This is a genomic window from Catellatospora coxensis, from assembly GCF_016862635.1.
GTDB lineage: Bacteria > Actinomycetota > Actinomycetes > Mycobacteriales > Micromonosporaceae > Catellatospora > Catellatospora coxensis.
In genome coordinates this window covers 1-56,740 of the sequence record NZ_BONI01000040.1, presented here as the reverse complement: position 1 = coordinate 56,740, position 56,740 = coordinate 1, and the positions used below count along the sequence as shown (strand labels likewise).

Annotated in this window: 50 protein-coding genes and 2 tRNA genes (1 of these 52 cut by a window edge); 28 read left to right on the top strand and 24 right to left on the bottom strand. The window is 70.1% G+C overall.

Translation table 11 applies throughout. From position 1 onward, the window contains the following. From Cco03nite_RS23045 to Cco03nite_RS23035, 3 genes are all read left to right on the top strand, one after another. Positions 1-1,125 carry the 3' portion of a sensor histidine kinase gene (locus Cco03nite_RS23045; protein WP_203694260.1) on the top strand. 81 nt of this gene lie to the left of the window's left edge, so only the last 1,125 of its 1,206 coding nucleotides appear in the window; the start codon falls outside the window, past its left edge; its stop codon occupies positions 1,123-1,125. Next, positions 1,122-1,742, top strand: a complete 621-nt coding sequence (locus tag Cco03nite_RS23040; protein WP_203694259.1) for a response regulator — start codon at positions 1,122-1,124, stop codon at positions 1,740-1,742. Before Cco03nite_RS23045 ends, Cco03nite_RS23040 begins: the two co-directional genes overlap by 4 nt. A 161-nt stretch (positions 1,743-1,903) precedes the next feature. After that, the gene (locus Cco03nite_RS23035; RefSeq protein WP_203694258.1) at positions 1,904-2,668 is read left to right on the top strand and encodes a hypothetical protein; all 765 of its coding nucleotides are present in this window, start codon (positions 1,904-1,906) and stop codon (positions 2,666-2,668) included. Between the two features lie 53 nt (positions 2,669-2,721). Here Cco03nite_RS23035 and Cco03nite_RS23030 read toward each other — a convergent pair whose 3' ends face one another. Together Cco03nite_RS23030 and Cco03nite_RS23025 are read right to left on the bottom strand one after the other, a co-directional pair. Beyond that, on the bottom strand, positions 2,722-3,603 hold the full coding sequence (locus Cco03nite_RS23030) for a hypothetical protein (RefSeq protein ID WP_203694257.1): 882 nt from the start codon (positions 3,601-3,603) through the stop codon (positions 2,722-2,724). Then, complete coding sequence (locus Cco03nite_RS23025) at positions 3,600-4,121, bottom strand: SigE family RNA polymerase sigma factor (protein ID WP_203694256.1); 522 nt, start codon at positions 4,119-4,121, stop codon at positions 3,600-3,602. Before Cco03nite_RS23025 ends, Cco03nite_RS23030 begins: the two co-directional genes overlap by 4 nt. Positions 4,122-4,254: 133 nt before the next feature. Here Cco03nite_RS23025 and Cco03nite_RS23020 point away from each other — a divergent pair, with 133 nt between their 5' ends. Further along, on the top strand, positions 4,255-5,067 hold the full coding sequence (locus tag Cco03nite_RS23020; RefSeq protein ID WP_203694255.1) for a hypothetical protein: 813 nt from the start codon (positions 4,255-4,257) through the stop codon (positions 5,065-5,067). Further along, positions 5,064-5,267 carry a hypothetical protein gene (locus Cco03nite_RS23015; RefSeq protein ID WP_203694254.1) on the top strand — a complete coding sequence of 68 codons (204 nt, stop codon included), beginning with the start codon at positions 5,064-5,066 and terminating at the stop codon, positions 5,265-5,267. Before Cco03nite_RS23020 ends, Cco03nite_RS23015 begins: the two co-directional genes overlap by 4 nt. A gap of 179 nt (positions 5,268-5,446) precedes the next feature. On the opposite strand, the gene Cco03nite_RS23010 is transcribed toward Cco03nite_RS23015, so the two are convergent. The 5 genes from Cco03nite_RS23010 to Cco03nite_RS22990 form a co-directional block, all read right to left on the bottom strand. Beyond that, the gene (locus Cco03nite_RS23010; RefSeq protein WP_203694253.1) at positions 5,447-6,685 is read right to left on the bottom strand and encodes a sugar ABC transporter permease; all 1,239 of its coding nucleotides are present in this window, start codon (positions 6,683-6,685) and stop codon (positions 5,447-5,449) included. After that, the gene (locus Cco03nite_RS23005) at positions 6,685-7,503 is read right to left on the bottom strand and encodes an ATP-binding cassette domain-containing protein (RefSeq protein ID WP_203694252.1); all 819 of its coding nucleotides are present in this window, start codon (positions 7,501-7,503) and stop codon (positions 6,685-6,687) included. Before Cco03nite_RS23005 ends, Cco03nite_RS23010 begins: the two co-directional genes overlap by 1 nt. A 92-nt stretch (positions 7,504-7,595) precedes the next feature. Continuing rightward, the gene (locus Cco03nite_RS23000) at positions 7,596-8,681 is read right to left on the bottom strand and encodes a sugar ABC transporter substrate-binding protein (protein ID WP_203694251.1); all 1,086 of its coding nucleotides are present in this window, start codon (positions 8,679-8,681) and stop codon (positions 7,596-7,598) included. Between the two features lie 318 nt (positions 8,682-8,999). Next, positions 9,000-9,815 (bottom strand): M23 family metallopeptidase, encoded by an 816-nt coding sequence (locus tag Cco03nite_RS22995; RefSeq protein ID WP_239167587.1) that lies wholly within the window; start codon positions 9,813-9,815, stop codon positions 9,000-9,002. 303 nt (positions 9,816-10,118) lie between these two features. Continuing rightward, entirely contained in the window at positions 10,119-11,300 is a 1,182-nt protein-coding gene (locus Cco03nite_RS22990) for a cytochrome P450 family protein (RefSeq protein ID WP_203694250.1), read from the bottom strand. 237 nt (positions 11,301-11,537) lie between these two features. On the opposite strand from Cco03nite_RS22990, the gene ppdK reads away from it, so the two are divergent. The 4 genes from ppdK to Cco03nite_RS22970 all read left to right on the top strand — a co-directional run bounded on the left by ppdK (position 11,538) and on the right by Cco03nite_RS22970 (position 18,311). Then, a complete protein-coding gene (gene ppdK, locus Cco03nite_RS22985; RefSeq protein ID WP_203694249.1) occupies positions 11,538-14,165 on the top strand; it encodes a pyruvate, phosphate dikinase in 2,628 nt (875 codons plus the stop codon). Positions 14,166-14,309: 144 nt separating this feature from the next. Continuing rightward, entirely contained in the window at positions 14,310-14,657 is a 348-nt protein-coding gene (locus Cco03nite_RS22980; protein ID WP_203694248.1) for a VOC family protein, read from the top strand. Positions 14,658-14,925: 268 nt separating this feature from the next. Next, the gene (locus tag Cco03nite_RS22975; RefSeq protein WP_203694247.1) at positions 14,926-17,769 is read left to right on the top strand and encodes a glycoside hydrolase family 9 protein; all 2,844 of its coding nucleotides are present in this window, start codon (positions 14,926-14,928) and stop codon (positions 17,767-17,769) included. A 116-nt stretch (positions 17,770-17,885) separates the two neighbouring features. Further along, positions 17,886-18,311 carry a hypothetical protein gene (locus tag Cco03nite_RS22970; protein ID WP_203694246.1) on the top strand — a complete coding sequence of 142 codons (426 nt, stop codon included), beginning with the start codon at positions 17,886-17,888 and terminating at the stop codon, positions 18,309-18,311. A 54-nt stretch (positions 18,312-18,365) separates the two neighbouring features. Here Cco03nite_RS22970 and Cco03nite_RS22965 read toward each other — a convergent pair whose 3' ends face one another. Beyond that, positions 18,366-19,493, bottom strand: a complete 1,128-nt coding sequence (locus Cco03nite_RS22965) for a DUF1996 domain-containing protein (RefSeq protein WP_203694245.1) — start codon at positions 19,491-19,493, stop codon at positions 18,366-18,368. 64 nt (positions 19,494-19,557) lie between these two features. After that, positions 19,558-20,280: a DUF4142 domain-containing protein gene (locus Cco03nite_RS22960; protein WP_203694244.1), complete on the bottom strand. Its 723-nt coding sequence runs from the start codon at positions 20,278-20,280 to the stop codon at positions 19,558-19,560. 291 nt (positions 20,281-20,571) lie between these two features. On the opposite strand from Cco03nite_RS22960, the gene Cco03nite_RS22955 reads away from it, so the two are divergent. The 3 genes from Cco03nite_RS22955 to Cco03nite_RS22945 all read left to right on the top strand — a co-directional run bounded on the left by Cco03nite_RS22955 (position 20,572) and on the right by Cco03nite_RS22945 (position 23,656). Next, entirely contained in the window at positions 20,572-21,582 is a 1,011-nt protein-coding gene (locus Cco03nite_RS22955; protein WP_203694243.1) for a ferric reductase-like transmembrane domain-containing protein, read from the top strand. Between the two features lie 139 nt (positions 21,583-21,721). Further along, positions 21,722-22,981 (top strand): NAD(P)/FAD-dependent oxidoreductase, encoded by a 1,260-nt coding sequence (locus Cco03nite_RS22950; RefSeq protein ID WP_203694242.1) that lies wholly within the window; start codon positions 21,722-21,724, stop codon positions 22,979-22,981. A gap of 21 nt (positions 22,982-23,002) precedes the next feature. Beyond that, positions 23,003-23,656, top strand: a complete 654-nt coding sequence (locus Cco03nite_RS22945) for a COG4315 family predicted lipoprotein (protein WP_203694241.1) — start codon at positions 23,003-23,005, stop codon at positions 23,654-23,656. Positions 23,657-23,741: 85 nt separating this feature from the next. Here Cco03nite_RS22945 and Cco03nite_RS22940 read toward each other — a convergent pair whose 3' ends face one another. Beyond that, positions 23,742-25,130 carry a carbohydrate-binding protein gene (locus Cco03nite_RS22940; RefSeq protein WP_203694240.1) on the bottom strand — a complete coding sequence of 463 codons (1,389 nt, stop codon included), beginning with the start codon at positions 25,128-25,130 and terminating at the stop codon, positions 23,742-23,744. Between the two features lie 271 nt (positions 25,131-25,401). Here Cco03nite_RS22940 and Cco03nite_RS22935 point away from each other — a divergent pair, with 271 nt between their 5' ends. Next, positions 25,402-26,619, top strand: a complete 1,218-nt coding sequence (locus tag Cco03nite_RS22935) for a deoxyguanosinetriphosphate triphosphohydrolase (RefSeq protein WP_203694239.1) — start codon at positions 25,402-25,404, stop codon at positions 26,617-26,619. Between the two features lie 105 nt (positions 26,620-26,724). On the opposite strand, the gene Cco03nite_RS22930 is transcribed toward Cco03nite_RS22935, so the two are convergent. Then, positions 26,725-27,489, bottom strand: a complete 765-nt coding sequence (locus Cco03nite_RS22930) for a hypothetical protein (protein ID WP_203694238.1) — start codon at positions 27,487-27,489, stop codon at positions 26,725-26,727. A gap of 55 nt (positions 27,490-27,544) precedes the next feature. On the opposite strand from Cco03nite_RS22930, the gene dnaG reads away from it, so the two are divergent. The 6 genes from dnaG to Cco03nite_RS22900 all read left to right on the top strand — a co-directional run bounded on the left by dnaG (position 27,545) and on the right by Cco03nite_RS22900 (position 33,651). After that, positions 27,545-29,389 (top strand): DNA primase, encoded by a 1,845-nt coding sequence (gene dnaG / locus Cco03nite_RS22925; RefSeq protein ID WP_203694237.1) that lies wholly within the window; start codon positions 27,545-27,547, stop codon positions 29,387-29,389. Next, a complete protein-coding gene (locus Cco03nite_RS22920; protein ID WP_203694236.1) occupies positions 29,389-29,898 on the top strand; it encodes a hypothetical protein in 510 nt (169 codons plus the stop codon). The genes dnaG and Cco03nite_RS22920 overlap by 1 nt, the downstream gene beginning before the upstream one ends. 169 nt (positions 29,899-30,067) lie before the next feature. Further along, a complete protein-coding gene (locus tag Cco03nite_RS22915; RefSeq protein ID WP_203694285.1) occupies positions 30,068-30,982 on the top strand; it encodes an ABC transporter ATP-binding protein in 915 nt (304 codons plus the stop codon). After that, a complete protein-coding gene (locus tag Cco03nite_RS22910) occupies positions 30,982-31,737 on the top strand; it encodes an ABC transporter permease (protein WP_203694235.1) in 756 nt (251 codons plus the stop codon). The genes Cco03nite_RS22915 and Cco03nite_RS22910 overlap by 1 nt, the downstream gene beginning before the upstream one ends. An 11-nt stretch (positions 31,738-31,748) precedes the next feature. Further along, entirely contained in the window at positions 31,749-32,570 is an 822-nt protein-coding gene (locus Cco03nite_RS22905) for an ABC transporter permease (RefSeq protein WP_203694234.1), read from the top strand. A 163-nt stretch (positions 32,571-32,733) separates the two neighbouring features. Then, positions 32,734-33,651, top strand: coding sequence for a hypothetical protein (locus Cco03nite_RS22900; protein WP_203694233.1), 918 nt, complete (start codon positions 32,734-32,736; stop codon positions 33,649-33,651). An 18-nt stretch (positions 33,652-33,669) separates the two neighbouring features. Here Cco03nite_RS22900 and Cco03nite_RS22895 read toward each other — a convergent pair whose 3' ends face one another. Then, entirely contained in the window at positions 33,670-33,876 is a 207-nt protein-coding gene (locus tag Cco03nite_RS22895; RefSeq protein ID WP_144119525.1) for a hypothetical protein, read from the bottom strand. A gap of 168 nt (positions 33,877-34,044) precedes the next feature. Between Cco03nite_RS22895 and Cco03nite_RS22890 the strand changes: the two genes are divergently transcribed. Both Cco03nite_RS22890 and Cco03nite_RS22885 read left to right on the top strand, forming a co-directional pair. Further along, positions 34,045-34,120, top strand: a tRNA-Asn gene (locus Cco03nite_RS22890). Between the two features lie 172 nt (positions 34,121-34,292). Continuing rightward, positions 34,293-35,750 carry a hypothetical protein gene (locus tag Cco03nite_RS22885; protein ID WP_203694232.1) on the top strand — a complete coding sequence of 486 codons (1,458 nt, stop codon included), beginning with the start codon at positions 34,293-34,295 and terminating at the stop codon, positions 35,748-35,750. Between the two features lie 57 nt (positions 35,751-35,807). Here Cco03nite_RS22885 and Cco03nite_RS22880 read toward each other — a convergent pair whose 3' ends face one another. After that, positions 35,808-36,617 (bottom strand): serine/threonine protein kinase, encoded by an 810-nt coding sequence (locus Cco03nite_RS22880; RefSeq protein WP_239167586.1) that lies wholly within the window; start codon positions 36,615-36,617, stop codon positions 35,808-35,810. 157 nt (positions 36,618-36,774) lie between these two features. On the opposite strand from Cco03nite_RS22880, the gene Cco03nite_RS22875 reads away from it, so the two are divergent. Further along, positions 36,775-36,848, top strand: a tRNA-Ile gene (locus Cco03nite_RS22875). Positions 36,849-37,207: 359 nt separating this feature from the next. On the opposite strand, the gene Cco03nite_RS22870 is transcribed toward Cco03nite_RS22875, so the two are convergent. The 7 genes from Cco03nite_RS22870 to Cco03nite_RS22840 all read right to left on the bottom strand — a co-directional run bounded on the left by Cco03nite_RS22870 (position 37,208) and on the right by Cco03nite_RS22840 (position 41,547). Next, positions 37,208-38,581, bottom strand: coding sequence for a phosphomannomutase/phosphoglucomutase (locus Cco03nite_RS22870; RefSeq protein WP_203694231.1), 1,374 nt, complete (start codon positions 38,579-38,581; stop codon positions 37,208-37,210). Beyond that, a complete protein-coding gene (locus tag Cco03nite_RS22865; protein WP_203694230.1) occupies positions 38,578-39,654 on the bottom strand; it encodes a GHMP family kinase ATP-binding protein in 1,077 nt (358 codons plus the stop codon). The genes Cco03nite_RS22870 and Cco03nite_RS22865 overlap by 4 nt, the downstream gene beginning before the upstream one ends. Further along, positions 39,612-40,451: a radical SAM protein gene (locus Cco03nite_RS22860; protein ID WP_203694229.1), complete on the bottom strand. Its 840-nt coding sequence runs from the start codon at positions 40,449-40,451 to the stop codon at positions 39,612-39,614. Before Cco03nite_RS22860 ends, Cco03nite_RS22865 begins: the two co-directional genes overlap by 43 nt. 97 nt (positions 40,452-40,548) lie before the next feature. After that, positions 40,549-40,824, bottom strand: coding sequence for a hypothetical protein (locus Cco03nite_RS22855; protein ID WP_203694228.1), 276 nt, complete (start codon positions 40,822-40,824; stop codon positions 40,549-40,551). Further along, on the bottom strand, positions 40,821-41,123 hold the full coding sequence (locus tag Cco03nite_RS22850; protein WP_203694227.1) for a helix-turn-helix domain-containing protein: 303 nt from the start codon (positions 41,121-41,123) through the stop codon (positions 40,821-40,823). Before Cco03nite_RS22850 ends, Cco03nite_RS22855 begins: the two co-directional genes overlap by 4 nt. Next, complete coding sequence (locus Cco03nite_RS22845; RefSeq protein ID WP_203694226.1) at positions 41,120-41,323, bottom strand: hypothetical protein; 204 nt, start codon at positions 41,321-41,323, stop codon at positions 41,120-41,122. Before Cco03nite_RS22845 ends, Cco03nite_RS22850 begins: the two co-directional genes overlap by 4 nt. Further along, on the bottom strand, positions 41,314-41,547 hold the full coding sequence (locus Cco03nite_RS22840; protein ID WP_203694225.1) for a hypothetical protein: 234 nt from the start codon (positions 41,545-41,547) through the stop codon (positions 41,314-41,316). The genes Cco03nite_RS22845 and Cco03nite_RS22840 overlap by 10 nt, the downstream gene beginning before the upstream one ends. A gap of 267 nt (positions 41,548-41,814) precedes the next feature. On the opposite strand from Cco03nite_RS22840, the gene Cco03nite_RS22835 reads away from it, so the two are divergent. Continuing rightward, positions 41,815-43,389 (top strand): helix-turn-helix domain-containing protein, encoded by a 1,575-nt coding sequence (locus Cco03nite_RS22835; protein WP_203694224.1) that lies wholly within the window; start codon positions 41,815-41,817, stop codon positions 43,387-43,389. Here the strand turns inward: Cco03nite_RS22835 and Cco03nite_RS22830 are convergent. Both Cco03nite_RS22830 and Cco03nite_RS22825 read right to left on the bottom strand, forming a co-directional pair. Further along, positions 43,386-43,955, bottom strand: coding sequence for a GNAT family N-acetyltransferase (locus tag Cco03nite_RS22830; protein ID WP_203694223.1), 570 nt, complete (start codon positions 43,953-43,955; stop codon positions 43,386-43,388). The genes Cco03nite_RS22835 and Cco03nite_RS22830 overlap by 4 nt on opposite strands. 134 nt (positions 43,956-44,089) lie before the next feature. Further along, a complete protein-coding gene (locus tag Cco03nite_RS22825; RefSeq protein WP_203694222.1) occupies positions 44,090-46,165 on the bottom strand; it encodes a GmrSD restriction endonuclease domain-containing protein in 2,076 nt (691 codons plus the stop codon). 178 nt (positions 46,166-46,343) lie between these two features. Between Cco03nite_RS22825 and Cco03nite_RS22820 the strand changes: the two genes are divergently transcribed. The 3 genes from Cco03nite_RS22820 to Cco03nite_RS22810 are packed head-to-tail and all read left to right on the top strand — an operon-like array spanning position 46,344 to position 52,842. Next, positions 46,344-49,883, top strand: a complete 3,540-nt coding sequence (locus Cco03nite_RS22820) for a DEAD/DEAH box helicase family protein (protein ID WP_239167585.1) — start codon at positions 46,344-46,346, stop codon at positions 49,881-49,883. 2 nt (positions 49,884-49,885) lie between these two features. Continuing rightward, complete coding sequence (locus Cco03nite_RS22815) at positions 49,886-51,283, top strand: restriction endonuclease subunit S (protein WP_239167590.1); 1,398 nt, start codon at positions 49,886-49,888, stop codon at positions 51,281-51,283. Continuing rightward, positions 51,280-52,842, top strand: a complete 1,563-nt coding sequence (locus Cco03nite_RS22810) for a class I SAM-dependent DNA methyltransferase (protein WP_239167584.1) — start codon at positions 51,280-51,282, stop codon at positions 52,840-52,842. Before Cco03nite_RS22815 ends, Cco03nite_RS22810 begins: the two co-directional genes overlap by 4 nt. Positions 52,843-53,282: 440 nt before the next feature. On the opposite strand, the gene Cco03nite_RS22805 is transcribed toward Cco03nite_RS22810, so the two are convergent. Continuing rightward, positions 53,283-54,095: a hypothetical protein gene (locus tag Cco03nite_RS22805; protein ID WP_203694220.1), complete on the bottom strand. Its 813-nt coding sequence runs from the start codon at positions 54,093-54,095 to the stop codon at positions 53,283-53,285. Between the two features lie 553 nt (positions 54,096-54,648). Between Cco03nite_RS22805 and Cco03nite_RS22800 the strand changes: the two genes are divergently transcribed. Both Cco03nite_RS22800 and Cco03nite_RS22795 read left to right on the top strand, forming a co-directional pair. Further along, complete coding sequence (locus tag Cco03nite_RS22800) at positions 54,649-55,068, top strand: VOC family protein (protein ID WP_203694219.1); 420 nt, start codon at positions 54,649-54,651, stop codon at positions 55,066-55,068. A gap of 1 nt (position 55,069) precedes the next feature. Then, a complete protein-coding gene (locus tag Cco03nite_RS22795; RefSeq protein WP_239167583.1) occupies positions 55,070-55,591 on the top strand; it encodes a GNAT family N-acetyltransferase in 522 nt (173 codons plus the stop codon). A gap of 69 nt (positions 55,592-55,660) precedes the next feature. Here the strand turns inward: Cco03nite_RS22795 and Cco03nite_RS22790 are convergent, their stop codons facing one another. Next, positions 55,661-56,587, bottom strand: a complete 927-nt coding sequence (locus Cco03nite_RS22790; RefSeq protein ID WP_203694218.1) for a LysR family transcriptional regulator — start codon at positions 56,585-56,587, stop codon at positions 55,661-55,663. Positions 56,588-56,740 lie beyond the last annotated feature (153 nt).

The window sequence follows — 56,740 nt, the reverse complement described above, 5'->3', positions numbered from 1 at the left end:
CTCGGTGCCGGTGAGGCGTGGACCGAGGGCGGGCAGCGCGCGGCGGTGCTGGTCACGACCGTTGCGGTCGCCGCGTGGTACGCGGTGGGCATCGCGCTGTCGCGCCGCGCCGCCGGAGTCCGGATGGCGCTGCTGTGGCTGCTCGTGCTGACGGCCGGCTGGACCGTGCTGCTCACGCTGTCGCTGTCGTTCGTCTGGCTGGCGTTCGCGCTGTACCTGCTCTGCCTGCAACTGCTGCCGCCCCGCGCCGGCCTGCCCGGCACGGCCGCGCTGACCGCGATCGCCGTCGCCGCGGCGGGCGCGCACCGCGGCGGCCTGGACTCCGGCACCGTGCTCGGCCCGGTCTTCGGCGCCGCCGTCGCCATCGTGATCACGGCCGTCTACCGGCGGCTGCGCCGGGAGAGCGAGGCCCGCGCCGCGCTGGTGCGCGAGCTGACCGAAGCGCAGGAGCGGCTGGCCGCCACCGAGCGCCGCGAGGGCATCCTCGCCGAACGCGAGCGCCTCGCCCGCGAGATCCACGACACCGTCGCCCAGAACCTGTCCAGCATCATCCTGCTGCTGCGCTCGGCCCGCGACGCCGCCGACGCCGGACCGCAGCTGGAGGTCGCCGAGCACGCGGCCCGGGGCGCGCTGGAGGACACCCGCCGGCTGGTCCGCGCGCTGGCCCCGGCCGAGCTGACCGGCCGCTCGCTGCCCGAGGCGCTGGAGCGTGCCGTCGCCGACGCCCGGCACTTCGGCGTCGAGGCCCGCTTCGTGGCCGACGGCGAGCCCGGCCCGCTGCCCACGCCGGTGGCGGTGGCGCTGCTGCGGGTCGCCCAGGCCGCGCTGGCCAACGTGCGCGCGCACGCCCGCGCGAGCACCGTCGTGGTCACCCTCGCGTTCCAACCGGCGGCGGTACGCGTGGACGTCGCCGACGACGGCGCCGGCTTCGACCCCCGCCATCCGGTGGCCTCCCCGTCCACGGGCACCGGCCTCGGCCTCGCGGCGATGAGCAGCCGCCTCGCCGAGGTCGGCGGCGTGCTCGTGGTGGAGTCGACCCCGGGCGAGGGCACTGCGGTCAGCGCGACCGTCCCGCTGCCTGCCCCGGATCGCCCGTCCGCCGTCGCCGGGCAGGTCCGGCCGTGATCGGTGTGCTGCTGGTGGACGACCACCCGATCGTGCGGGCCGGGTTGCGCGCGACGCTGGAGGCCGACCCCGGCCTACGCGTCCTGGGCGAGGCGGCGGGCGGTGACGAAGCCGTGCGCCTGGCCCGTGAGCTGCGTCCCGACGTGGTGCTGATGGACCTGCAGCTCGGGCCGGGCATCGACGGCGCGGCGGCCACCGCGCGGGTACGGGAACTGCCGGAGCCGCCCCGGGTGCTGATCCTGACCACGTACGACAGTGACGCCGACATCCTGCGGGCCATCGAGGCGGGCGCGATCGGTTACCTGCTCAAGGATGCCGAACCGGCCGACCTGCTGCGGGCGCTGCGCGCGGCGGCCGCGGGGGAGACGGTGCTGGCCCCGTCCGTGGCGACGCGGCTGGTGTCGCGCGAGCGCGCCCCCGGGATCAGCCTGACCCCGCGCGAGACCCAGGTGCTGCAGCTGGTGGCGGGCGGCCACTCCAACTCCGCGATCGCCCGCCGGCTGTTCATCAGCGAGGCGACCGTCAAGTCCCACCTGGTGCAGGTCTTCGCCAAGCTCGGCGTCGACAACCGCACGGCCGCCACCGCCGAGGGCCGCCGCCGCGGCTTCATCCGCTGAGGATCGTTTCCGGTTCGATACCCATGCGGTGTTGCCGGGGCACCGGACCGGCCCCACAGTGACGCCATGCGATGGTCACGGGTGGCGCTGACGCTGTTGCTGGCGGGTGGGCTTTCGGCCTGCGGGGTGCGGGGCGAGCCCGCGACCTACGAGGTCACGGGGTGCAGAACGGCGGCCGGGACCTGGTCGCCGTGCACGTGGAGAGCAGTTGGGCGGCCGGCGGCGGGTGGTTGAACGTCGACCACGACGGGAGCATCGAGGGGACGGCCGAAAGAGTCTTCCTGGTCGGGTCGCAGCCGTCGGACTGCGCGGGGCAGGTGTGCTACCGCGTCGCGCCCGGACTGCTGCGGGTGGAGTCGGGCGGCGACGCCACCGGCTGGACCACCGCGTGGGAGATCACCGGCACCGATTACGAGCAGCTCGCGGCGGAATACCCTGCGCTCGGCGACCGGGCCGAGCACCTGTCGTCGAGGTCGGTCGTGGTGCGCGAGGTCGCCGGCGGTCACGTGGTCTTCGTCGCCAACGGCCGCGACGGGCTGCTCTACCGCTCGGTCGACGGGGTCTGGCACCGGCTGGGCATCCCGATGGGCGGCGAGGGCTGGCACTTCGAGGAGCCGCCGCGCCTGGCCTCCGAGCCGCCGCCCGCCGACCCGTCGTGGATCGTTGCGCTGCTGGTGGCGGCCATGCTCGGGGTGGCGGGTCTGCTCATGATGGCGGTCCGGCGGATGTGGCGCGGTCGCGACGTGCGGCTGACGGCGGGCGCCGCGGTCGGCGGCGGGCTGCTGTCCTACGGCGCCTGCCAGGTCCCTGGCGCCGGGATGTTCCCGTCCGCGATGTACGCCACGATGCTCATCACGATGATCGTCATCGCGGCCCTGGTCGTGCTGCTGCTCGGCGTCGGCAAAGGAGTGCCGCTGCGGCGGTGACCTGCCGTGACGGGGGTGGCGCGGCCGACGGCTGCCGACCGCGCCACCCCCCGTCACGGCAGGTCGGTCCGCGCCGCGACGTCCAGCGCGATCGCCTTCGCCTGGGCGAGCGTGAGCGGCGGCAGCTGCCCGGTGTAGCCGGTGCTCTCCATGGCGTACTGCGAGGCGCTCGGGTACTGGGTGATCTCGGTGGCGTTGTCGACGATCACCGTCACCAGCAGCTTCTCGGCGGGCCGGATGACGATCACCACCAGCGCGCGGTTCGGCCTGCCGTCGCTGCTGCCGTCGCCGGTGGCCGGCACGGACAGGACGCGTTCGCCGTTCGGCCCGGTCGACTGGGTGCAGGCCGCCGCGACCTCGCTGGCGCAGGTCTCCTTGCCGGTGGCGCGGCGCGCGACGATCGTCAGCGTGCCGTCGCGGCCCGCGGCGTTGATCAGCTGAATGGCGCCGTACTCGCCGTTGTCCGCGAACGAGTCCTGGAAGCGCAGGTCACGGACGAGGCTCGCGCCGGGCGCGGCCCGCCGCAGCGCGTCGAGCGATGCCGCTTCCAGCCGTCCTTCGACGGTCTTGGGCACGGCCGGCGACGGAAAGTTCGACGGCAACGGCGACGGGAAGCTCGACGGCAGCGGCGATGGAACCGGCGAGGCGAAGTTCGACGGCAGCGGCGACGGGACCGGCGAAGGGAAGGCTGCCGACGGAGACGGCTCCGGGGCGGACGGGCTGCCGGACGACGCGACACCGAACGGCGTGCCGCCCGGCCCGACGAGCAGGCCGGCGGTGGCGGCGACCAGGGTGACGGCGCAGGCGGCGGTGACCGAGGCGTGGCGTACCCGCTGCAGCCGGGCGCGGCGCAGCACGGATGCCAGCCGGTCGGGCGGCGGCGGCAGCGGCGGCACCGCGTCGAGCACGATCCGGCGAAGGTCCTGTTCGGTCATGCGTTTGCTCCATCCAGTACGAGAGATTGCAGATCCGGGTCCGCGCGCAGTTCCGCCAGCGCCCGCGACGCGAGCACCTTGACCGCGCCCTGGGTGCTGCCGAGCAGCTCGGCGACCTCCGCCACCGGCCGGTCCTCGACGTAGCGCAGCACCACGACCGCCCGCGCCCGGCGCGACAGCCGGCCCAGCGCCCGGGTGACGGCGTCCTGCACGGCGACCGTTCCGGCGAGGTCACCGTGCCCGGGCCGGTCCGGCAGCTCCCCGCTCGGCGTCTCGGCCCGCCAGCGCCGCCGCCACCAGGAGACGTACGTGGTGAAGACGACCCGGCGCACGTACGCCTCGGGGCTGTCGGCGCGCTCGACCGCCGCCCAGCGCCGCCACGCCTTGGCCAGCGCGGTCTGCAGCAGGTCCTCGGCCCGGCCGGCGTCGCCGGTGAGCAGCCAGGCACTGCGCAGCAGCGCGTCGGACCGGGCCGCGACGAAGTCGGCGAAGCCGCGTTCGAGGTCAGGTGGTGCCATGTGTTCTCCCCATACCCATGCCCCTGTTGACGCCCCGGCGGTGCCCGGAGGTAACACCCGGTGCGCCGGCATCGGCCGATCATGGAAAGGTGGAGCCGCGGCGGCGACCTCGCGGCCGGGAGCGGAGCGGAACATGCGGGTCAGCATCGCCAGCGAACCGGCCATGCCGGGCGCGGTCAACCTGGACTGGGCCGACGCGCGTCCCCGGCTCGCGGTGGTGCTCGACGGGCTGACCGAGAGCCCGCAGACCGGCTGCGTCCACGGCACCGCCTGGTACGTGGCCCGCCTCGGCGCCCGGCTGCTGCGCCGCCTCGACGGCCCGACGCCGCTGGCCGAGGGCCTGGCGCTGGCCGTCGCGGAGGTGGCGGCCGAGCACCCGGGCTGCGACCTGCGGCACCCGGGCTCACCCGGCTCGACGGTCTCGATCGTGCGGCAGACGGCGACGGGCGCGGAATACCTCGTGCTCGCCGACTCCCCGGTGGTCCTGGACACCGCCGGCGGCCCGGTCGCCGTCATCGACGACTCGTGGAAGGCCCTCGCGACACCCGACCTGGCCGCCGCCGCCGAGCGCGGCACCCGCGACGACCTGGCCCGCTTCATCGCCGACCAGCAGTCCCAGCGCAACACCCCCGGCGGCTACTGGATCGCCCGCACCGAGCCCGAAGCGGCCGCCCACGCGCTCACCGGCACCGTCGACGGCGTACGCGGCGCGCTGCTGGCCTCCGACGGAGCCGCCCTGCTCGTCACCGACTACGGCCTGCTGGACTGGCGTGGTTACCTTGACCTCGGCTACCGCGCGGGCCCCGCCGGCATCATCACGGCGACCCGCACCGCCGAACACGCCGACCCCCACCGAACCCGCTGGCCCCGCCAGAAGGTCAGCGACGACGCCACCGCGGCGGTATGCCTGTTCGCCCCCGCCAACGAGGAAGGACCACTCCCATGACCGACAACCTGTACTCCGGCGAGAAGTTCACCGACGAGGAGTCGGCCTTCCTCCGCCACGTCAGATTCGGCGAACTCCCACCCCGCCCCGCCCCCGAAGACCTCACCGCCGAAACCGAGTCCGAATCCGACCCCCGCCGCGACGCCCCACCCGGCCACCACCCCCTCGACCCCTACCCCAACCCCGCCACCCACGGCTGACCCCTCCCGCTCGCCCTCCCTCCCTCCCGCCCTCCCTCCCTCCCTCCCTCCCGCTCGCCGCGACGATCTTGCGCGGACTGTGGGTACGACACGCCCATAACGGGCATATGGCCAACAGTTCGCGCAAGATCGTCGCGATCTTGGGCGGGGTGGGGTGAGGGCGGGGTGGTGGCGGTGGGTTAGCGGCCGTGGGAGGTGCGGGAGCGTTGGACCAGGGCGTCGATGACTACGGCGGCCAGGAGGACGGTGCCGGTGACGATGAGGCGTACGTCGGAGGACAGGCTCAGCAGTTCCAGGCCGTTGGCGATGGCGCCGATGACGAGCGCGCCGAGCAGGGGGGCGTAGCGGCGGGTGCGGCCGCCGAAGAGGCTGGTGCCGCCGATGACGGCGGCGGCGATCGCGTTGATCAGGGTCTCGCCGCTGCCGGACTGCTGGTTGGCGAAGCCGAGCCGCATCGCGGCGACCACGCCACTGACCGCGGCGAGGGTGCTGCACAGGGCGAACACCGAGATGCGGATCCAGTCGACGTTGATGCCGGCCCGGCGGGCCGCCTCGATGTTGCCGCCCACCGCGAAGATCTTGCGCCCGTACGCGGTGCGCCGCAGCAGCCAGTCGAAGAAGACCACCACCAGCACCATGAACACGAAGGTCCACGGCACGCCGCGGTCCAGGTAGAGCTTGGCGACGATGAGCTGGAGCAGCACGAACAGGATCACCGCGACCGCGATCGGCAGCCACAGCGGCATGACGGGCAGCTCGGCGGCGGCTCGCCTACGCCGGGTCAGCAGGCTGAACAGCAGGTAGAGCACGGGGATCAGGGCGGCCAGCGTGATCGCGAGCCAGCGCGGCACGAACGAGAACTGCGCCCAGCGCACCAGCGTGCCGGCCGGGGGCAGGTTGATGGTGCCCTGCTCGCCCAGCACCCGCAGCTGCACGCCCTGCCAGATGAGCAGGCCGGCCAGCGTGACGATGAACGACGGCACACCGATCTTGGCGAAGATGGAGCCCTGGACCGTGCCGACCAGGGTGCCGACGAGCACCGCGATCAGCACGGCCACCAGCGGTGCGAACCCGTCGTTCACGTGGGTGACCAGCAGCACGGCTGCGGCGAGGCCGCTCACCGAGCCGATGGACAGGTCGATCTCGCCGAGCATCAGCACCAGCGTGATGCCGGTGGCCATGATGCCCAGCGCGGCGATCTGCAGGCACAGGTTGACCAGGTTGAACGCGTTGAGGAAGGTCGGGTTGAGACTCTGGAACACGATCACGATGAGGATCAGCCCGACGATGATCGGCAGCGAGCCGATGTCGCCGGTGCGCAGCGTCTGCAGCCAGCCGCCGACCGCCTCCTTCGGGCTGCTCAGCTCCGTCGCCGGGGTCGGTGGGGGCACCGCGGGTTCGGCCAGCGGGTCCGACATCAGACGCCGCCCTCCGCCGAGCCGGCCGCCAGCGGGTCGTCGCCGGCGGACTGCTCGCGCAGCCGGGCCACCCGCTCGGAGACGACGTTCTGGGTCGCCCCGGTGATCGCGGCGATGATCTGCTCGTTGGTGACGTCGTGGGTGCGGAACTCGCCGTTGTTGCGGCCGAGCCGCAGCACCGCCACCCGGTCCGCGACCGCGCGTACGTCGACCATGTTGTGGCTGATCAGCACCACGCCCAGGCCCCGGTCGCGCAGCCGCTCGATGAGGTTGAGCACCTGCGCGGTCTGTGCCACGCCGAGCGCCGCGGTGGGCTCGTCGAGCAGCACCACCTTCGGGTCGCCGAGCAGCGAACGGGAGATCGCCACGGTCTGCCGCTGACCGCCGGACAGGGCCGCGACGGGCAGCCGTACGCTCGGAATCCGCGCCGCCAGCTCCCGCAGCAGCTTGCCGCTGCGCCGCTCCATCTCGACCTCGTCGAGCGCCGCCCCCCGCCGCAGCTCCCGCCCGAGGAACAGGTTGTTGACCACGTCCAGGTTGTCGCACAGCGCCAGATCCTGGAAGACGGTCGCGATGCCCAGCTCCTGCGCCGCGTGCGGGGTCTCGACGCGCACCTCGCGCCCCGCGAACGTCACCGTCCCGGTGTCCGGCGGACTCACCCCGCAGATCGCCTTGACCAGCGTCGACTTACCCGCCCCGTTGTCCCCGACGAGCGCCACCACCTGCCCGGCGTACACGTCGAGGTCCACCTCGCTCAGCGCCTGCACCGCACCGAACCGCTTGCTGACCCCCCGCAACGCCAGAATCGGCTCCCGCACCCCACTCACCCCCTAGGAAAGGAAGGGCACCTTCACATCGCCATACGTAGAGGAAGGTGCCCTTCTTAACGCCTGCCCGGTGACTGGCCAGGTCAGGTCAGGCCGGCGGCCTGGCAGGCGGCCGAGTACGTCGAGGTGCAGATCTGCTCGACGGTGTAGAGGTTGTCGGCGACCACGGTCTGCTTGATGTTGTCCTTGGTCACCGCCTGCGGTTCGAGCAGGAACGAGGGCACGTCGACCGCGCCGTTGTTGACGGTCCGGTCGGTGCTCGGCTTCTCGCCCCTGACCAGCGCGACCGCCACCTCGGCGGCCTGCTCGGCCTCGGGCTTGAACGCCTTGTAGACGGTCATGTACTGGTCGCCGCCGACGATCCGCTGGATGGCGGCGAGTTCGGCGTCCTGGCCCGTGGTCGGCGGCACAGGCGTGATGCCCGCGGCCCGCATCGCCGAGATCGCGCCACCCGCGGTGCCGTCGTTGGCGGCGTACACCCCCACGAACCCGTCCTTGCCGAGCTGCGCGATCTGGCCCTCCATGAACTTCTGGGCGTTCTCGGGCTTCCACTCGGGCGTGAAGAAGTCGGGCGTCGGAACGGTCTTGAACCCGGAGGTGTCCAGCGCGGAGTGCGCGCCCTTGTTGAACAGCTTCGCGTTGTTGTCGGTCGGTGAACCGTTGATCATCACGATGTCGCCCGAGGTCTTACCCAGCTCCTTGAGCCGGTTGACCAGCGTCTCGCCCTGCAGTTGGCCGACACGCTCGTTGTCGAAGGAGATGTAGTAGTCGACCGGCGCGTTCTGGATGAGCCGGTCGTACGAGATCACCGGCACGTTCTTCGACTTCGCCAGCGACACGATGGTGGCCGCCGCCGCGCCGTCGACCGGGTCGAGCACCAGCACCTGCGCGCCGTTGTTGAGCGCCGCCTCGGCCTGCTGCTGCTGGCGGCTCTGGTCCTGCTGAGCGTTGCTGTAGATGATCTCGCAGTCGGGGCACAGCTGCTTGACCTTGGCCTCGAACAGCGGCCGGTCGTGCTGCTCGTACCGCGTGGTCTGCGATTCGGGCAGCAGCAGTGCGATCTTGCCGCTGCCGCCCGAGCCGCCCGAGTCGCCGCTCTCGCAGGCGGCGGCCCCGACGACGAGCAGGAGCGCGGTGGTGACGGCGACTGCCAGGCGCCGCGAAGACATGCCAACCTCCTTCACGGCCGGCTCGCCGGGCGCGTCGGCACGGGATAGGCGAATACGAGCGATCCTATAACTCACCTATTCCGCATATGTCCCGTCTCGCGAATTCTCAGCCGATCCTCAGGCTCGCCGATGCGGGCCAGGTCGGCATGATCGTCGGACTTGCCAGGCAGGTGGGCGAAAGCGCGCCCAAGATACGCACGGGTGCCAGGCAAGTCCGACGATCACGGCCGCCCGGCGGACTCCGCATAGCGAGAGGCCCGGATCAGTGATGATCCGGGCCTCTCGTCGGGGGAGGGATGGGGTATGGGGATGGGTGGTTCAGCAGGAGGTCTGGATGCCGCGGTCGGCCAGCCAGCCGTCCGGGTTGATCTGGTTCCACATGCCCTTGTGCACCTCGAAGTGCAGGTGCGGGCCGGTCGAGTCGCCGGTGGAGCCTTCCAGGCCGAGGATGTCGCCGGCCTTGACCTCGTCGCCGACCGACACCTTGTCCTGCGACATGTGCGCGTAGTGGGTGAGGTAGCCGTTGTGGTGGTCGACCACGACCGAGATGCCGTAACCGCTGTACGCCCAGCCGGCGCTGACCACGGTGCCCGCGCCGACGGCGCGGATCGGGGTGCCGCTCGGCATGGCGAAGTCGATGCCGGCGTGCAGCACGCCCCAGCGCTGCCCGAAGCAGGACGTCACCTGGGCGCCCTTCATCGGGATCAGCCACGCCGGGCGGGGTGCGGCGGCGGGCTTCGGCGCGGTCTTGACCGTGGCCGGCTTCGGCTTGGTCACCGTCGGCTTCTTGGGCGGGGTGGTGGTGGGCTTGGTCGTGGTGGTCTCCACGGGCGTGGAGCGCTGGTACCGGCTCGCGTCCTCGGCGATGTACTGCCGCTCGGCGAGCGCGTCGACGGTCGCGACATTGGTGATCGCCTTGGCGGCGTCCGCGGGGGTGGGGTCGTTGTCGTTGGCGTTGGCGGCACCGGCGATCAGGCCGAACGCGCTGACACCCGCGAGAGCGGTGATGGCCAGTGCCTGGCGGGAGTGCCGGGCGAGGCCTCCGCGGACCATTCCGCCGGTCTGGGCGAGGCGGTCACGGCTCTTGTCGAGGTTGCCGGGGACGCTGTGCTTGCCACGTCTGAAGTAAGTCACGGGGGTTGGGGGCCTTTCCGTCATCACCTTTGATTCGGGAGCGCCCATACTGCCTGCTCAGTGACTGGACTCACCAGCGCGGTCAGGAATCATCCGTCCTGATGGGTGAACTTTCCTCCCCTTCTAGGGGCTTACTGGTCGGTTCATCACGTCTTGCGCTGACGTGATCTGCATCACAGCGTGTCCGAATTGCTGGCATTTTCCCCTACGGGATCGCCTCAGGGAGGCGTTGTTTTATCCCATCAAAGCTCCACTCAGATGGCTAAATCGCCACTAAATGGAGCTTTGATCTTGGGGGAAATTTCAGCTCAGCATGACCGGTAGCCGATCGAGGCCGCGTAGCAGCGCTCCAGGACGCCAGATCAACTCGTCCAGCGGCTGCGTGGCCCGCAGCTTCGGGAAGCGGTCCAGCAGGCCGTTGAAGGCGATCTCGCCCTCCAGCCGGGCCAGCGGCGCGCCGAGGCAGTAGTGGATGCCGTGGCCGAACGCCAGGTGCTGGTTGTCGGCGCGCGCCGGGTCGAAGCGCTCCGGGTCGGCGAACGCCTGCGGGTCGTGGTTGGCCGACAGCAGGCTGACCATGACGACCGCCCCGGCCGGCACGGTCACCCCGCCGAACTCCACCGGCTCGGTGGCGATCCGCAGGGTCGCGGTCTTCACCGGGCTCTCGTACCGCAGGAACTCCTCGATGGCGGGGGAGAGCAGCTTGCGGTCCGCGCGCAGCCGCGCCAGCTCCTCGGGGTGGCTCAGCAGCAGGTAGACGCCGTTGCCGATGAGGTTGACGGTGGTCTCGTGCCCGGCGAGCAGCAGCAGGAACACCAGCGAGGTCAGCTCGTCCTCGGTCAGCCGCTCGCCGTCGTCGGCCGCCGTGACCAGCGCGGACAGCAGCGCGTGGTCCGGCTGGGCCCGCTTGCGCTCGACCAGCTCGCGGACGTAGTCGTTCATCGCCGTCGCGGCCGCCAGCGCGTCGCCCTGCGCCAGCGCGCTGGCGATGATGGTGTTGGACCACGCCCGGAAGCTGTCCCGGTCGTCCATCGGCACCCCGAGCAGCTCGCAGATGACCGCCAGGGGCAGCGGGAAGGCGTACTCGCCGATCAGGTCGACCTCGTCCCGGCCGGCGAAGCCGTCGAGCAGCTCGTCGGAGATGCGCTGCACGTCGGGGCGCAGGTCGGCGATGCGGCGGGCGGTGAACGCCGAGGAGACGATGCGGCGCAGCCGGGTGTGCGCGGGCGGGTCGTTGCTGAGCATGTGCGAGTCCATCGCGGCCCGCAGCTCGACCGGCCAGCCGCCGCTGGTGCGGATCGGGGCGCCGGAGACGTTCTTGCTCAGCCGGGGGTCGTTCAGGGCGCGGCGGGCGTCGTCGTGCCGGGTGATCAGCCAGGCGTTGAAGTTCGGGGCCACGGCGAACTCGTGCGCGGGAGCCTCCTCGCGCAGCCGTGCGTAAAGCGGATGGGGGGCGGACGTCGCTTCAGGACCGAACGGATGCATGGTGCGAACGTTAGCAATCGATGTCCGTTTCGGCGGCCCCCTTCGACCTCCGCCGAATGTCACCCGATCGGGGTGGGTATGCGCGGTAGTGCGCGTGGGAACGCTCCCTGAAAACCGTGCGAACGGCACAACTGTCGATGCATGTGCCATACGTCACCAGCTCCTCCTAAATTCCCTGAGCGGCCGTTAAGGTCCCGCGCAAGACTGATTGTCGAGGTCACTACGCGGGAGGTCGCAATGACGAAGTACGTGTACGACTTCGCCGAGGGGAACAAGGACCTCAAGGATCTGCTCGGCGGCAAGGGCGCGAACCTCGCCGAGATGGTGCGGATCGGCCTGCCCGTGCCCCCCGGGTTCACCATCACCACCGACGCCTGCCGCGAATACCTGGCCGCGGGCAGCCCGCCCGCCGAGCTGGCCGGGCAGGTCGGCGCGCACCTCGCCGCGCTGGAGCAGACCATGGGCCGCCGCCTCGGCGACCCGGCCGACCCGCTGCTCGTGTCGGTGCGCTCGGGAGCCAAGTTCTCCATGCCCGGCATGATGGAGACGGTGCTCAACGTCGGCCTGACCGACGCCAGCGTGCACGGGCTGGCCGCGCGCAGCGGCAACGAGCGCTTCGCCTGGGACTCGTACCGCCGGCTCATCCAGATGTTCGGCAAGACCGTCTGCGACGTGCCCGGCGACGCCTTCGAGCACGCCATGGACCGGGTCAAGGGCTCGCGCGCGGACGTCGACCTGGACGCCGCCGAGCTGCGCGGCCTGGTGGACACCTTCAAGGCCATCTTCGCCGAGCACACCGGGCGCGAGTTCCCGCAGGACCCGCGCGAGCAGATGGACCTCGCCGTCAACGCGGTCTTCGACTCCTGGAACGCCGAGCGCGCCGTGCTCTACCGCCGCCAGGAGCGCATCCCGGCCGACCTGGGCACCGCCGTCAACATCGTGGCGATGGTCTTCGGCAACCTCGGCCCCGACTCCGGCACCGGCGTCGCGTTCACCCGCGACCCGGCCACCGGCGCCCGCGGCGTGTACGGCGACTACCTCGCCAACGCCCAGGGCGAGGACGTCGTCGCCGGCATCCGCAACACCGTGCCGCTGCAGGAGCTGGAGCAGCTCGACAAGAAGTCGTTCGACGAGCTGACGGGCATCATGTCCACGCTCGAAGGCCACTACCGCGACCTGTGCGACATCGAGTTCACCATCGAGGCCGGCAAGTTGTGGATGCTGCAGACCCGGGTCGGCAAGCGCACCGCGGCCGCGGCGTTCATCATCGCGTCGCAGCTCGTCGACGAGGGCATGATCGACCTCGACGAGGCGCTGCGCCGGCAGAGCGGGGCGCGGCTGGCCCAGCTGATGTTCCCGACCTTCGACGAGTCGGCGGTCGACAAGCCGATCGCCAAGGGCATCGCGGCCTCGCCGGGCGCGGCCGTCGGGCACGTGGTGTTCGACAGCGCGCACGCGGTCGAGCGGGCCGCGAAGGGGGAGAAGGTCATCCTGGTGCGCCGGGAGACCAATCCCGACGACCTGCCCGGCATGATCGCGGCGCAGGGCATCCTGACCAGTCGCGGCGGCAAGACCTCGCACGCCGCGGTGGTGGCCCGGGGCATGGGCAAGACCTGCGTCTGCGGTGCCGAGTCGGTCGAGGTGGACCTGGCCGGCAAGCGGTTCACCGTCGGCGACGTGACCGTGGGCGAGGGCGACCTGATCTCGATCGACGGCACCACCGGGGCGATCCACCTCGGCGAGGTGCCGGTGAAGCCCAGCCCGGTGGTGCGCTACTTCGACGGCGACCTGCCCGCCGACGCGGACACGCTGGTCGCCGCCGTACACCGGATGCTGACGCACGCCGACGAGCGGCGGCGGCTGGCCGTGCGCACCAATGCCGACACCGGCTCCGACGCGGCGCGGGCGCGGCGCTTCGGCGCGCAGGGCATCGGCCTGTGCCGCACCGAGCACATGTTCCTCGGCGAGCGCCGGGCCATGGTCGAGCGGCTGATCCTGGCCGACGGCGCGGACGAGCAGCAGCGGGCGCTGGACGCGCTGCTGCCGCTGCAGCGCGACGACTTCGCGGAGATCTTCCGGGCGATGGACGGGCTGCCGGTCACCATCCGGCTGATCGATCCGCCACTGCACGAGTTCCTGCCGCCGCTGGAGGAGCTGGCCGTCGAGGTCGCCACCGCGAAGGAGCCCGACCCGCACCGGGAGGCGCTGCTGGCTGCGGTGCGCCGGATGCACGAGCAGAACCCGATGCTGGGGCTGCGCGGCGTACGCCTCGGTCTGGTCATCCCGGGGCTGTTCGGCATGCAGGTGCGGGCCATCGCGCAGGCCGCGGCCCAGGTCCGCGCCGACGGCGGCGACGCCCGGCCGGAGATCATGGTGCCGCTGGTGGGCGCGGTCCAGGAGCTGGAGGCGGTACGGGCCGACGCCGAGCGCATCCTCGCCGAGGAGGGCATGTCCGGCACCCCGATCGGTACGATGATCGAGGTGCCCCGGGCCGCGCTGACGGCGGGCCAGATCGCCGAGGCGGCCGACTTCTTCTCCTTCGGCACCAACGACCTGACCCAGATGGGCTGGGGCTTCTCCCGCGACGACGTGGAGGGCTCGTTCTTCAGCCGGTACCTGGAGCTGGGCGTGTTCGGGGTGTCGCCGTTCGAGACACTGGACCGTGACGGCATCGGCCGGCTGGTGCGCATCGCCGTGCAGGAGGGCCGCCAGGTGCGGCCGGACCTGAAGATCGGGGTCTGCGGCGAGCACGGCGGCGACCCCGAGTCGGTGCGCTTCTTCCACGAGGCGGGATTGGACTACGTCTCCTGCTCGCCGTTCCGCGTCCCGGTCGCCCGCCTGGAAGCCGGCCGCGCCGTCCTCTGACCTGCCAGATGTTGGGAAGGGCGCCTTCACGACGCGGAGCGCTGTGAAGGCGCCCTTCCTTTCCGGGGGGTTTACGGGTGGTGGCAGACGGGAATCCGGGGGCGTACGCTTTCGGCACTCTGTCCACACCGGCAGGAGGCGGCGATGGGGCTGCGCTGGCATGGCACCGCAGTGGACGCCGGGGATCCGGCGCGGCTGGCTCGCTGGTGGGCCGAGGTGCTCCACTTCCAGATACTGGAGGAGCGCCCGGACGCGGTGGCGATCGCGCCCGACCAGGCGACGTATCCCGGCATGCTGTTCGTGCAGGCGCCTGCCGCGAAGGTGGGCCGCAACCGGCTGCAGGTCGAGCTGGACTGCGACGATCTCGTGGCCGACATCGAACGCCTGATGGACATGGGCGCGCGCCACGTGCCCGTGGAGGCGGCGAGCGCGCCCTGGACGCTGCTGGCCGACCCGGAGGGCAACGAGTTCCGGCTGCGCCCGCGCCCGTGACCGCCGCGTGCTGAAAGTTTCATCGCGAGCGGTCGATATGGGAGCGTTTCCATGCATCGCCGGGTAACCGCAGGTCATTGACGCTTCACATGCGCGTTACATCCGGCTACATTGGTCGGCAGTTGTGGGAGCGCTCCCGCACCTCTCCGCCCGATCACTCACCGTGCCTGGCCACCGCGTCGGGCGGTTTCGGATGCGCCCACGTCCGAGACCGCGCCATCCCGCCGCGGTCCGCCCCGGCGCGGCTCCACGTACGAGGAGTTCCGTCATGCCCGACGCACGACCCCACTGGGGACGCCGGCTGGCGGCGACCGCCGCCGCGGCGCTGACCGCGGCGAGTTTCGCCGTCGCGGTCAGCCCCGGCCCGGCCGCCGCCGCCCCCGCCTTCAACTACGCCGAGGCGCTGCAGAAGTCGCTGTACTTCTACGAGGCCCAGATCGCCGGCCCCAAGCCGTCCTGGAGCCGGGTCTCCTGGCGCGGCGACTCGGCCATGAACGACGGCTCCGACGTGGGCCTGAACCTGACCGGCGGCTGGTTCGACGCCGGTGACCACGTCAAGTTCGGCTTCCCGATGGCGTTCACCACCACGATGCTGGCCTGGGGCGCGGTCGAGTACCGGGCCGGGTACGCCGCGTCGGGGCAGCTCACCCAGCTGCTGAACAACCTGCGGGTGCCCAACGACTACTTCATCAAGGCGCACCCGTCGGCCAACGTGCTCTACGGGCAGATCGGCAAGGGCGACGACGACCACAAGTGGTGGGGTCCGGCCGAGGTGATGCCGATGGCGCGGCCCGCGTACAAGATCGACGCGAGCTGCGGCGGCGCGGACCTCGCGGGTGAGACCGCGGCCGCGATGGCCGCCTCGTCGATGGTGTTCCGGCCGACCGACCCGACGTACGCCGACACCCTGGTCACGCACGCGAAGCAGCTGTACACGTTCGCCGACACGGTGCGCCAGACCTACCACTCGTGCATCACCGACGCGACGAACTTCTACAAGTCGTGGAGCGGCTACACCGACGAGCTGGTGTGGGGCGGGATCTGGCTCTACCGGGCCACCGGTGACGCGTCCTACCTGGCCAAGGCCGAGGCGGCGTACGACAGCCTGGGCACCGAGCCGCAGACCACCACCCGCTCGTACAAGTGGACGCTGGCCTGGGACAACAAGCAGTTCGGCGCGTACGTGCTGCTGGCCAACCTGACCGGTAAGCAGAAGTACGTCGACGACGCCAACCGCTGGCTGGACTACTGGACCGTCGGCGTCAACGGCGAGAAGATCCGCACCTCGCCCGGCGGCATGGCCGTGCTCGACAGCTGGGGCGCGCTGCGCTACGCCGCGAACACCTCGTTCGCCGCGCTGGTCTACAGCGACAAGACCACCGACACGGTGCGCAAGGCGCGGTACAAGGACTTCGCGGTCCGGCAGATCAACTACGCGCTCGGCGACAACCCGCGCAACTCGTCGTACATGATCGGCTTCGGGACCAACTCGCCGAAGAACCCGCACCACCGCACGGCGCACGGTTCCTGGTGGGACAGCATGACGGTGCCGACCGAGACCCGGCACGTGCTGTACGGCGCGCTGGTCGGCGGCCCGTCCTCGCCCGACGACGCGTACCAGGACCAGCGCAACGACTACGTGATGAACGAGGTCGCCACCGACTACAACGCCGGTCTGACCTCCGCGCTGGCCCGGCTGTCCCAGGAGTACGGCGGCACCCCGCTGGCCGGCTTCCCCGGTGTACAGGCCCCCGACATGGACGAGATGACCGTCGAGACGACCCTGGTCGCCGACGCGCGGGAGACCCGGGTCAAGGCGATCGTCTACAACAAGTCGGCGTTCCCGGCCCGCGCGCTGACCACGGCGAAGTTCCGCTACTACTTCACCCGCGACGACGCGAGCGCGGTCGTGGTCACCTCCGGCTACACCCAGGGCTGCCCGTCGCCGAGCACCGCGAAGCAGGCCCAGGGCAACCTCTGGTACGTCGAGGTCGACTGCGCCGGGTACACCATCGCGCCCGCCGGGCAGTCGCAGCACCGGATGGAGGTGCAGTTCAAGGTCGGCGTCGGCGAGGGCGGCACCTGGAGCGTTGCCAACGACCCGTCGTACCTGGCCACCGCGGGGGTCAACCCGGGCGTGCCGCTGTACCACGGCGGCGTGAAGATCTGGGGCAACGAGCCCAGCACCACCCCGGACACCACCGCGCCCACCGCGCCCGGCACCCCGAGCGCGTCCGGCGTCACCAGCACCGGCCTGACGCTGGCCTGGGCGGGATCGACCGACACCGGCGGCAGCGGCCTGGCCGGCTACGACGTCTACCGCGAAGCGGGCGCGACCGACGTGCTGGTCGGCTCGCCGACGACGGCCACCCTGTCGCTGACCGGGCTCACCCCGAACACCGCGTACACCTTCTACGTGGTGGCCAAGGACGGGGCGGGCAACCGCTCGGCGGCCTCGACCCCGGCGACGTTCACCACGCTGGTCGCCGACCCGGTCGACACCACCCCGCCGAGCACGCCCGGCACGCCGGTCGCGTCGGCGATCACGTCGAGCGGCGCGACCCTGACCTGGACCGGCTCCACCGACAACGTCGGCGTCACCGGCTACCGGGTCTACCGCGAGGCCGGCGCGACGGACGCGCTGCTGGCCACGGTCACCGGCACCACGTATTCGGTGACCGGGCTGACCGCCGCCACGGCGTACCAGTTCTACGTGGTCGCGGTCGACGCCGCGGGCAACGCCTCGACCCCGTCGAGCGCGGTGTCGCTGACCACCCTGCCGAACAACCCGGCGGGCAGCTGCCAGGTCACCTACGGCAGCAACGACTGGAACACCGGCTTCACCGGCAACGTGACGATCAAGAACACGGGGACCAGCACGATCAACGGCTGGACGCTGCGGTTCTCGTTCACCGCCGGGCAGCAGATCACCCAGTCCTGGTCGTCGAAGTACACCCAGACCGGGGCCGACGTCGCGATCACCAACGAGGGCTACAACGGCACGCTCGCCCCTGGCGCGTCCACGTCGTTCGGCTTCAACGCGACGCACACCGGCAGCAACCCGCGGCCGGCGGCGTTCACGCTCAACGGCGCCACCTGCACCATCGGGTGACGCCCTCCCGCCCGCGCCGTCGCCAGGGGGTGGCGGCGGCGCGGGCACACCGGTCCGAGCCCAAGCGGACCGTTCGGGGGTACGCGGTTGCGGCGCGTACCCCCTTAGACTCGCTCATGTCCTCTCATGACCCCCGGCTGAGCCGCCACGTCACCATCCTGCGGTGGATCGTGGGCGCGCTCGCCTCGACCTACTTGTTCTTCTTCCTCATCGCCTCGTTCGCGGTGGGCCTGTCCTTCGGCTGGAGCACCACCGCCCTGCTCGCGTTCCTCGCCAGCGCGGTGCTCAGCGCGGTGATCTACCTGCCGGCCGCGCCGCTCGCCGCCCGGATCCGCCGGTCCGACATCGCCCGGCTCTACACGGTCACCGCGATCAGGACCTGGGGCGCGCTGATGATGGGGCAGTTCGGGCTCGTCTTCGTCTTCGCGCTGGACGCCGGTCTGACCCCGCTGCTGCTCGGTGGCACCGCCACCGTCCTGCTCCTCGCCCTCGGCGTCTGGCCCCGCCCCGCCGTGCTCCTCCCGCCGGTCGCCACCGCCTGAACACAGCAACAGGGGGTACGCGGATGTCGCGTACCCCCTGTTCCGGCGGTGGGGTCAGCAGCGGCGGCCCCGGTTGATGCAGTCGGTCGCGAACGTGATCAGTTGCGCCGGCATCACGTTGACGAAGTCGGCGTGGTCGGTGAGCGGGCTGTGGTTCTGCTCGGGGAACGTGTCCAGCGCGAACGAGCGCCCGCGCGGCACGCTGTAGGTCAGCGTCATGCGCAGCTGCGCGATCGGCTTGGTGCCCTCCGGGCAGCGCCCGTCCGCGGCGGGGAAGATGACGTGCGCGCGGTGGTTGGCGCTGTCGGCGTTGACGCCGTCCCAGCAGCTCGGGAAGTCCAGGACGCGCTGCACCTGGCTGCCCCGCGGGCACAGCGGGTACTTCGTGGTGCGGCGGTTGGTGAAGCCGGTGCAGGTCCACTGCGCCTTGGCGTTGGTCGGCCCGTTGGTGACGGCCTTGGCGTCACCGGTGATCAGCCGTACGAAGTCCGGCATCGGGCTGATCTTCGCGAACCGGTTGCCGCGGAACTCCAGCCGCACCGACGCCGGGCGCAGGATGCGGCCGATGTTGCCGTCGTTGCCGCCGCCGTCGGCGGTCGCGTCCTCGCCGACGGTGCCGCGCTGGCGCAGCACCGGCCAGTAGTACGTGGAGCGGTCGTCGCGCCGGCAGGTGGTGCCCGCCGCGGCGAGGCTCTCGTTGGTGGAGTTGCCGTCGGCGGACAGGTTGCCGACGTAATCGTGCGTGTGGTGGGCGCCGTTGCTCACGCCCGGCGCGACGATGAAGTTGTCGGGGTTGCGGTGGTCGTTGAGGTTGCGGCCGCACAGCGAGGTGAACGTGCCCGCCGAACCCTCGGCGGTCGCCCGCCGTTCGCGCACGTTGGGCGCGACCGAGCGGATGTCGACGAAGTCGCCGGCCACCGGCGGGCCGGTCGGGGCGTGGCAGCGCGCGGGCGAGCGCGGCTTGGTGCACTCGGCGTCGGGGCCCTGATCGTTCGGGATACGGGCGGCCGCGGCGAGCTCCGCCGGGACCTCCTTGGCGGGGTTGGCGCCGTCGCCGGTCGCGGCCTGCGAGACCTGGCTGATGGTGGCCAGCACCGTCGCGGCGATCAGCACGATCACCGCGGCCAGTAATCGCCGCTCGCGGGGTTCCATCCGGTGCCGGGGGGAGTGACTGCGTGCCATGGGGGTGTCCTTCCGGGAGGTGGGTGCCGGGTGCGGCCGACGGGGGCGGCGGCCGCACCCGAGGTCAGCGGGGGTGCCGGACGCGGGCGGCCGTCACGGCGCCGACGGCGAGCGAGGTCGCCAGGATCAGCCAGATCATCGGCTCCGGCGTGCCGCCGGTGCGTGGGCCTGCGGCGGAGTTCGGCGCGGCGGCCGGGGTGGGGGGTGCGGGCAGCGAGTTGTAGTCGACCAGCCCGGTGCTCTCCAGGTACGTCATGTGCCGCATCACGATCGTCACGGCCTTCTGGGCGAACTCGCGGATCACCTCGTTGCGGGTGCCCGCGCGGACCGCCGCGACGACGCTGAAGACCTTGCCGTGGGCGACGCGCAGCCGGGCGATGAAGACGTTGTCCCATGCCTCGCCGCGCAGCCCGTTCAGCTCGTCGAGCCAGCCCTGCTGCTCGGCATTGGGCCGGTCGGGCACCGCCACCTGCAGTTGCGCCGCGACCTTGAGCACCTCGGCGTCCAGCGCGATGTGCTCGGCACTGATGTGGTGGCCGATCTCCTTGACCTTCTCGCCGCGGGCCCGGTCCTGGGCCTGCTTGCCGGCGGGGGCCTCCCAGAGCCCGGCGAGGCGCACCCGGACCAGCAGGTCCCGGTCGGCGGGGCCGAGCGGCCCGGACTCGGTGACGGTCCAGCCGGGGTCGGGTTCTTCGGCGTGAGCGGCCGGCGGCGGGGTCAGCGCCACCGCCGCGGCGAGAACCGCGACCGCTGCGAGTGCAGCGGTCCGGGCGCGGCGAATGTTCATCCGACGCCTTTCCGTGTTCGCCCGAATACATGATGCGCTGCCTATTGGCAGCGCCAGGAGCCTAAGCTCGGAGTCCGCTGTGGAGTCAATCCCCGAAGACATTGTTAAGCCGTTCTTAGGGTCCGCCTAGGACGTACCTAAAAAAGTGTGCCCTGTTCGCAGGAGTCTTCCGCGATGTGGTCGCAGGCATTGACATTGCGCCGCAAAGGGTTGAAGGTGTCGTCCCAAAGGGATCGCAGACCTTATTCGCGATGCCATTGTCGCTTATTAGAGCAGAGTAGCGGGACGGTTATGGAGAGTGCTCATGTCATCGCCGCGACGGTGGGATTCACCTCGTTCGGGCTGCTGTGGCTGGCAGTTCTCGGCGGCGTCGCGTTGCGCAACGGATGGGGCCTGAGCCGCGTCCGCCGGTCCGTGGCGTACGCCGCGCACCAGGGCATCGCCCTGGTCGGGCTGACGCTGGGGCTGGTGCACGGCATCGCCCAGCTCGCCGTGCCGAACGGCACCATCAGCGTCGTCGACGTCATCGTGCCGTTCGTGGACACCCACGACCCCATCGGCGTCGGGGCGGGCGTGCTGGGCCTGGAGCTGGTCATCGCCGGCGCGATATCGATCGTGATCCAGCGCAAGCTGGGGTTCAGCCGCTGGCGTGCCGTGCACATGGCCACGTACGTCGGGTTCTCGCTGGTCTCCGCGCACGTGCTGATCTCCGGTACGGACACCGGGCCCGGCTGGGTCTGGGGACCGGTCTACACCGCCTGGCTGGCCACGGTCGCGCTGTGGTTCACCTCCTGGCCGCGCCGTTCGCGCCGGGTCGAGTCCGACAACGTGCTGGCCGTCGTACGCCCCGAGCAGCCGCGCGACAGCCTGGTCGTCGACGTCGACCCGGTGCGCTGTGCCCGGTTCGGCTTCTGCGAGCAGGAGTCGCCCAGCGTGTTCAGCCTGCGCAGTGACGGCCGGCTCGACTACACGGCGGCCCCGCCCGCGTACCGGCTGGACGAGGTGGTCCGGGCGGTCGAGGTGTGCCCGGCCCGCGCCATCAGCGTCCGGCGCCCGCCCGGCAGCGCCCCGACCCCGCCACCGGCCCCGGTGACGCCCCTCATCGTGCGCCAGCGTGAGCGCCCCGCCGCGCCGCCGTCCGTCGAGGACGAGGCCGAGGAGAGCCGCCCGGTGGGCCGCTCCACCTTCGAACCCGCCACCGAACTCGACGAGTTCCGGCAGAACCGGCGGCACAGCCGGGCTTCGCACCGCGCCGCCGGCGCCCGCGACCGCTTCCACGTCGGCGACCTGAGCGAGGACTGAAACATGAGCGAGCTTTGCGAGCGAATCAGTGGGCTCTGCGATGCCGGTGACGAGCGAAGCGAGGAGCGGGCATGAGCGAGCTTTGCGAGCGAATCGACGGGCTGCGTGATGCCGGTGACGAGCGAAGCGAGGAGCGGGCATGAGGCACCGGATATCGGATCTTGATCGGATTCTTGTGGTCGGGGGTGGGCGGGCCGCTGTCGCGGCGGTGGAGGAGCTGGACCGGCTCGGGTTCAGTGGTGTGATCACCGTGCTGGCCGGCGAGTCGTACCCGCCGTACCACCGGCCCGCCTGCTCGAAAGGGCTGCTCACCGGGCAGCGGCCGGCCGACGTGCAGCTGTCGACCGAGTCCACCGCGCGCTGGCTGACCGGGCGGGTCGCGGCCGAACTCGACGCCAGGCGCCAGATCGTCTACGGCGAGTCCGGCGAGATGTACGAGTACGACGCGCTCATCGTCGCCACCGGCGCCCGCCCGGTCATCCCGGACGGCTGGCCGGTCGGCGAGCCCGGCCTGCACAGCCTGCACAGCATCGACGACGCGCTCGGCCTGGCCGCCGACCTGCGCCGGGCGCAGCGGGTGGCCGTCGTCGGCGCCGGGCTCACCGGCTGCGAAGCCGCCTACGTGGTGCGCTCAATCGCCCGCGAATGCACCATGATTGACTCGAACGCGCAGGTCATGACCCGCGCGGTCGGGTCGGTGACGGGCGGGATGATCGCCGACACGATGCGCCACGAAGGCGTACGCATGCGTCTCGGCCGCCGGGTCAAGCACCTGTCCCGGGGCCGCCGCGGCTGGCGGCTCGACCTCGACGACGGCTCGCACGTCGACGCCGACCTGGTCATCGCCACGCTCGGGGAACGGCCCGACACCGGCTGGTTCACCGCCCGCCACGCCGACACCAGCGACGGCCTGCTCTGCGACGAGAGCCTGCGCGTCCAGGGCGTGGACCGGGTCGTCGCGGCCGGCGCGGTGGCCCGCTGGCCCAACGCCTGGTACGGCGACGCCCCCGGCCGCGTCGACCAGTGGATCGCCGCGATGGAGATGGGCCGGGCCGCCGCCCGCACGCTGCTGTCCGGCTCGCGCGCCGCGCCCGCCGTCGGGGTGCTGCCCCGCTACTGGTCCGACCTGTTCGGGCTGCGCATCCAGGTGATCGGCCGCCTCGACAAGTCCGAGGAGGTCGCCGTCAGCGAACTGCGCCCCGGCCGCCGTGACATCGCCCGCGGCGGTGTGCTCGCCGCCCACCGCCGTGGCGGCGTGACCACCGGGGTGGTCGCGGTCAACGCGCCGCGGCAGTTCACCACGCTCGCCCGCGCGATGCGGGAGGCGGGCCCGGCCCGCCCGCTCGTGTCGCTGCCCGCCGTCGTCCCGAACCAGCGCCGCCTGAGCCTGGTCGGCTGAGCCGAGAGAAGGGAACCACCGATGCTTCGAAGTGTTCGCGCCGTACTGGCAGCCACGCTGCTGCTGGCCCCGCTGGGTGCCATGACCGCCTGTGCGGGCCTGCGGGACGGCCCGGCGCCGGTCACCGCGCCCGCACCGTCACCGCTCGGCCCGGCCGAGAACGAGCCCGCCGCCGAGGTCGTCGCCGCCGTCGGCATCCCCACCGCCGAGCTGCGCGGCAAGAAGATCCCGAAGATGGGCGAGGTCGTCGTCGACGCCGACGGCTTCGTGCTCTACCGGTTCGACAAGGACACCGCCGAGCCGCCGGCCAGCAACTGCTCCGGCGACTGCGCTGCGGTGTGGCCGCCGGTGCTGGTCGACGACAACCTGAAGCTGACCGGGCTGGACGCCAAGCTCGTCGGCACCGTCGAGCGGGAGGACGGGGCCACCCAGGTCACCCTGAACGGCTGGCCGCTCTACCGCTACATCGGCGACAAGAAGGCCGGGCAGTGGAAGGGCCAGGCCGTCGGCGGGGTCTGGTTCGTCGTCGCGCCGACCGGCAAGAAGAACCTGTCCTGCCTGCCGACCGCGACCCCGAAGCCGGTGCCCCCGCCCGGCGCGGACGCCTCGCCGGACGCCGGGGCGTCGCCCGCCGTCGCGGCCTCGCCGTCCGGGGACGGCGGATACACGTACTGAGTCGGCCGCCCGGTCCCGGGGCGGCGCCGACGGGAGGGCGCGGCACTTGCCTGCCGCGCCCTCCCGCGTGCCACACCGGATCAGGTCAGCGCCGGAAGCGGAACCAGTCGATGTTCACGTAGTCGTTGGGCTGCCCGCTGGTGAAGGTGAGGTACACCGTGTGCGTGCCGGTCGGCCCGTTCACGTTCGCGGGGATCTCCCGCCAGCTCGTCCAGCCGCCCGTGTTGGCGATGGCGAAGCTGCCGATCGGCGCGTTGGACAGGCTGTCGATCCGCACCTCGACCAGGCCGCTGATGCCGCCCGCGGCGCCCGACGCGGCCCGGGTGACGAAGTCCAGCGGCTTCGGCGAGCCGAAGTTCACGCCGTCGAAGCGCAGGTGGTCACCGTTGCCGATGCTGCCGACGTAGTAATTCTCGTAGATCGTGGTGCCGGCCTGGCCGTTGCGGCTCTCGGCCTGGATGTTGGCGTACGCGTCACGGTTGCCGCTCGGCGGCGGGCTGGCCGGCGGCGACGACGGCGGCGTGGTGCCGCCCGTGGTCTGGTAGACCGCCACGTAGTCGACCCGCATCGGCTGACCCGACACCGTGCTGCCGGTCGGCGTCGCGGACCCCGCCACGCCGTTCGGGAACGCGCCGCCCATCGCCACGTTGAGCAGCAGGAAGTAACCGGCGTGCGAGGTCATCTGGGACCAGTACGAGCCGACCTGGCTCTGGTTCACGGTGTGGTACAGCGTCCCGTCGACGTACCAGCGCAGCTGCTGGGCGTTCTCGTTGGTGCGGTCCCACTCGAAGCGGTACGTGTGGAACGCCGACTGGCAGGTGCTGCCCGGGCAGGCCCGGCTCGCGCCGATGCCGTTGAACTCGTTGCACGGCCCGCCGGGTGCGACGCCGCAGTGCAGCACGCCCCACACCGAGTTGATGCCGTTGACGTTCTCCATGATGTCGAACTCGCCGATGCCCGGCCAGTTCTGGTAGTTGCCCCGGTACGGCGCGCCCAGCGCCCAGAACGCGGGCCAGTAGCCGGCGGCCGCGGCCCCGGTGACGTTGGGCATCTGGATGCGGCCCTCGATGCGCAGGACACGCCCGGCCGCGGGCTTGAAGTCGGTGCGGACCGTCTCGATGCGCGACGAGGTCCAGCTGTTGCCGCTCTTGATCGGGGTGATCAGCAGGTTGCCCGCGCCGTCGTGGCGGACGTTGCTGGTGCTGTTGGTGTACGTCTGGATCTCGCCGGTGCCCCAGTTGGCGGGGCCGCCGGGGTAGGACGTGCCGGTGTCGATGATCCAGTTGCCGGACGACGGCAGCGTGTTGTTCGCGCCGTTGAAGTCGTCGCTCCAGACCAGCTGCCAGCCCGAGGGCGTGGCGGGCAGCGAGGCCTGCGCGGGCAGTGCGTTGACCGTGGCGACCGCCGCGGCGACCAGGACGGCCAGGCCGCCGGCCAGCATCGCCTTGCGGTGCTTGGAGAATCGCGTGCTCATCAGGGCTTTCTCCTCCTGGGGAAGAGGGCGGTCCGCACGCCGCCGGGCTCGGCATGGGCGGCGGAACCGGGGACCGTGGGACGGTTGTGAGAGCGCTCTCTTTGTTCCACCACTTAACGTCCCCGCAACATGAATGTCAATAACCATCGATGCCAACGTGTGTCGACGGAGGACGGCCGGAACCGATCATGGCCTGGGAACCGGCGATCGGTCGCCCGACGTTCACCGTTGCGTGCGTGAGGATGCCGGTCGCGGTCAGTAGCATTGGTTGATGGTCGATCCCAGCGAGCGGTTCATCCCCGAGCCTTCGAAGGACACCGGTTTCGGGCGCAGCCCCTACGAGCGCGACCGGGCGCGGGTGCTGCACTCGGCCGGGTTCCGGCGGCTGGCCGCCAAGACCCAGGTGCACACCGCGGGCAGCGGCGACTTCCTGCGTACCCGGTTGACGCACTCGATCGAGGTGGCGCAGATCGCCCGCGAGATGGGCGCCCGGCTGGGCTGCGACCCGGACGTCGTCGACGTCGCCGGGCTGGCCCATGACCTGGGGCATCCGCCGTTCGGGCACAACGGCGAGGACGCGCTCGACGAGGTCAGCCGGGAGTGGGGCGGGTTCGAGGGCAACGCGCAGACGCTGCGGGTGCTGACCCGGCTGGAGGCCAAGGTGGAGGGCGCGGGGCTCAACCTCACCCGGGCCTCGCTGGACGCGACCTGCAAGTATCCCTGGCCGCGCCGGGAGGGCACCCGCAAGTTCGGGGTGTACGCCGACGACCGCCCCGTCTTCGACTGGGTCCGCCTGGGCGCCCCCGACGACGACCGGCGCTGCCTGGAGGCGCAGGTCATGGACTGGTCCGACGACGTCGCGTACTCGGTGCACGACGTGGAGGACGGCCTATACTCCGGCTTCGTCGAGCTGCAGCCCTTGCTGCTGGACGCCGACGAGCGGGCGGCGCTGTGCGCGGACGTGGCGCAGGTGTACTCGTCGGAGTCGCCGGCGGTGCTGCACGAGGCCCTGATCGAGCTGCTGGCCGATCCCGTCGTCGCGCCGCTGGCCGGATACGACGGCTCGTTCAAGGCCCAGCTGGCCCTCAAGCGCTGCACCAGCGTCCTGACCGGACGGTTCGTCGCCGCCGCGGTCGACGCCACCCGCGACAAGTACGGCGACGGGCGGCTGCGCCGCTACGACGCGGACCTGATCGTGCCGACCACCGCCCGGATCCGCTGCGCCCTGCTCAAGGGCATCGCCCTGCGTTACGTGATGCGCCGCCGGGGCATGGAGCCGTGGTACGCCGAGCAGCGCCAGATCCTGCGCGACCTGGTGCGGCTGCTGACCGACCGGGGCCCGGACGAGCTGGATCCGGTGTTCGCCCCGCTGTGGCGGGCCGCCGCCGACGACTCGGCCCGCTGCCGGGTCGTCGTGGACCAGGTGGCCTCGCTCACCGACACCGCCGCTCAGGCCTGGCACCAGCACCTCACGGCTCCGGGCGCCTGACCCCGCCCCGCGCCGTCCTGCCCGGCCGCCGAGGGAAGATCGGCGTTTCGGGTCAGGAGCCGGGGTCCGACCGCGATTCGTGACCCGAAACAGCGATCTTCGGGGTCATGCCTTGGCGACCTCGGCGGCCTCGGCCAAGGCCGGGTCGGGTTCGGGGGACGGGGACGGGGGGACAACCGGCGGGAACAGGTCGAGCACGTCCAGGGCGCGCGCCGCGAGCAGGCGTTCGCGCTCGGCGGCGTCGCGGCGCACGGTCCGGCTGACCCACCAGAGGTGGACGGCCGCGGCCGCGGCGAACAGCGCCACGTCGAGCAGCACCAGCGCCCAGCCGTCGATGTCCAGAGCGCTCAGGGCGAGACCGCCGCCCGCGGCCAGCAGGGCGCTGTTGACCAGGCCGATGCTGGCGGCCAGGCCGACGGCCTCACGCTGGCGCTGCCGGCCGCCTGTCGCGGTTGGCAGGAACAGGCCGGGGTCGTCGAGCGTGGGCAGCAGCACGTACGGGGCGACCTGCGGGGCGCGGCGCACCAGGTAGCTGCGCAGCGCCTGCTCGGCCAGCCCGTAGCGGTGCGACGTGCCGGTGAACCGCAGCTGCCGCAGGAACACGGCCGGGCCCATCAGCAGCATGAGCGCGGCGAGGGCGGCCACCGCGCCGATGCGCACCTCGGGGTCGATGTTGCTGCCGACCAGGCCGGCTGACACGGCCGCCACGGCGGTGGCGATGACGAGGAAGAAGTTGTACCGGTTGTGGGCCTGGTCGCTCACCGCCCGGCGCATTTCGATGATTTTCTGGTACTCGGTGAGCGCGACGGCGAGCTCGATGTCGTCGGCGGCGCGGCGGGCAAGGTCGGGGGCGGGGGTGGGATGGGCCACGATCGCACGGTATCGGCTGTGCGCCTGCCGGGCATCGGCTGGCAGGATGTAGCGCATGGCCGGGGGTCGCATCCGTGATGAGGACATCGCGCTCGTACGCGAGCGCAGCTCGATCGTGGACGTGGCCGGTGAGCAGGTCACCCTGAAGAACGCGGGCGGCGGCAACCTCAAAGGGCTGTGCCCGTTCCACGACGAGAAGACGCCGTCGTTCACCGTGTCCCAGGCCCGCAACGTGTGGTTCTGCCACGGCTGCGGCGAGGGTGGCGACGTGATCAACTTCGTCCAGAAGATCGATCACCTGAGCTTCATCGAGTCCGTCGAGCGGCTGGCCGACCGGGCAGGCATCCAGCTGCGCCGGATCGAAGGCGGCCCGGCGGTGGAGCGCCCGCAGCACGGCCAGCGCCAGCGGCTGGTCGCCGCGCACGCCGCGGCCCAGGAGTTCTACGCCGAGCAGCTGCTCACGCCGGGGGCGCGGGCTGCCCGGGAGTTCCTCGCCGAGCGGGGCTTCGACCGGGACGCGGCCCAGCGCTACGGCTGCGGCTTCGCCCCGCCGGACTGGGACCTGCTGGTCAAGCACCTGCGCGGACGCGGTTTCAGCGCGGCCGAGATGGAGACCGCGGGCCTGGCCCGGCCCGCGCGTTCGGGCAGCCTGGTGGACCGGTTCCGGCGCCGCCTGCTGTGGCCGATCCGGGACGTGTCCGGCGACGTGATCGGCTTCGGGGCGCGCAAGCTGTTCGACGACGACGACGGCCCGAAGTACCTGAACACCCCCGAGACGCCGCTGTACAAGAAGTCGCACGTGCTCTACGGCATCGACCAGGCCAAGCGTGAGATCGCCAAGCAGGGCCGGGCGGTGATCGTCGAGGGGTACACCGATGTGATGGCGTGCCACCTGGCCGGGGTGACCACGGCCGTGGCGACGTGCGGCACCTCGTTCGGCGCGGACCACATCGGGGTGCTGCGGCGGCTGCTGCTGGACACCGACGCGTACGCCGGAGAGATCATCTTCACCTTCGACGGCGACGCCGCGGGGCAGAAGGCGGCGCTGCGCGCGTTCGGCGACGACCAGCGCTTCGTCGGGCAGACGTTCATCGCGGTCAGCCCGGACGGCATGGACCCCTGCGAGCTGCGCCTGGCCCGGGGCGACCTGGCCGTGCGCGACCTGGTGGCCCGGCGCGAGCCGCTGATCGCGTTCGCGCTGCGCTCCACGCTGGCCCGCTTCGACCTCGACACGGTCGAGGGCCGGGTGGCCGCGCTGCGGACCACCGCGCCCATGGTCGCGAAGATCAAGGACAGATCCCTGCTCACCGGGTACGCCCAGAAGCTCGCCGGGGACCTCGGCGTCGACGTCGACCAGGTGCGTACGGCGATCCGCGGCGCCGACAGCGCGACGGTGCCCGCACCCCGTCCCGCCGCGACCGCCCCGGACAACCCGCGCCTGGTGGTCGAGCGCGAGGCGCTCAAGCTGGCCATCCAGCAGCCGGTGCTGGCCGGGCCGGTGTTCGACGCGGTCGACGAGACCCTCTACGCCCACCCGCCGTACCGCGACGTCCGGGCGGCGATCGCCGCGGCCGGCGGGGCCTGTGCCGGGGTGGCCGGGGCGGGCTGGGTCAACAGCGTGCGCGACGCCTGCGCCGATCTGGCCGCGCAGATGCTGGTCCTGGAGTTGGCCGTGGAGCCGGTGCGCTACGACGGCGAGCCGGACTCCGGCTACCTGCACGTCGTGCTGGCCCGCCTCCAGCTCGCCGGGCTCAACCAGCGCATCGGCGAGGTGAAGTCGCGGCTGCAGCGCATCAACCCGGTCACCGAGTCCGACGAGTACCGGGCGCGGTTCACCGAACTCGTCGCCCTGGAGCAGCACTCCCGGGCGCTCAAGGAGAAGGCCGCCGGAGGGCTCTGATGAAGTTTCGACTGTTCGGAGGGCGGCGGACGCTGCCCGCGGAGCGCCGCCCGCAGCTGACCGCCGACGAGCGGGTGCTGGCCTGGGCCCCGATGGGGGACGACACCGTCGTCGCCACGAACCTCGGCCTGTGGTGGGACGAGCGGCGCACCGGCTGGCACCGTATCGACAAGGCGGTCTGGGACGGCGAGGCGCTGGTGGTCACCCCGGCCGAGGTCGTCGCGGAGCGGGCCGGCTACGAGGTGGTCGCCGACGGCACCCCGGTGCGCCTCAAGCTCACCGACCCCGACCACCTGCCGCACCAGGTGCGCCTGCGGGTGACCAGCTCGGTGCAGCATCCCCAGCACCACGAACTGCCTGGCGGCGGCGCCTGGATCTTCGCCCGCCGCGTCCCCGGCGTGAACGGCCTGTCCTGGACCGTCCGCTACGACCACGGCACCGACGGCGACGATCCCGCCACCGTCGCCGCCACCGACCAGCTCATCGCCGCCACCCGCGGCGACCTCTGACCCCGTGCGAAGGAAGGGCACCTTCTTATCGCTATGCGTTGTAGAAGGTGCCCTTCCCATCGCTGATGCGGCAGTGGTGCAGGCAGGTTGATCGATTAATCGGGAAAAAGGCCGCGAGTTTGTCGGGGGCCGGGGATAGGGTCGCCGCGTGAGTGACCAACGACCCCCGATGATCCATGCCCGCGGACTGGTCAAGCGGTTCGGCGACTTCACCGCGGTGGACGGGATCGACCTGGAGGTCGCGCCCGGCGAGGCGTTCGGCTTCCTCGGCCCCAACGGCGCGGGCAAGTCGTCCACCATGCGCATGATCGGCTGCGTGTCCACGCCGACCGCCGGTGAACTGCGCATCCTGGGCATGGACCCGGTGCGCGAGGGCCCCGCGATCCGCGCTCGGCTCGGCGTGTGCCCGCAGACCGACAACCTCGACCCCGACCTCACCGTGTTCGAGAACCTGACCACGTACGCGCGCTACTTCGGCATCCCGCGTGTCGAGGGCCGCCGCCGGGCCGCCGAGCTGCTGGAGTTCGTGCAGCTCACGGAGAAGTCGGGCAGCACCGTCGAGCCGCTGTCGGGCGGAATGAAGCGCCGGCTGTCCATCGCCCGCGCGATGATCAACGAGCCGGACCTGGTGCTGCTCGACGAGCCCACCACCGGCCTCGACCCGCAGGCCCGCCACCTGCTCTGGGAGCGGCTGTTCCGCCTCAAGCAGCGCGGCGTCACCCTGGTGCTGACCACGCACTACATGGACGAGGCCGAGCAGCTGTGCGACCGGCTCGTGGTGATGGACGCGGGCAAGATCGTCGCGGAGGGCTCGCCGCGCCACCTCATCGAGACGTACTCCACCCGCGAGGTCGTCGAGCTGCGCTTCGGCGACGACGCCCCGGCGACGTACGTGGAGAAGCTGGCGGGCATCGGCGAGCGGCTCGACCCCCTGCCGGACCGGCTGCTGCTGTACAGCGCCGACGGCGACGCGGCCGTGAACGAGGTGCACCGGCGCGGGTTCACCCCGTCCAGCGTGCTGGTGCGGCGTTCGACCCTGGAGGACGTGTTCCTGATCCTCACCGGCCGGACGCTGGTCGACTGATGGACGGCACGTTCGCGGTGTTCAACCGGGCGCTGGTCTCGTACCGGCGGCTCTGGCAGGCCTCGGTCTTCTCGTCGTTCATCCTGCCGGTGCTGTTCGTGCTCAGCATCGGCATCGGCGTGGGCGGCTACATCAGCGGCGTCGACGGGGTCAGCTACCTCGACTGGATCGTGCCGGGCGTGCTCGCCTCGACCGCGTTCCAGATGGCGGTGGGGGAGTCGACCTTCCCCGTGCTCGGCGACTTCAAGTGGGTCCGCGGCTACCACGCGATGCGGGCCACCCCGGTGCGCATCGCGGACATGATCGCCGGATACCAGCTCTACATCATGTTCCGGGTGGTCATCGCCGCGGTGGTGTTCCTCGGGGTCAGCGCGCTGTTCGGGGCGATCCACTCACCCTGGGTGGTGCTCACGCCGCTGGTCTGCGCGCTGCTCGGGGTCGCGGTCTCCGCGCCGACGTCGGCGTTCGCGGCCTCGATCGAGAACGACAGCTACTTCGCGCTGCTGTTCCGGTTCCTGGTGATCCCGTCGACGCTGTTCGCCGGGGTGTTCTTCCCGGTGTCGCAGCTGCCCGCGCTGCTGCGGCCGCTGGCGTACGCGTCGCCGCTGTGGCACGCGGTGGAGCTGTGCCGGGCGGCCACGCTGGGCGTCGCGCCGCCGTGGCCGGTCGCCGCGCACGTGGCCTACCTGCTGGCCTGGGCCGGGCTGGGTTATCTGCTGGCGCTGCGCGCGTTCCGCCGCCGGCTCGCGGACTGAGGGGACGGACCATGGTCACCACGTACGCCGTCGCGCGGGTCGCCCGCGGCAACCGGCTCTCGCCCGCGCGGGTGGGCGCCGTCATCAACCGCAACGTCGGGGCGCTGCGCTCCGGACCCGCGTACTGGCTGGTCCTGGCGTCGGGCTTCTTCGAGCCGGTGCTCTACCTGCTGTCCATCGGCGTCGGCGTCGGCGCGCTCGTCGGCGACCTGACGTTGAAGAACGGCGAGGTGCTGCCGTACGCGAACTTCGTCGCCCCGGCCATGCTGGCGGTGTCGGCGATGTCGGGTGCGCTGGCCGAGACGACCTTCAACTTCTTCTTCAAGTTCAAGTACGTCAAGACGTACGACGCGATGCTGGCCACCCCGCTGCGCCCGATGGAGATCGCGACCGGCGAGCTGGCCTGGGCGATGATCCGCGGCTCGCTCTACACCGGAGCTTTCCTGATCGTCATGGTGGCGCTGGGCCTGACCACGCCCGGCTGGGCGCTGCTGGCCTTCCCCGCGACCTGGCTGGTGGGCCTGGCGTTCGGCGCGGTCGGCATGGCGGTGAGCACGTTCATCCGCGGCTGGCAGGATTTCGACCTGATCAGCACGGGGCAGTTCGCGCTGTTCCTGTTCTCCGGCACGTTCTCGCCGGTGCAGGACTACCCGCTGCCGGTGGAGATCCTGATCGCGACCACTCCGCTGTACCACGCGGTGGAGCTGATCCGGGGCATCACCACCGGGATGCTCAGCTGGTCGATGCTCGGCAACGTGGCATACCTGCTGGTCATGCTGGCCGTCGGCCTGTACGTGGCGAGCCGCCGCCTCACCTCCGTGCTCTGCCGTTAAACCTGTTCGGGCGTGAATGAGCGCGTGAGCGAGATCATGCTCACGCGCTCATTTGTTAGGTTCTATTTGTCTGATGTGGATCAGGCAGGTACGTTCTCGGCAACACGCCGCCGGGCGGAGGTGACCGATGCGCCTACGACACCCCGACGGACAGACTGTGCACGTGGCGACCGTCGTGTCCGTCGAGAACGTCAAGGACGTGCGCGCGCTCTTGAAGATGTTGGACGCCCGCGTCGTGCCGCAGCGCCAGCGCCTGTTCGCGGACGTGCTCAGCGTGAGCCTGCGGCTCGGCCCCATCCTCGCCGCCACCCTCGCCTCCTCGCTCGGGCTGCGCCAGCGGCTGCGCCACGAGCTGGCCGTACGGCGGCTGGAGGTGGTCACCCTCGACACCGGCCCCGACGTGACGCCGCCCGACGGCAGCTGGCGCACCTGGTGGATGCACACCCTCGACCTGGCCCGGGTGCTGGTCGACCTGCTGCCCGAGGACAGCGCCCACGGTTCCATCTCCACCACGCTGCCGCGCTCGGCCGTCGCCGCGCTCACCGGTGCCGAGGTCGACGCCGAGACCGACACCGACGAGGCCCGGCGGGAGCAGCGCGAACGCGAGTGGCAGGTGGCGACCCGGCTGATGGCCGACCTCAGCGGCGGCCTGACCGAGATCGCCTGGCACACCGGCCGGCTCGTCCGGGTCGCGGTCGAGGCCGCACCGCATACCCTGGTCACGGGCTCGCAGGACGTCGTGCGGCTGCTGGAGCGGGCCGACCCGGCACGTATCGGCGCCTGCCTGAGCGCCGAGCAGCTCGCCCAGGCCGCGGAGAGCCCGGCCCAGGCGCTCACCCGGTTGCGCCGCGCCCGGCTGTCCGTGGTGAAACTGCGGCTGGGGCACCACGCCGACGACACCGATCTCGCCGCCGTCGCCCGGTCGATGCTGGCCGCCGTGCTCGGCGGGGTGCACGCCGGCTGCGACCACCTCGAGGTCGACGGCACCGACGAACTCGACGCCGCCCGCGACGAGCTGAGCGCGGTGGGACTCGACGGCGCGGCGGACCGCCCGATGCCGGGGGTCGGCCGCGCCGGCTAGGTCCGCGCGAAAGGGGCTTCAGACCTGCTGGTTCAGCTTGCGCAGTCCCTCGTCGTAGAGCTTCGCGGCCTGCGCCTGGACCAGGCCTGCGGCCTCCTGCACCGTGGGGTGCTCCATCACCTTGCGCGTGGTGGCCACCAGGTCGTCGTAGGTCTGCCGTCCGGCCCGGGTGCCGAACACGAACCCGACGGCCGCACCCGCGGCGAACCACACCAGCTTCCCCATCGTGCCTCCTCAGCCTCGATCGCGTAGTACGTCCCATCCTGCCTGTTGCGGGCACACCGCGACACCAGACCGGGCAGGGTTACCCGTTTGCCATACCCGGGGGACCGTCCTGTAGTCTTGTCGAGGCGCGCCGCTGAGGAGAGATCCGCAGGGTCGCTAGGAGCACATTCCCCTGTAGCTCAATTGGCAGAGCAGCCGGCTGTTAACCGGCAGGTTCTTGGTTCGAGTCCAAGTGGGGGAGCCAGAGTCAGACCCCGGCCCTAGGGCCGGGGTTTTTTGCTGCTTTTCGCGCTCACGTAATGCGAATAAAAGACGTGTATGACGGTTTTGCCTCATTTGATGCTGTTGTCGGTCATATGCTCCGTCTCGGTGTTTTCGCACCTCAGACGTCATCTCACGCAGCGGAGGCATTGCGTATGACAACACGACTCCACCGGACGGCCCGCCGGGCAGCGCACACGGCGCTGTTCAGCCTGGCCCTGGTGACCGGAGCGGCTTCGGCCGCCACGGCCGGCATGCCGGTCGGCCTGAACAAGGCACTGCAGGAACTGGACACCACCGCGTCACCGGACGTGACCATCGGCGGCGTCATCTTCGACACGGCCACGGTGAGCGGCGTCGAAACCGGAGTCGAAGGCTCGCTCCTCTTCGAGCTGTACGGACCGGACGACGCGGAGTGCACGGGCGACCCCATCTTCAACCCGATCGTCACGACCACCGGGTCCGGCGACTTCCGGACGGGTGACTACGTGCCGGCGGCTCCGGGAACGTACCGGTGGATCGTCCGGTTCCGCATCGGCACCGAAACGATCGTGTCGGGTTGCAACGAGCCGGGCGAGGACACGGACGTCCTTCTGGCCACGCCGCGGGTGCGGACGCTCGCCTCCGACGACGTCCCGCTGGGCGAAGAGATCTTCGACCGGGCCCGCCTCACCGGCGGCTACCAGCCCACGGGCACGCTCACCTTCAGCCTGTACGGCCCCGGGGACGACATCTGCGAGGAGGCGCCGATCACCACGTCGCCCGTGACGGTGAACGGCAACGGTCCGTACCAGTCCGCCCCGTTCGAGCCGACCGTGCCCGGCACCTACCGCTGGCGCGCCGACTACAGCGGTGACGCCAACAACGCCCCCGCCGGCACGGCCTGCAGTGACGAGCTGGAGCAGGTCACGGTCCGCGCGGTGCCGACGCTGACCACCAACGTGACCGACCCCGAAGTCGACCTGACCGAGGCCGTCAGCGACACCGCGACCCTGACCGGCGGCCTGCGCGCGACCGGCACGATCGTCTTCACCCTGTACGGCCCGAACGACGAGGACTGCGCCACCGACCCGGTGTTCACCTCGGACGAGATCGCGGTGGACGGCGACGACACCTACGAGTCGGGCGACTTCACGCCCGACGCCGCCGGCACCTACCGGTGGATCGCCACCTACAGCGGTGACGCCAACAACGAAGAGGTCGCCACGCAGTGCGGCGACCCGAACGAGACCGTCGTCGTCCGTGGCGAGCAGGTCACGCCGACCCTCACCACCCGGGTGTCGCGCGGCACCACCTTCGTCGGCAAGCCGGTCACCGACATCGCCAGCCTGTCCGGCGGTGACAACCCGACCGGCACCATCACCTTCAACCTGTACGGGCCTGGCGACGCGACCTGCTCGCGCACCCCGGTCTTCACCTCCGTCGTGGACGTCGCCGGCAACGCCGACTACACGTCCGGCGAGTTCCGCGCCCGCGTCCCCGGCACCTACCAGTGGGTCGCCGAGTACAGCGGCGACGAGAACAACGAGGGCGTCGTGACCGCCTGCGACGACCCCGCTGAGCGGTTCATCGTGAAGCGCAAGCCGCCCTACGGCGGAGTTCCGCGCCCGTAAGACCCGAACACCTCCGGTGGGCCTGACGACTGTCGGGCCCACCGGTTTTTGCGCGGCTCATGCGGTCGCGGCCCGCCACGCCCCGGCGAGCTCGGCGACGGTGGCATGGCGGTGCTCGGGGCGCGGGGCGGTCGCTCTGGTGATCACGGCCGACTGGCGGTCCGTGCCCCGCCAAGCGGCCTCGACGTCGCCCGCGTCCAGCAGCAGGCGGAGCATCCGGCCCAGGTTGAACACCGTGGTCCGCTCATCGATCACCGCGCCGCGGCGGAACTCCTCCGGGGCCATGAACCGGGTCGAGCCGGGCAGGCGGTCCGCCTCCAGCGTGAACGGCCCAGGCCGGTACTCGTCCATGTCGACGACGTGCATCCGGGACGCGGCGAAGTCGTACAGCAGGCAGCCGTCGTAGAAGTCCACCGCGACCAGGCCCGCCGCCGCCACCGTGACATGGGCGTCGAGCACCGCGGCCAGCGCCGCCTCGACCCGGTCCACGGGCAGCGCCCGGAAGCGGGCCATCGCGCCGTCGGGGTCCGTGCGCACCGCGGCCCCGCGCGGATCGGCCGGGTACAGCACCCCGCCGTCCAGCCACGGGTACACCAGCACGGACTCCCCGGAGCGCAGCCGGTACGCGGCCAGGGGCGCGACGATCGACTCGTGCGCCACCGCGGCGTGCACCGCCAGGGCGCGGCGCAGCAGCCGGTCGTGCTCGGCCCGGAAGGTCTTCACGAAGCGCCGCCCGGTGGGCGTGGCGATGCCGTACGACAGGCAGCCGGAGCCCTGCAGCTCGAAGGCGGCGAAGCGGGTGCCCAGGGCGTCGAGCCAGGCCGGCAGGTCGGCGTCGGCGGGGATCGGGGTCACGGGAATCGGCATGTCGCGACGGTAGGGGACCGGGCGTGCCGGGGCGATCCGGTATCGGAGCGCCCGCCTTGACAGGTATGGCCGACCGGTCAGGAGTGTCGCCCTGATATCGGGCGTGTGAGCAGCGCCGCAGATTCGCTACGCTATGCGCGCCGGGATGATCCGGCGCGGGGCGGTAGCTCAGCAGGTTAGAGCAGGGGACTCATAATCCCTCGGTCGCGGGTTCGAGTCCCGCCCGCCCCACAACCCGCACCATCGTGCGAAACGACGGGCCGGTCGATGTGTCGACCGGCCCGTCGTCGTCTTGGCCGAGTTGTCCGAAGGGATCTTGTAGGCCGGGGTCAGCGTGCTGCCTTGGACCTTGATCTCGGCGACGTGGGTCTCGATGACCGCTTTGCGCTGGCCTGGGGTCCCGTGTTGCAGGAGGTGGGCGAGCTCGCGGCGTAGCGGTCGATCGCCTTCGTATATCGGCGGGGTGGCACCTGGCACTTGGTCATGTAGCCGAACGGAACGCCGACGAGCTGCGCATACAGAACGCAGGTCGGCGGCCAGGCGACGAACTCTGAGAGCAGGAGTGCCCGCAGGGCGAGCGTTCCGCTCTGTCAAGCGGGTGAGGACGTGCCACGAACGAGGGACAGAACCTCGTCCCGAATGCGGATCATCTCGCCTGTGGTGGCCGCTTCGACGTTGAGGCGCAGTACGGGTTCGGTGTTCGACGGTCGCAGGTTGAACCAACCGCTCGGCAGTTCGACGGTGACTCCGTCGATCCGGTCGGCGGTCTTGCCCTTGCCGGCGAAGTGGGCTGTCACAGCGTCGAGGGTGGCGGCTACGTCCGCGACCTCGCTGTTGATCTCGCCAGAGGCGTGGTAGCGCGTGTAGTCGCCGGTCAGCTCCGACAGCGGCCGGTCCTGCCCTCCGAGCGCAGCCAGGACGTGCATGGCGGCGAGCATGCCGGTGTCGGCGCGCCAGAAGTCGCGGAAGTAGTAGTGCCCGGAGTGCTCGCCGCCGAAGATCGCATCGTGGCGGGCCATGGTCGCCTTCATGAACGAGTGCCCGACCCGTTCCCGCACAGCGGTTCCGCCGTGTTCGGCAACGATCTCCGGCACCGCCTTGGAGGTGATCACGTTGTAGACGACGGCCCCGCCGGGCGCCTTGGCAAGTTCGCGGGTGGCGATGAGTGCGACGATCGCCGAGGGCGGCACGGGGTCGCCGTTCTGGTCGATGACGAAGCAGCGGTCGGCGTCACCGTCGAAGGCCAGGCCGATGTCCGCGCCGTGCTGGACGACGGCCTTCTGCAGGTCCACCAGGTTGGCCGGTTCGAGTGGGTTCGCCTCATGGTTGGGGAACGTGCCGTCCAGCTCGAAGTACAGCGGCACGATCGACAGCGGCAGCGCGGGCATGATGGCATCGCCGAGCACGGCAGGGACCATATGCCCGCCCATGCCATTGCCCGCGTCGGCGACGACCTTGAGCGGGCGGATCGCTGTCAGGTCGACCAGGGAGCGCAGGTAGGCGGCGTACTCGGCGAGAAGGTCCCGGTGGGTGACCGAGCCGCGGTGCACGGGGCCGGCGGGGATGCCTTCTTCGAGCATGCGGCGGATGTCGCCGAGGCCGGTGTCCTGTCCGACCGGGGCGGCACCGGCGAGGCACATCTTGATGCCGTTGTACTGGGCGGGGTTGTGGCTGGCGGTGAAGACCGCGCCGGGCAGGTTGAGGTGCCCGGCAGCAAAGTACAGCAGGTCGGTCGAGCCGAGTCCGGCGTCGATGACGTTCAGGCCCTGCGAGGTGACGCCTTCGGCGAACGCCTGCGACAGCGGCACCGATGAGGGGCGCATGTCCCGGACCACGATCACAGCTTCGGCGTCGACGAGCCGGGCGAACGCTGCGCCGATCTGGCGGGCCAGGTCCTCGTTGAACTCGTCGGGGACGACGCCGCGCACGTCATAGGCTTTGATCAGCTTGGCTAGGTCGGTCATACGGGCTCCTCGCTCTGGTCTGGCAGGATGACGACGCCATGGGGCTCCCCGGTCGTGAACAGCATGACACGCACGGGCAGATCGGACAGCGCGGCACGAACGGCAGGAACCATCTCTACCGGGGCGAGTGCGAACAGGCAGCCGCCGTGGCCCGAGCCGGTGATCTTTGCCCCGTACGCGCCTGCCTTCACAGCTCGCGTTACGCACTCGTCGATGATCGGTGTGGAGCAGCGCACGCGTTCGCGTAGCAGGGTTTGGGCTTCTTGCAGCAGCTCTCCGATGGCCGGGTAGTCGGCGTCCGGCATGGCGAGCAGTTCGGCCAGGTCGGTGACGATGCGTGGGGCGACGACGGCATAGTGGCGAAGGTCGGCGTCGCCGGTGTAGAAGCGCTCGTGTTTGCCGACCAGCGTGCGGGCGGTGGCGCGGCGGTCGAGGGTGTCGATGAGGATGATCGGGCATCCGATCTCCTCCCGCAGCGGCCGGATCATGGCCGGGGTGCCGCCCGTGAGGTGGTTGACGCCGCCGTAGGCGCAAGCGAGGAAGTCCATCCATCCGGCCCCGGAGTGCAGTTGCATCGCCTCGGCGGCGTGGGCGGCGGTGGCGACGGTGCGGGGTGCTGGGATGCTGTTCTGCCCGGCGAGCAGCAGGGCCGCGCTCGCGGCGACCGAGACGGCGGCACTGCTGGACACGCCTGCGCCGACCGGAACGCGGGTGATCGAGCTGATCTGGCTGCCGGGCAGCACTCCCGCGCAGGTCTCGGCGAGGACGTAGGCGGTGGCCTGCAGCAGGTCCATAGGGTCGCCTCGGTAGCGGCCGAGATCCTTGACCGTGGTGTGGCGGGTGGCGTTGATCGGTTCGGCTGCTTGCAGGTGCACCGTGTCTCCGACACCTCGGGTGATGCGCACGGTCGTGCGCAGCGGAACGGCGGCGACCACGGAAGGGCCGTCGATCATCCAGTCGAGGCTCTCTCCGGCGAGGCAGATGCGTGCCGGGGCGGATGCGGCCACGCTGTGGGGAAGGGTTTTCGGGTTCATCGCCGGGTCTCCGGGAGTGGCTGGGCGCACGAGGTGCACGCGGGTGACAGGGACCAGTCGGCGCGGGCGTGGGAGTCGCGCCATGCCTTCATCTGTGGACCGGCCCACAGCTCGGCGAAGGTCTCGGTGGACAGGTCGCCCACGATGTACTGCTCGTGGTCGTCGGTCTCCGGGTAGACGCAGCAGCACATCTTCATGCGGCCGGCGTAGTCGATGACGGCGGAGGTGGCGGTCATCAGGCACGGTTCGGATCGTTGTTTGACCAGCAGCGGAAGGAGCTTGATCGAGCCGCCTCGGTTGTTGTACGTGTCGAGGATCTTCGGGCCGATGACCTCGACCGTGACGTTCTCGCAGGTCCAGCGGGCGGCGATGCCTTGGCGGATCGGCTCGAAGGACCAGGAGACGAGGTCGGCCAGCCCCTTGCGCCGCAGGTACGCCTTGATTCCGGCGAAGGTGGGCTGGATGTCGGCGCGTCGGGGGTAGCGGGTGACACGCAGGTAGGCGACACCGGCGTCGAGCAGCCTGGTGAACAGCGCCGCGTCAAGAACGTCGCCGTTGGTGTAGATGGCCGGGCGGGCGCGCGGCAGGACGGCCCGCACGTGCTCGATCTCGCGGATGATGCGTGGTGACAGCAGCGGCTCGTTGTAGTTGTGAAACGCGAGGTAGCCGCCGTAGTCATGCTCGGCGAGCTGTTCGATGATCCGGGTGAACAGGTCCCAGTCCATCAGCTGCTGCACCTTGCGGGCGTCGTGCTCGCCGTTGGGGCACCAGGAGCAGGTGCGGTTGCAGCGACGGCTGGTCTCTACCTCGACGTACCTGGGCAGTTCAAGCGTCACGGCTGTCTCCTCGGCCGGTCGTTGCGTACGTGTCGTGGGCTGTGCGCCCGGCGGCGGGCGTATCGGCCTGCGGCCAGATGGGTGGGAAACATGGAGTTCATGAGCGAGCGCCGAACGCGTCGAAGGGAGCCGCGCTGCGGGTGGCGAAGTCGCCGGTGGCGCCGATCAGCTCCATCGGGCGGCGGCGGGGTAGCTGCCGGTTGTGGCCGAACAGCACCGAGTGCGCGGTGTCGCGCTGAGGACACGGCTCCAACTCGCGGCAGGCCAGACACCGGCCACCCACGTCAGAGCGCAGGTGTTCGGCGATGACCCGCCGTGCGGCCTCGGGGCCGTGCAGGGCGTCCGCCGGGACCGACGCGCGAACCCCGCTCATGACTCGTCCCCGCGCTCGCGCGGCGATTCTTCCCACCGTGCGGCGATCTGCCGCACCATTGAGCGACCGGCGTCGGTAAGGCGTAGCGTCAGACTCCGCCGATGGGCTACCGGCTCCACCAGGTGGTCACCGAGCAGCAGATACAGCGTGGTCCGGACCGCCTCCACCGACACCTCCGGCAGCCGTGCTGCCAGGTCACCGACGCTCCAGTCGCGCTCCGGAGCCGACAGCAAGGTCCGGTAGATGCGCGCACGCGATTCGCTGTAGGTGGCCAGGATCGGCGCGTGTAAGGGCTTCATGACCGGCCGCCTTCGGTGATGCCGGCGGTCACCTGTTGCGCCCACCTCGCCTGCGTGCACGGGAACCGGGCGAAGGTGCAGGTGAACTCCAGGCACCCGGCGCACAGGCCATCCGGGGCAGCTCGGTGGACCAGCAGAATCCGTCGTGCGTCGGCGGTCTCGTCGGCGTCTGGCTTGTCTGTCTCGATCGTCATGACCATGGACCCGTCCTCACATCCAGGGCTTTGATCTGCTCGGCGCTCCAGCCCGCGTCGGCGAGCACGTCGAACGCCCATCCGTAGGCAGAGCAGGGAAAGGGTTGGTGGCAGTTGAGGCAGCGGTCGCCCTGCGGCCAGGCGATCGGGCAGTGCACCCGGGCGACCTGCCTGGCGGCCACGAGCCTGGCGTCGACAGGCTCCGGCGCTGTCGGCGCGTGCTCATGCATCGATTCCCCTCTCGCTGCGTCAGGCCGTGCACCCGGCCGGGCGGAGTCGGTGTCACGCCCGGCCGGGGCGGCGATTGGCCATCCATCGATGCCCTGCAACGATCGTTCTCGGCCATCACGCCTGGTGACACCACGGTCACGCAGAACTTGCGGCGGGAATTCCACGCCCGCGTGGAATATCGGTGCCGACGGATGCGGATCTTGTTTCTGGCCACCTACGATCGATGCGCACGGTCCACATTCGGCGGATGGGGGCAAGGAGCGGCCATGCCAAAGGCGGCTTACCGCAGTCGGCGGGCGGAGTTGGCGGCGCTACGCGCCGAGCTGACCGAGCGGGGAACGTCGGTTGCCCGAGTCGCCGCCGTCGTGCGCACACGCTTCAACGTCAACTCGCGCGTGGCGTTCCGCAACGCTGTTGGCATGACGCAGCAGCAAGTCGCCGAGCAGTGGAACATGCTGTGGCCATCGGACCGGCCCCTGACCCACAAGCAGGTCTCCTACTGGGAGGCATGGCCCTCGGCCAGCGGCCGACCACCGTCGATCGAGGACCTCAACCGGCTGGCCCGGATCTACCAGTGCAGTGCCGCCGACCTGCTTGACGGCGACGACTTCACGGCCGACGACGCGGCGAGCCAGGCCGGCAGCGAACCGGTCGGCGCGGCGGTCACCGTCGCCGAGCGCTCCCTGCGTGTCCAGCCCCCCGACATCGTCGGCCGGGTGGACGCTTTCATCACGTCGTCTGGCTCTCACCTGGTCGCCAACGAGGCCGACTACCAGCGGCTCGTACACGAACTCATCGAGTGGGCACAACGAATGCAACGTCGCGACATCCTCCAGTGGCTCAGCTTCGCCGCCGCTGCCGCCGCCGCAGCCCCGGTTCTCGCCGGGCTGGACCTTGACGAACGAGAAAGGACCATCGCGGCGTTCGCGTCGCCGTCCCGAGTCGATTCCCAGACCATCGACCACATTGAGGCCGTCCTCTGGCGTTGCATGCGCCAAGACGACGCCCTCGGTCCGACAGCGGCGATGGAGACCACGCTCGCGCAGCGCAACCTGGTGCGAAGCCTCCTGCCCGCCGCACGCGGTGCCGCCCGTGACCGGCTGTTGTCGCTTTACGCAAACCTTCTGCGCTTCGCGGGCTGGCTCTGCTTCGACCTCAACGACTACGAGGCCGCGAATACGTACTTCGAGCAGGCTCGCACGGCCGCACACGAGGCGCACAACACCGAACTCGGGGCGCTGGTGCTGTGCAACATGAGCCACCTGGCGACCTGGCGAGGCCAACCGCGAACCGGCATCGATCACGCGCTCGCCGCCGGCGGATGGGCGATGCGCACCGACGACGACCACCTCAAGGCATACGCCTTCGACGTCGCCGCCCGCGCCTACGCCATGGACAACCAGCACACCGCAGCGCTCAGCTCCGTCAACTCCGCCCGAGCACTCGTCACCAGCTCCGCGGGCAGCCCTACAGGGCTGGTGTACTTCTACAACGCCGGCCAGCTCGCCAGCACCGAGAGCACCTGCTACCTCTACCTCGGCCAGCCTGAACGGGGAGCGGCAGTCGCCGAACAAGCCCTGGAGAACATCGATCCGGCATTCGTACGCAACCTCGCACTCACCTCGCTGCGGCTCGGGGTATGCCGCATGCGGGCGGCCAAGCCGGACATCGCGCAAGCAGCACAGGCCATCGGAGTCGCCGTACGGCTCGCAGGCCACAACCGATCAGCCCGCTTGATCGATCGCCTGCGACGTGGCACCAAGGAGCTGGCAAAGTGGCCGCACATCCCCGAGGTGCGCGACGTATCCGAGCAGATGATCACGTACGGGCTGGCGAGCTAACCGGCTCTCCGCAGGTCCGCCAGGCCATCGCGTAGGTAGCAGTCGAAGAGCGGTGCGGCGGCGGTCGGGCCGCCCTCCACCTGGCCGACCATCCGCCAACCCCACCGCTCATAGATCCGCTTAGTGTCTACGGCAGTCGGTTGGACCGTCAGCGTCGCACGCTCCTCGGACCGACTCGACAGCAGAAGATCATGCAATGCCTTGCCGATGCCCCGACCGCGCAACGGTGCCCGCACCGCGTAGTCGAACAGAAGGAAGGTGCGCCCCAGCCACTCCCGTGAGGTCTCGGGATCGACCTCCGCTTTCAGCCGCTGCCACCGTTGCGTATCCGCGGGAACCGTGAAACCGTACGCGAAGCCGACCAGTTCGCCAGCTACCGTCGCGGTGGCGAGGCCGAACGTCGGGTCGTCAAGCAGGCTCGCCAACCGCTCCCGGTGGAGCTGGGACTCGTCATCACGCCAGAAGAACGGCGGCGCGGAGAAGACCTCGTCGTACACCTCGCAGATCGGATCGATCAACTCGCGGCCGTGCCCAGCGTCCGCCAACGAGACCGCTACATCATCCACGCGGTCAGCATAGGAGATCAGCGCCCGGGTCGTAGATTCGAGCACGCCACCCGACGCGGCTCGACGCCTTGCCAGATCGACCGGCTCGAACCAACGAGCTGTTGGCCCGAGCCTTCCGCGACTCCGCGTCCTGATCACTCCGTGTTGTCGGAGGGATCAGCATCGCTGTCGTTATCATTGTCGAGCCCGATGCCGATCGCCTTGGCGAGGTCGGCTGCGGTCATTCGTTGGGTCTTCGCTGCCCGGCCCTGTGCGTCGAAGACCACGCCCTCTGATTCGAGCACTGCTCTTGGGTCGTCTGTCCGTTGCGGGTCCGGCCAGCGGAACTCGGCTGAGACAGCACCGTTAAGTTTCAGCACCCGGTGGGCGTTGGGCACCGCTACTGTCGCCAGGCGCGTGCCAACGGGGACCTGGTGCGAGCCGATCACCGCAGCCACGTCGCTGTAGCTCGTCCAGCGCCCCGCCGGGATGGAGGCCAGGACGCTCGTCATCAGAGCCCATTGGGGCTTGACCTGCTCGGCTACGGCACTGTGATCAGGACCGGGCCAGATCTGAACGATCTTGTCCGCCATCTCGCGGCCCCGCTGGTGGATCTCCGTACGGGCCCACTGGTCCGCGTCTGCGATCGCCCGGTTCATCGCCAGCCCGCTATCGGCGAGGATCTTCTTCTTCACCCCGAACGAATCGTTCGCGAGCTTGCCGTTGTACGCGGTCAGGCTCAGGTTCCCCAGGGTGTGAACCAGCGAGCCGTGCAACTCCTCGGGTGACTCACCCGGCGCGTCCGCCGCGAGCATCTCCAGCCACTCGGGCGTGGCGGACTGCGGCAGCACATGCTCGATGGTCAGCTTCGACTTGGCGAAATCGAGCGGCTCGTCATGCTCGTACGCCTCCTCGATACACCGCAGGACGTATGTCCGCTGCGGGCCGCGGCCGTTCCAGTAGAACGGGTTGGCCAGGACCGCCTCCCGGATGAGCTGGTCGGCGGGAAAGCGCCGCCGCGGTCCCGACAGCAGCCGAGTGATCTCCGCTGCGGTGGGTGCCGTGTCGCCGAGTTCCTTGACGATGGACATCAGCAACCGGTTCGTGTTGTTAGTCGGAATACCGGCGATCATGCGTCGAACCAGGTAGCTCTCCACGACCCGCAACGATGCGGCTGCCTCCGCGACAGTCAACCGGCCGTGTTCGTGTGCCAGCATGACGAGCAGCGCGATCGGCTCGACGACAGCGGCGCCCCAGCGTTTGAGCCGGTCCAGGGCGTGACGAAGCACCAGATCCTTCTCGAGTTCCGGCCGCAGGATGCGCGCGTACAGCCGTGCTCGGCGGTGCAGCTCCTCCACCCATGCCTCGATGCCGGCCTCGTCGGCGACGTTCATCAGTCGCTGCTGCTGCGCCTGGTAGGTCGACTCCTGCGTGGCCCGGTCGTCGCCACGCAGCACCAGGTCCAGCCACACCAGCTGGGTCAGTTCATCGTCGTTGAGCAGCTCCTGCAGCGGGACCCACTGGTGCTGGTAGACGTGCTCATCACGGGTGGGCAGCCGCATGAACAGGTAGTTGCGCAGCAGATCTGCCTGCGTGAGCCGCCGACCGGTGTGGTTGAGCGACTCGAAGATCCGGTACACGTTGTCGTCGGCGTGCGCCGCGATCTCCACGATGCTCAGGCGTGCCACGATGGCCTGCTCCAGCCGCTCCAGGTCGAAGGGCTGGCCGTCGTCGCCGGCGGCGAGCGCGCCGAGGAAGTAGCGGTAGGCGACGCCGATGGCGTCATCTCCTCCGGCATCCGCCTTGCGCTCCACCAGCGAGATCCACGCTTCACGGTCTGCCTGCGTCGGGAGCAGCGTGTACTTCGACAGTCCCTTCGCCCACTTGTTGAGCAGGTACAGGTCGTCGATCCGGGTGGCCGCCTCAGGATCGGTGTCCCGAACGTGGTCCCGGATCGCGCACAGCAGGATGCTCAGCGACGTCAGTCGCTGCTGGCCGTCCACCACCAGCCAGCTCTGCACGCCAGCAGGCGTGTTGGCGGGGTTGGGGGCGAGCACGACCGAGCCGAGAAAGTGCGTCACGGGCAGGTCGGCGTCCACCAGGCTGAGAAGGTCGTTCCACAGCTGCTCCAGGTGCCTGCGCTTCCAGCTGTAGCGGCGTTGATAGAGGGGAACGAGATACTGCCGCTCGCCCTGGAGCAGACCTTTCAGCGTCGTCTCGCCAGCCTTCACCGCGTCCCCAATCGTCGTGCGAAGACGCGATTTTCTCAGCGTGCGACAAGTCGGACGGCCTTGTGTCGCGAAGGCGACTGATGGTGTCCGGGCCGTTGTAACGAGATCGGCGTAGAGGACCAGCGTTGCTTATGATGCAGCGCGGGAAGCTTTCTCATCGAGCGGTGGGCGGGGCGACGTGGATAAGCGGCTGGCTGATCTGGCTCGGGCTTCGGCCAACTTCGGCAGGCTCTTCCACTACAACCCGCTGCTGGCGCTCTATGGCGCGCAGGCTGAGGCGGTCGTGTTCACCGACTCGAACGCTGCCTTGGTGCACACCCGCCAGTTCGGCGAGGTCCTGGCCGAGGAGTTGATCACTCGCGCCGGCCTGCGTGTGTCCGGCGACCTTCAGGTGCATCGTGTGGCCGCGCTGGCGAGCGCCGGAATGCTGACGCCCGGTGTGCGCTCGGCCTTCGACACGCTACGCACCGTTGGGAACCAGGCGACACACCGGCACATGTTCGACACGGCCCGTGCGCTGGGCTCGATCCGGGTGGCCTGGGAGCTGGGGGTGTGGCTGCACCGGGCGCTGTCCGGGGACCGCACCGTTGAGGGCTTCGTGCCGCCCGCCGAGCCGGTAATCGCCGACCCGGCCGAGCTCGCGGAGCTGCGCATCGCACTTCAGCGTGACCGAGAGGCGCTGGCCGAGTCGAAACTGAGGCTCACCGAGGTTGCGGATCTGGCCCAGGCGCACGAGCGCGCGCGGGTCGAGGCTGAGTCACTGGTGGCGGTGTCCCGCTCACGGCATGAGGAGCTGCGCGCGCAGAATGCGGCGCTGCTGGCCGAGCTGGCGGCGCTGCAAGCAGCGCAGCAGATGTCCTTCAACGTGCTCAAGGACCAGCCGAACAAGGTCAGCTCGAAGGACCGGGAGACGATCGTCGAGCGGGCGCTGCGGCCCGCGCCGCTCAACGAGGTCCAGGCGCGCCGGGTGATCGACAGAATGCTCGCCCAGGCCGGCTGGCTGGTCCAGGACATGGGCGAACTCAACCCCATGGCCGGGCGCGGAGTAGCGGTCCGCGAGTTCCGGCTGGCCTCAGGCCCGGCCGACTACGTGCTCTACGTCGGCGGCAAGATCGTCGGGGTCATCGAGGCCAAGCGGGAAGGCGAGACGCTCACCGCGGCGCAGAAGCAGAACGCCCGCTATGCCGGAGGTGTCCTGAAGGAGCATTCGTTCGCGGTGTGGCGAAAGTCGGAGCCCTTCGCATTCCGGTACGCGACCACCGGGACGGAGACCGTATTCCTCAACCGTCTGGATCCGTCTGCCCGCACCCGTGAGGTGTTCTCCTTCCACCGCCCGGAGACGGTCGCCGGATGGATGCGCCAGGCTGACGAGGAACCGGACGCACCTACCTATCGGGCGCGGCTGAAGTCGATGCCCACGCTGGAGACCAGCGGGCTGCGCCAGGCGCAGATCGATGCGATCACCGGGCTGGAAGCGTCCCTCGCCAATGACCTGCCTCGCGGCCTGATCCAGATGGCGACCGGTGCGGGCAAGACGTTCACCGCGGTCACCGAGACGTACCGCCTGCTCAAGCACGGCAAGGCCAAGCGGGTGCTGTTCCTGGTCGACCGCAACAACCTGGGCCGCCAAGCGCTCGGCGAGTTCCGCAACTACGTCACCCCCGACGACGGGCGCAAGTTCAGCGAGCTCTACAACGTGGAGCGCCTGGCCGGCGACCAGGTCCAGGAGTCCTCCAGCGTGCTGATCTGCACGATCCAGAAGATGTACGGGCTGCTGCGCGGGGAGGCCGTGGTCAACGACGACGCGGCCGACGACGCCGAGGACACGACCGCCGACGGCCTGGACTACGAGAACGACGCGCCGGTTTCGGTCGAGTACAACCCGCGGGTGCCACCCGAGTCCTTTGACATGATCATCGTGGACGAGTGCCATCGCTCGATCTACGGGCTGTGGCGAGGCGTGCTGGACTACTTCGACGCCTACATCGTCGGCCTTACGGCGACCCCGACGAAGCAGACCCTCGGGTTCTTCCATCAGAACCTGGTCTCCGAGTACACCTACGAGATGGCGGTCGCCGATGGCGTGAACGTCGACTTCGACGTGGTGCGCCTGTCGACCAAGATCGGGTCGCAGGGTTCGCTGATCGACGAGGGCACCACGGTCAAGGTCCGTAACCGCAAGACCCGTGCCCAGCGTCTGGAGCAGCTTGACGAGGACTTCGTCTACACCAACCGGCAGCTCGGGCGCTCGGTCATCGCCGAGGATCACATCCGCACCGTGCTCACGACCTACCGGGACAACTGGCGGCGCTGGTTCCCCGATCGGAAGGTGCTGCCCAAGACGCTCATCTTCGCGGCGGACGACAACCATGCCGAGGACGTGCTTCGCCACGCCAAGCTGGTCTTCGGGGAAGGTGACGACTTCGCCACGAAGATCACCTACAAGGTCCGTGCTGCTGGCAAGAACCCGGACACGCTCATCAACGACCTGCGTCACGACGCCGCGCTTCGTATCGCGGTGACGGTAGACATGATCGCGACCGGGACCGATGTGCGTGCCCTGGAGTGCGTGATCTTCCTGCGGGCCGTGCGCAGCGCGGTGCTCTTCGAGCAGATGAAGGGCCGCGGCGCCCGCACCCTCGACCCCGACGAGCTGCGCGAGGTCACCCCCGGAGCAGGCGCCGGGATCGCCAAGGACCGCTTCATCCTGCTGGACGCGGTCGGGGTCACCGACTCCCCGCTGGTCGACGCCAAACCCCTGACGGCCGCCAGCGAGAAGCAGATCAGCCTCGAAAAGCTGCTCCAGAAATGCGCGACCAAAGCAATCAACGAAACCGAGGCCGCCGCGCTCGCTGGCCGACTCGCCCGCCTCAACCACCAGATCAGCCCAGCCGAACGACAGGAGCTGGCCACCGTCGGCAACGGCGTGACCATCGCCGAGATCGCCCGCGGCATCGTCGCTGCGATCGACCCCGACCGGCAGGAACAGGCCGACGCGAAGGGCGGGCCAGCCGCCGCCCGCAAGCTCGTCGAGGACGCGATCGCCCCACTGACCGGCAACCCGCCGCTGCGCGCCCGCATCCTCGAGATCCGCCGCGACCACGACATCACCTACGACGAGACCAGCAAGGACGAGGTCATCAGCCTCGTAGAGGTGCCCAGGGAAGAGCGCGCCGCCTCGACGGTACATTCCTGGCGCGCCTACCTGACCGAGCACCGCGACGAGATCACCGCGATCCAAGTCCTGACCGCCGCTCGCGGCGGCGGGCGCGACGCGCTCGACAAGCTCACCGAGATAGCCGCACGCATCCGCAGACCACCGCATGCATGGACCCCGGACATCCTGTGGGACGCGTACGAGACCCTCGGCAAGTCAGTCGCATCACCCAGGGGAAACGCACAGCTGCCCGACCTGGTCAGCCTGATCCGCTACGAGCTCGGTCTGGACATCGAGCTCAAGCCCTATCGCAGCGCAGTCGAGGAACGCTTTGCGGGCTGGTTGCTCCGCCAGAGGCAGGCGGGGGCCGAGTTCACGGCCGACCAGGTGTGGTGGCTGGAGCAGATCCGCGACACGGTCGCCATCGGTGTGGGGATCTCAGTCGAAGACGTCCGTGGCGTACCCTTCACCGAGCGCGGCGGCCAAGCTGGCCTAGTCAGGTGCTTCGGCCGGGACCGCGCTCGCGCCTTGATCGCCGAGATGGATAGAGAACTAGCTTGAGCGTGGAACTCCCGGACGGGTGGATACGTATCCGACTCGGTGACCTTCTCCTCGGAATTGAAGCCGGAAAGTCCTACACCTGCGAGCCGCGACGCGCAGAAGCGGACGAGTGGGGAATCATCAAGGTCAGCGCCATGACTTGGGGAGAATTCGACGAACAAGAAAACAAGGCCGTTCCTGCGCACCGTCAACCAGATCCGCGATACGAAATTCGGCCCGGCGATGTCCTGGTAAGCCGAGCCAACACGGAGGCTTACGTCGGCGCACCTGTCCTAGTCGGGCAATGTCGCCCACGTTTACTGCTCTCAGATAAGAGTCTCCGTTTGATCCCATGCTCGGAGATAGACCGTCGTTGGCTCGTCTACATGCTCTCGTCTCCGTGGGTCCGAGCGCAGATCTCAGCGAAGGCGACCGGTGCCCAGGATTCAATGCGCAACATTTCACAAGACGCATTGGCAAGCATCGAAATCCTCCTCGCACCTCTCGCTGAACAGCGCCGCATCGTCGAGGCTCTTGACGGCCAGCTATCACGGCTCATGGCAGCCGACGCCTATGTCAACTCCGCCCGAAAGTGGATGTTGTCCTACGACAATGCACGACGACGTAAGCTTCTTGAACCGTGGCTCTCATCGACCCGTAAGCTCCACGAACTTCTTGCCTCACCGCTCGTCAACGGTCGCTCGGTGCCGACCGATGATGAAGGATTTCCCGTACTGCGACTAACGGCGATCAGGGATCGGGTTCTAGACCTTACAGCACGGAAGGGCGGCGCGTGGCATGAAGAAGATGCAAGGCCTTTCCTAATCAACCGGGGCGATTTCATGGTAAGCCGAGGCAACGGCTCGCTCCGCCTCGTGGCGCGAGGTGCACTTGTGGTCGATGATCCAGATCCGGTCGCGTTCCCGGACACCATGATTCGCGTACGCCCAGATTCGCGCGCGATTAATCCTGAGTACCTCGCGTTCGTATGGGATTCCCCGACTGTTCGGGAACAAATCGAATCCAAGGCACGCACGACTGCGGGAATCTATAAGGTAAATCAGCGCATCCTTGAGTTGCTTGACATCCCAGTGCCGCCACTCGACGTGCAGGCTGAAATTGTCAAGATCGCGTCGGAGCATTTCGCCGCCGCTAACCGTTTGGCAGCCGCCACACGGAGGGCTACACGCAGGTCACAGCACTTGCGTCGAGCCCTTCTCGCCAAGACTCTCGCTGGCAAGGTCCTCCCGCAGGACCCGTCGGATGAACCTGCCTCGATACTGCTCAAGCGCCTTGAGACTGAACGGATGAGCCGCCCGAAGGCAACCCGGCCTCGCAGGACCTCCGCCACGACATCTACTACACCACCAAGGCAGACCAGGCAGGTATCCGCCGGTATTCAGGAAGAGCTCCCACTGTGACCATCGAGACGACCACCGCCTCCGCTCAGGCTGAGACAAACTCCCTTGTCACGAAGCTGTGGAACTACTGCACGGTGCTGCGCGACGATGGCCTGTCGACGATCGATTACGTGGAGCAGCTCTCCTACTTGCTCTTCCTGAAGATCGCCGACGAGCAGTACCAAAGCGACCTGAGCGATCGCCCCAAGCGGGTCGTTCCCGAGAACCTGGACTGGGCGTCGCTGGTCGCGAAGAAGGGCGACGAGCTGGAGCGGCACTACCGGCATGTCCTCATCGAGCTGGCGAAGCATCCGCGCACCAACCTCGGCACGATCTTTGCCAAGGCACAGAACAAGATCACCGATCCGGCGAAGCTGCAGAAGCTCGCTGTCGATCTGATCGGCAGGCAGGAATGGGCCGCCGCCGGAGTCGACATTAAGGGCGACGCGTACGAAGGCCTGCTCGCCAAGGGCGCGGAGGACATCAAGACCGGCGCTGGCCAGTACTTTACTCCGCGCGCGCTGATCGACGCGATGGTCGCGGTCACCCAACCCACGCCAGATGACACGATCCTGGACCCGGCATGCGGCACTGGCGGTTTCCTGATCGCCGCGCACGCGCACATCGCGCATGAGTATCGCGGCCGCATGACCAAGGCGCAGCAGGACCGCCTGTCCAGCGGCGCGATCCGCGGGGTTGAGCTGGTTCCGGGCACCGCCCGCCTGGCCGCGATGAACATGATCCTGCACGGGGTCGGCACGAGCGACGGCCCGTCGCTGATCGACGTGCGCGACGCGCTGGCCAAGCAGCCGGCGGGCGACGAGCGGGTGTCCCTGGTGCTTGCCAATCCGCCGTTTGGCAAGAAGTCATCGATCACCGTTTACGGCACGGACGGGCGGCTTGACAAGGAGGACATCTCCTACGACCGCACCGACTTCCGCTCGACCACTACCAACAAGCAGCTCAACTTCGTGCAGCACATCATGTCCGTACTGAGGATCGACGGACGGGCAGCGGTGGTTCTTCCAGACAACGTGCTGACCGATGGCGGTGCCGGGGAGGCCATCCGGCGGCGCCTGCTCAAGGAGTTCGACGTCCACACGCTGCTGCGGCTGCCGACCGGGATCTTCTACGCCGGCGGGGTAAAGGCCAACGTGCTGTTCTTCGATAAAAAGAATCCCCGCACGGATGGCAAGCCGTGGACCTCGAAACTGTGGGTGTACGACTTCCGCGTCGGCGAGCACTTCACCCTCAAGACCCGGCCGCTGCGCCGCGCGCACCTCGACGACTTCGTCGCCGCGTACCAGCCGGGCAAGCCCCACAGCGAGCGCGTTGAGACCGAGCGGTTCAAGGCGTTCACCATCGACGAGCTACTCAAACGTGACAGGGTCGACCTCGACATCGCCTGGCTCAAGGACCCAGCGCTGGAGGACGGCGACAGCCTCCTGCCCCCAGCGGTGATCGCCCGCGAGATCGTCGACGACCTCCAGGCCGCCCTGGACGAGTTCGCCGCCATCGCGGATGCTCTGGGTGAGGTAGACGTCGACGAGTCGACAGTTGGCGAGCTGGCTGAGCAGTAACTGTTGCCGAAAGCTGCGGGCAGAGTCAGCGACCTGGTGCCTCGATCATAAGACCGTCCTGAGCGCGCCGCGTATAGCGCCGCGCTCAGGAGCGGATCATCGACCCTTGTCCAGGGTGCCCGGCGAACGCCGTGACCTGGCTGTCTGTACCGGCAGCGGACCACCAGCGACGGCCAGAACCGATTTCGCATTCTGCTGCGCCGGGCCCACTTTGATCTTGGATGCGAAACACCTGGTCCCATGCGGTGCGACGGGGCGGTCCGGTGGCGCGTGTTCCGGGCCGAGCGCGGTCACCCTCTCATCGCCGAGTGGTGACGGCTGCTCGGTGAAGAGGTGTGAGGTCCAGGCAAGCCGGAACGGATTCAGGTCTCACCCGGCGGCCTCGGCCCGCGCCGCGGTGAACGCGCTGTCCTCCGCGGCGCGGGGCCGGTGCGGCACGCTCAGTTCGGCGCGTAGATCTTCGTGGTGAGGCAGCGGGTGCTCAGGGACAGCGAGGACCGCCAGCAGGCGTTGACGTTGATGTTGCCGATCGCGATGGGCAGTTCGAGCTGCTGGGCGGTGCCGGTGCCGCAGGCCTGGCGGGAGGTGCTGGTGATGCCCGCGCTCAGCGACGCGCTCGCGCAGCCGAGCGAGTTGAGGTTCTGCACCTGCGCGACGACGGTCCGGGCGTTCTGGTTGGGGATGTGCGTCCCGGCTCCGTTGACCTCGACGCCGCTGCGGGCGAGGACGAACTTGTAGTAGACACTGCTGGTGTACCACCAGCCGGCCTTGGTGCCGACGGCGCCGACACCCGGGTCGGTGGCCGGGCTGGGCAGCAGGATGTCGGCGGCGCTGGCCACGGTCGTGCTGCCGCTCGGGATGCGCTGCACAACGAACAGCAGCGGCTCAGCCGACGTGAAGTCGACGAACAGGTGGTTCAGGCCCGAGCCGCACACCGTGTACTCGATCTGGCCGCCGGTGAGCGTGCCGTGGATCTGGACCCGGGCGCAGCTGCCGTCGGCGGCCGTGTCGGAGACCTGGCCGGTGAGGTACCGGTGGCCGGAGTCGGTGTCGTCGACGAAGACGTGGAGGTCGACGCCCGGGATCTTCGCGTCGAGGTGGGCCACGTTGGCGGTGTTGTAGGACCAGTACGCCGACCAGCCCGAGCCCGACGGGTAGGCGTGCGCGGCGGCCGGGTGGACGAGCACGGCCACCGCGGTGGTGACCAGTGCGGTGAGCATGACGGCGAGTGATCTGGTGCGGGGTCGGGCCATGGTGACCTCCGGGAGAGTCCACGAGAGCGGGGGGTCCAGGGTGGGTGCTGCGGTCTCGGCCGTCCCGGCTACGTCCGCAATGGGACACCTGCGGCTTCGGGTCAGGTGCGCCCGTGAAGGCCGGACCGCCTCGCGGAACGCCGCGGGCTGCTCGAACCACGGCAGATGCCCGGCGTCGAGGCTGATCCCGGCCGTGCCAACCTGTCCGCCTCGTAAGCGGTGCGCCAGGGGATCGGGTCGACGCCGGATCGTTGACCTCACGGCGCACCTTAGGGATCGGTTACGGTCGACGCGACCGTGGACGCAGTTCAGCGGCCACTGTCGGGGTTGCCCGGCATTCGTCGTGACCTGGCTGTCTGTACCGGCAGCGGATCACCCGTGACGGACAGCACCGTTTTCGCATTCTGCCGCGCCCGCCCCACCAGAGCTTGATGTTCGCAGGACCGCCATAACCCAGCGGTTATCCGCCGTTGCGGGCTTCGCCGTTGATCAGTGCCGGCCGGGCGGCGATCGTGGAGGCACCACATGATCGTGGTTTCCCGAGGAGGCACACATGAAGTTCACACTGGTGGGTATGGCGGTCGCGGCGCAGACGCCGGCCGTGAGCGCGGCGTGGTTCGCCGAGCACTTCGGCTTCACCGTCGGCATCGACCTCGGCTGGTACGTCAACACCCAGCACAGTGAACACCCGAACCTGAGCCTGGACTTCGTGCAGCGCGATCACGCGTCGTGGCCCGCGGCGACCCGCGGCAAGAACGTGGTCGGCACGCTGCTGGCGTTCCTGGTCGCCGACGTCGACGCCGAATTCGCCCGCCTGTCGGAGGCGGGGTTGGAGATGGTCATGCCGCTGGTGACCGAGCCGTGGGGGCAGCGCCGATTCCAGCTCGCCGGACCGGACGGGCTGCTGGTCGAGGTGCTGCAGACGGTCGCACCGGATCCGCAGTGGCTGGCCGACAACGGTCTCGGCGCGTGACGTGGTCGCGTTGATCGAGACCGAGCGGTTGCGGCTGCGGCCGCTGACCGCGGAGCAGGCAGGGTCGGTCGTGGCGGGGGAGCGGGCCGGACAGCCGTGGTCGGCGGGTTATCCGCGCGGCGACGACCAGGACGTCGCCCGGATGGCGCTCGCCCACCCGGCGGCCGAGCCGTGGTTCGGGCCGCTGCAGATCGTGGCGCGCGACAGCGAACTGGTCGTCGGTGGCATCGGCTTCTTCGGGCCGCCGGACGAGCATGGGGTGGTCGAGTTCGGCTACGGGGTGGTGCCCGCGGTCGAGGGGCGCGGTTACGCCACCGAGGCGCTGCGCGGCCTGCTGCGGTACGCGTTCGCCACCGGCCGGGTGCGCCGGGCGATCGCCGACACCGCCCACGAGAACGTCGGCTCGCAACGGGTGATGGAGAAGGCCGGGATGCGGCTGACGCACTCCGACGATCGACTGCGCCACTACGAGACCACCGAACCGGTCGGCCGGGGCACGGCCCGACACCGCCGACCCGCATGATCGCCGGCTGGACGGAGACCGGCCACTCGGCGCGCGGGCCGGTCGGCCGCCGGTTCGTGTGACGGGTCGTCAGCGGGGCGGCTGAGCGGGGTCGCCGGTCGGCGCGGTGTACGCGCGGGGCCCTGCCGCAGCCGCGACCTCTGCGAAGGCCTGTGCCCGCGCAGGCAGGTCGTCGGTGCGCCACACCAGTGCCCATTCGGTGAGCGGCGCGTCGTGGACCGGGATCCATGCCACGCCCGGGTGCGAGAAGTAGTGCAGCCCGTGCTCGTTCATCGGCGTGACGCACCGGCGTCCCGCCACCTGGGTCAGCACCTCGTGGAACGTCGTGACGGCCGGTCCGCGGAGCACGGGCCGGCCGCTCGGCGTCGACTGCGGCACCATCGACTCGATCCAGTATTCGAGCGCGGGTGACGCGCAGTGGGCGACCACGCGCCCGGCGAAGTCCTCCATCGACACCGAGGACCGGTCCGCCAGTTCGTGCCCGGCCCATACGCCCATCAGGCGGCCCTCGGTGAGCAGGACGGGTCCTTCGGTCAGGTCGGGTTCGCGCACCTGCCGCCAGACCAGGATCAGATCGAGGTCCCCGGCGCGCAGCGCGGAGAACGGATCACTGAACACGATCTCGCTCAACGCCACGTCGCACTCCGGATGGGCGGCCGTGAACCTCTCGATCACATCGCGGATCTCGTGTCCGACGACTCCCATGACGCCGAGCCGTACCGTCCCGGTCGTCCCGCGGGTCGATTCGGCCGCCCGTGTCAGGCCCTTGCGGATCGCGTCGTACCCGGTGCGCAGGTCGTCCCGCAGCTGCTCGCCCAGTGGCGTCAGGGTCACCGCACGGCTCGTGCGCTCGAACAGCGTCCCGCCGATCCGGCGTTCCTGCACCTTGATCGCCTGGCTCACCCGCGCCTGCGACACGTGCAGCCGTTCGGCGGTCCGGCCGAAGTGCAGCTCCTCGGCGAGCGTCAGGAAGATCTCGATGTCGCGCAGCTCCACGCAGTCTCCCCGCCGAATAACGCCTCGGTTATGGATCACGAGGGTTCGGGTTATGGATGCTACAGATCGCGCTCGTGGACGGCCAGGTGACCGCGTGAAGGCCCGGCCGACGAAAGCGGCGTGCCGCGGGATCCGGAAAGGATCCCGCGGCAC

Coding starts and splice junctions, on each gene's coding strand:
- Cco03nite_RS23030 (WP_203694257.1), bottom strand. CDS start 3,603: ATGACCGAACAGGACCTTCGCCGGATCGTGCTCGACGCGGTGCCGCCG.
- Cco03nite_RS23025 (WP_203694256.1), bottom strand. CDS start 4,121: ATGGCACCACCTGACCTCGAACGCGGCTTCGCCGACTTCGTCGCGGCC.
- Cco03nite_RS23020 (WP_203694255.1), top strand. CDS start 4,255: ATGCGGGTCAGCATCGCCAGCGAACCGGCCATGCCGGGCGCGGTCAAC.
- Cco03nite_RS23015 (WP_203694254.1), top strand. CDS start 5,064: ATGACCGACAACCTGTACTCCGGCGAGAAGTTCACCGACGAGGAGTCG.
- Cco03nite_RS23010 (WP_203694253.1), bottom strand. CDS start 6,685: ATGTCGGACCCGCTGGCCGAACCCGCGGTGCCCCCACCGACCCCGGCG.
- Cco03nite_RS23000 (WP_203694251.1), bottom strand. CDS start 8,681: ATGTCTTCGCGGCGCCTGGCAGTCGCCGTCACCACCGCGCTCCTGCTC.
- Cco03nite_RS22990 (WP_203694250.1), bottom strand. CDS start 11,300: ATGCATCCGTTCGGTCCTGAAGCGACGTCCGCCCCCCATCCGCTTTAC.
- ppdK (WP_203694249.1), top strand. CDS start 11,538: ATGACGAAGTACGTGTACGACTTCGCCGAGGGGAACAAGGACCTCAAG.
- Cco03nite_RS22980 (WP_203694248.1), top strand. CDS start 14,310: ATGGGGCTGCGCTGGCATGGCACCGCAGTGGACGCCGGGGATCCGGCG.
- Cco03nite_RS22975 (WP_203694247.1), top strand. CDS start 14,926: ATGCCCGACGCACGACCCCACTGGGGACGCCGGCTGGCGGCGACCGCC.
- Cco03nite_RS22970 (WP_203694246.1), top strand. CDS start 17,886: ATGTCCTCTCATGACCCCCGGCTGAGCCGCCACGTCACCATCCTGCGG.
- Cco03nite_RS22965 (WP_203694245.1), bottom strand. CDS start 19,493: ATGGCACGCAGTCACTCCCCCCGGCACCGGATGGAACCCCGCGAGCGG.
- Cco03nite_RS22960 (WP_203694244.1), bottom strand. CDS start 20,280: ATGAACATTCGCCGCGCCCGGACCGCTGCACTCGCAGCGGTCGCGGTT.
- Cco03nite_RS22955 (WP_203694243.1), top strand. CDS start 20,572: ATGGAGAGTGCTCATGTCATCGCCGCGACGGTGGGATTCACCTCGTTC.
- Cco03nite_RS22950 (WP_203694242.1), top strand. CDS start 21,722: ATGAGGCACCGGATATCGGATCTTGATCGGATTCTTGTGGTCGGGGGT.
- Cco03nite_RS22945 (WP_203694241.1), top strand. CDS start 23,003: ATGCTTCGAAGTGTTCGCGCCGTACTGGCAGCCACGCTGCTGCTGGCC.
- Cco03nite_RS22940 (WP_203694240.1), bottom strand. CDS start 25,130: ATGAGCACGCGATTCTCCAAGCACCGCAAGGCGATGCTGGCCGGCGGC.
- Cco03nite_RS22935 (WP_203694239.1), top strand. CDS start 25,402: ATGGTCGATCCCAGCGAGCGGTTCATCCCCGAGCCTTCGAAGGACACC.
- dnaG (WP_203694237.1), top strand. CDS start 27,545: ATGGCCGGGGGTCGCATCCGTGATGAGGACATCGCGCTCGTACGCGAG.
- Cco03nite_RS22920 (WP_203694236.1), top strand. CDS start 29,389: ATGAAGTTTCGACTGTTCGGAGGGCGGCGGACGCTGCCCGCGGAGCGC.
- Cco03nite_RS22915 (WP_203694285.1), top strand. CDS start 30,068: ATGATCCATGCCCGCGGACTGGTCAAGCGGTTCGGCGACTTCACCGCG.
- Cco03nite_RS22910 (WP_203694235.1), top strand. CDS start 30,982: ATGGACGGCACGTTCGCGGTGTTCAACCGGGCGCTGGTCTCGTACCGG.
- Cco03nite_RS22905 (WP_203694234.1), top strand. CDS start 31,749: ATGGTCACCACGTACGCCGTCGCGCGGGTCGCCCGCGGCAACCGGCTC.
- Cco03nite_RS22895 (WP_144119525.1), bottom strand. CDS start 33,876: ATGGGGAAGCTGGTGTGGTTCGCCGCGGGTGCGGCCGTCGGGTTCGTG.
- Cco03nite_RS22885 (WP_203694232.1), top strand. CDS start 34,293: ATGACAACACGACTCCACCGGACGGCCCGCCGGGCAGCGCACACGGCG.
- Cco03nite_RS22880 (WP_239167586.1), bottom strand. CDS start 36,617: ATGCCGATTCCCGTGACCCCGATCCCCGCCGACGCCGACCTGCCGGCC.
- Cco03nite_RS22870 (WP_203694231.1), bottom strand. CDS start 38,581: ATGACCGACCTAGCCAAGCTGATCAAAGCCTATGACGTGCGCGGCGTC.
- Cco03nite_RS22855 (WP_203694228.1), bottom strand. CDS start 40,824: ATGAGCGGGGTTCGCGCGTCGGTCCCGGCGGACGCCCTGCACGGCCCC.
- Cco03nite_RS22850 (WP_203694227.1), bottom strand. CDS start 41,123: ATGAAGCCCTTACACGCGCCGATCCTGGCCACCTACAGCGAATCGCGT.
- Cco03nite_RS22845 (WP_203694226.1), bottom strand. CDS start 41,323: ATGGTCATGACGATCGAGACAGACAAGCCAGACGCCGACGAGACCGCC.
- Cco03nite_RS22840 (WP_203694225.1), bottom strand. CDS start 41,547: ATGCATGAGCACGCGCCGACAGCGCCGGAGCCTGTCGACGCCAGGCTC.
- Cco03nite_RS22835 (WP_203694224.1), top strand. CDS start 41,815: ATGCCAAAGGCGGCTTACCGCAGTCGGCGGGCGGAGTTGGCGGCGCTA.
- Cco03nite_RS22805 (WP_203694220.1), bottom strand. CDS start 54,095: ATGGCCCGACCCCGCACCAGATCACTCGCCGTCATGCTCACCGCACTG.
- Cco03nite_RS22800 (WP_203694219.1), top strand. CDS start 54,649: ATGAAGTTCACACTGGTGGGTATGGCGGTCGCGGCGCAGACGCCGGCC.